At 40.9% G+C, this 43501-nt stretch carries 47 protein-coding genes; 33 read left to right on the top strand and 14 right to left on the bottom strand.

Translation table 11 applies throughout. The features are described from left to right. A partial coding sequence (locus ACZ9AO_RS13585; RefSeq protein ID WP_476109229.1) for a hypothetical protein occupies positions 1-323 on the top strand: 323 nt, incomplete at its 5' end. 12 nt (positions 324-335) lie between these two features. On the opposite strand, the gene ACZ9AO_RS13580 is transcribed toward ACZ9AO_RS13585, so the two are convergent. After that, positions 336-1154, bottom strand: coding sequence for a thermonuclease family protein (locus ACZ9AO_RS13580; RefSeq protein WP_251538829.1), 819 nt, complete (start codon positions 1152-1154; stop codon positions 336-338). Positions 1155-1333: 179 nt separating this feature from the next. Between ACZ9AO_RS13580 and ACZ9AO_RS13575 the strand changes: the two genes are divergently transcribed. From ACZ9AO_RS13575 to ACZ9AO_RS13545, 7 genes are all read left to right on the top strand, one after another. Beyond that, on the top strand, positions 1334-1963 hold the full coding sequence (locus tag ACZ9AO_RS13575) for an ABC transporter ATP-binding protein (RefSeq protein WP_476109236.1): 630 nt from the start codon (positions 1334-1336) through the stop codon (positions 1961-1963). Next, entirely contained in the window at positions 1963-2748 is a 786-nt protein-coding gene (locus tag ACZ9AO_RS13570) for an ABC transporter permease (RefSeq protein ID WP_251538833.1), read from the top strand. Before ACZ9AO_RS13575 ends, ACZ9AO_RS13570 begins: the two co-directional genes overlap by 1 nt. A 202-nt stretch (positions 2749-2950) precedes the next feature. Beyond that, a complete protein-coding gene (locus ACZ9AO_RS13565) occupies positions 2951-3217 on the top strand; it encodes a phosphocarrier protein HPr (protein WP_034314127.1) in 267 nt (88 codons plus the stop codon). After that, positions 3217-4935: a phosphoenolpyruvate--protein phosphotransferase gene (ptsP, locus tag ACZ9AO_RS13560; protein ID WP_048678209.1), complete on the top strand. Its 1719-nt coding sequence runs from the start codon at positions 3217-3219 to the stop codon at positions 4933-4935. Before ACZ9AO_RS13565 ends, ptsP begins: the two co-directional genes overlap by 1 nt. Before the next feature lie 310 nt (positions 4936-5245). Continuing rightward, a complete protein-coding gene (locus tag ACZ9AO_RS13555) occupies positions 5246-6031 on the top strand; it encodes an SDR family oxidoreductase (RefSeq protein ID WP_476109228.1) in 786 nt (261 codons plus the stop codon). A gap of 6 nt (positions 6032-6037) precedes the next feature. Beyond that, entirely contained in the window at positions 6038-6940 is a 903-nt protein-coding gene (locus tag ACZ9AO_RS13550; RefSeq protein WP_476109227.1) for an NAD(P)-dependent oxidoreductase, read from the top strand. Positions 6941-7005: 65 nt separating this feature from the next. Continuing rightward, positions 7006-7371: a hypothetical protein gene (locus ACZ9AO_RS13545; protein ID WP_034314117.1), complete on the top strand. Its 366-nt coding sequence runs from the start codon at positions 7006-7008 to the stop codon at positions 7369-7371. A 101-nt stretch (positions 7372-7472) separates the two neighbouring features. Here the strand turns inward: ACZ9AO_RS13545 and ACZ9AO_RS13540 are convergent, their stop codons facing one another. Beyond that, a complete protein-coding gene (locus ACZ9AO_RS13540; protein WP_476109226.1) occupies positions 7473-8621 on the bottom strand; it encodes an aminotransferase A in 1149 nt (382 codons plus the stop codon). Between the two features lie 154 nt (positions 8622-8775). On the opposite strand from ACZ9AO_RS13540, the gene corA reads away from it, so the two are divergent. After that, on the top strand, positions 8776-9750 hold the full coding sequence (gene corA / locus ACZ9AO_RS13535; protein WP_476109225.1) for a magnesium/cobalt transporter CorA: 975 nt from the start codon (positions 8776-8778) through the stop codon (positions 9748-9750). Positions 9751-10076: 326 nt separating this feature from the next. Further along, the gene (locus tag ACZ9AO_RS13530) at positions 10077-10988 is read left to right on the top strand and encodes a chemotaxis protein (RefSeq protein ID WP_476109224.1); all 912 of its coding nucleotides are present in this window, start codon (positions 10077-10079) and stop codon (positions 10986-10988) included. A 49-nt stretch (positions 10989-11037) separates the two neighbouring features. Here the strand turns inward: ACZ9AO_RS13530 and ACZ9AO_RS13525 are convergent, their stop codons facing one another. After that, on the bottom strand, positions 11038-11544 hold the full coding sequence (locus ACZ9AO_RS13525) for a YkyB family protein (protein WP_063596360.1): 507 nt from the start codon (positions 11542-11544) through the stop codon (positions 11038-11040). Between the two features lie 290 nt (positions 11545-11834). Continuing rightward, entirely contained in the window at positions 11835-12146 is a 312-nt protein-coding gene (locus ACZ9AO_RS13520) for a hypothetical protein (RefSeq protein WP_370028936.1), read from the bottom strand. Between the two features lie 162 nt (positions 12147-12308). Here ACZ9AO_RS13520 and ACZ9AO_RS13515 point away from each other — a divergent pair, with 162 nt between their 5' ends. Next, complete coding sequence (locus ACZ9AO_RS13515; RefSeq protein ID WP_251538839.1) at positions 12309-12689, top strand: fluoride efflux transporter FluC; 381 nt, start codon at positions 12309-12311, stop codon at positions 12687-12689. After that, positions 12686-13048, top strand: coding sequence for a fluoride efflux transporter CrcB (gene crcB / locus ACZ9AO_RS13510; protein WP_048678196.1), 363 nt, complete (start codon positions 12686-12688; stop codon positions 13046-13048). Before ACZ9AO_RS13515 ends, crcB begins: the two co-directional genes overlap by 4 nt. A gap of 170 nt (positions 13049-13218) precedes the next feature. On the opposite strand, the gene ACZ9AO_RS13505 is transcribed toward crcB, so the two are convergent. Further along, on the bottom strand, positions 13219-14082 hold the full coding sequence (locus tag ACZ9AO_RS13505; protein WP_251538841.1) for a metallophosphoesterase: 864 nt from the start codon (positions 14080-14082) through the stop codon (positions 13219-13221). 163 nt (positions 14083-14245) lie between these two features. Here ACZ9AO_RS13505 and ACZ9AO_RS13500 point away from each other — a divergent pair, with 163 nt between their 5' ends. The 4 genes from ACZ9AO_RS13500 to ACZ9AO_RS13485 all read left to right on the top strand — a co-directional run bounded on the left by ACZ9AO_RS13500 (position 14246) and on the right by ACZ9AO_RS13485 (position 18471). Continuing rightward, positions 14246-16102 (top strand): SLC13 family permease, encoded by a 1857-nt coding sequence (locus ACZ9AO_RS13500; protein ID WP_476109223.1) that lies wholly within the window; start codon positions 14246-14248, stop codon positions 16100-16102. Positions 16103-16301: 199 nt separating this feature from the next. Next, complete coding sequence (locus ACZ9AO_RS13495; protein WP_048687103.1) at positions 16302-17507, top strand: EAL domain-containing protein; 1206 nt, start codon at positions 16302-16304, stop codon at positions 17505-17507. A 75-nt stretch (positions 17508-17582) separates the two neighbouring features. Continuing rightward, positions 17583-17810: a hypothetical protein gene (locus ACZ9AO_RS13490; RefSeq protein ID WP_048687102.1), complete on the top strand. Its 228-nt coding sequence runs from the start codon at positions 17583-17585 to the stop codon at positions 17808-17810. Positions 17811-17991: 181 nt separating this feature from the next. Continuing rightward, positions 17992-18471, top strand: a complete 480-nt coding sequence (locus tag ACZ9AO_RS13485) for a DUF3993 domain-containing protein (protein ID WP_048687100.1) — start codon at positions 17992-17994, stop codon at positions 18469-18471. Between the two features lie 70 nt (positions 18472-18541). Here ACZ9AO_RS13485 and ACZ9AO_RS13480 read toward each other — a convergent pair whose 3' ends face one another. Continuing rightward, the gene (locus ACZ9AO_RS13480; RefSeq protein ID WP_034314090.1) at positions 18542-18775 is read right to left on the bottom strand and encodes a glutaredoxin family protein; all 234 of its coding nucleotides are present in this window, start codon (positions 18773-18775) and stop codon (positions 18542-18544) included. A 91-nt stretch (positions 18776-18866) separates the two neighbouring features. Then, positions 18867-19826, bottom strand: coding sequence for an MBL fold metallo-hydrolase (locus tag ACZ9AO_RS13475; protein ID WP_251538846.1), 960 nt, complete (start codon positions 19824-19826; stop codon positions 18867-18869). A 183-nt stretch (positions 19827-20009) separates the two neighbouring features. Between ACZ9AO_RS13475 and ACZ9AO_RS13470 the strand changes: the two genes are divergently transcribed. The 4 genes from ACZ9AO_RS13470 (at position 20010) to ACZ9AO_RS13455 (ending at position 22708) form a co-directional block, all read left to right on the top strand. After that, positions 20010-20249 (top strand): YkuJ family protein, encoded by a 240-nt coding sequence (locus tag ACZ9AO_RS13470; RefSeq protein ID WP_034314086.1) that lies wholly within the window; start codon positions 20010-20012, stop codon positions 20247-20249. Positions 20250-20365: 116 nt separating this feature from the next. Beyond that, positions 20366-20512, top strand: a complete 147-nt coding sequence (locus ACZ9AO_RS13465) for a hypothetical protein (RefSeq protein WP_094246583.1) — start codon at positions 20366-20368, stop codon at positions 20510-20512. Positions 20513-20632: 120 nt separating this feature from the next. Beyond that, complete coding sequence (gene cbpB / locus ACZ9AO_RS13460) at positions 20633-21073, top strand: cyclic-di-AMP-binding protein CbpB (protein WP_034314084.1); 441 nt, start codon at positions 20633-20635, stop codon at positions 21071-21073. Between the two features lie 120 nt (positions 21074-21193). Continuing rightward, on the top strand, positions 21194-22708 hold the full coding sequence (locus ACZ9AO_RS13455; RefSeq protein ID WP_476109222.1) for an MDR family MFS transporter: 1515 nt from the start codon (positions 21194-21196) through the stop codon (positions 22706-22708). 37 nt (positions 22709-22745) lie between these two features. On the opposite strand, the gene ACZ9AO_RS13450 is transcribed toward ACZ9AO_RS13455, so the two are convergent. Next, on the bottom strand, positions 22746-23483 hold the full coding sequence (locus ACZ9AO_RS13450; RefSeq protein WP_251538848.1) for a sulfite exporter TauE/SafE family protein: 738 nt from the start codon (positions 23481-23483) through the stop codon (positions 22746-22748). Positions 23484-23596: 113 nt separating this feature from the next. Here ACZ9AO_RS13450 and ACZ9AO_RS13445 point away from each other — a divergent pair, with 113 nt between their 5' ends. From ACZ9AO_RS13445 to ACZ9AO_RS13430, 4 genes are all read left to right on the top strand, one after another. After that, positions 23597-24481, top strand: coding sequence for a LysR family transcriptional regulator (locus ACZ9AO_RS13445; RefSeq protein WP_034314080.1), 885 nt, complete (start codon positions 23597-23599; stop codon positions 24479-24481). 124 nt (positions 24482-24605) lie between these two features. After that, positions 24606-25316 (top strand): 2,3,4,5-tetrahydropyridine-2,6-dicarboxylate N-acetyltransferase, encoded by a 711-nt coding sequence (gene dapD, locus ACZ9AO_RS13440; RefSeq protein ID WP_251538850.1) that lies wholly within the window; start codon positions 24606-24608, stop codon positions 25314-25316. 75 nt (positions 25317-25391) lie between these two features. Continuing rightward, positions 25392-26516 (top strand): N-acetyldiaminopimelate deacetylase, encoded by a 1125-nt coding sequence (locus ACZ9AO_RS13435; protein ID WP_476109235.1) that lies wholly within the window; start codon positions 25392-25394, stop codon positions 26514-26516. A gap of 61 nt (positions 26517-26577) precedes the next feature. Next, positions 26578-27237 (top strand): potassium channel family protein, encoded by a 660-nt coding sequence (locus ACZ9AO_RS13430; protein ID WP_034314073.1) that lies wholly within the window; start codon positions 26578-26580, stop codon positions 27235-27237. A gap of 490 nt (positions 27238-27727) precedes the next feature. Here the strand turns inward: ACZ9AO_RS13430 and rnjA are convergent, their stop codons facing one another. Both rnjA and ACZ9AO_RS13420 read right to left on the bottom strand, forming a co-directional pair. Then, entirely contained in the window at positions 27728-29398 is a 1671-nt protein-coding gene (rnjA, locus tag ACZ9AO_RS13425; protein ID WP_034314071.1) for a ribonuclease J1, read from the bottom strand. A 3-nt stretch (positions 29399-29401) separates the two neighbouring features. Next, positions 29402-29611 carry a DNA-dependent RNA polymerase subunit epsilon gene (locus tag ACZ9AO_RS13420; protein ID WP_034314070.1) on the bottom strand — a complete coding sequence of 70 codons (210 nt, stop codon included), beginning with the start codon at positions 29609-29611 and terminating at the stop codon, positions 29402-29404. Between the two features lie 885 nt (positions 29612-30496). Here ACZ9AO_RS13420 and ACZ9AO_RS13415 point away from each other — a divergent pair. Further along, the gene (locus tag ACZ9AO_RS13415) at positions 30497-31264 is read left to right on the top strand and encodes a Cof-type HAD-IIB family hydrolase (protein ID WP_251538852.1); all 768 of its coding nucleotides are present in this window, start codon (positions 30497-30499) and stop codon (positions 31262-31264) included. A gap of 47 nt (positions 31265-31311) precedes the next feature. On the opposite strand, the gene def is transcribed toward ACZ9AO_RS13415, so the two are convergent. Together def and ACZ9AO_RS13405 are read right to left on the bottom strand one after the other, a co-directional pair. After that, complete coding sequence (gene def, locus ACZ9AO_RS13410) at positions 31312-31866, bottom strand: peptide deformylase (RefSeq protein WP_053534293.1); 555 nt, start codon at positions 31864-31866, stop codon at positions 31312-31314. Between the two features lie 238 nt (positions 31867-32104). Then, entirely contained in the window at positions 32105-32260 is a 156-nt protein-coding gene (locus ACZ9AO_RS13405; RefSeq protein WP_063576945.1) for a YjcZ family sporulation protein, read from the bottom strand. A 210-nt stretch (positions 32261-32470) separates the two neighbouring features. Between ACZ9AO_RS13405 and ACZ9AO_RS13400 the strand changes: the two genes are divergently transcribed. The 7 genes from ACZ9AO_RS13400 (at position 32471) to ACZ9AO_RS13370 (ending at position 40664) form a co-directional block, all read left to right on the top strand. Then, a complete protein-coding gene (locus tag ACZ9AO_RS13400) occupies positions 32471-33133 on the top strand; it encodes a YkyA family protein (RefSeq protein ID WP_476109221.1) in 663 nt (220 codons plus the stop codon). Positions 33134-33778: 645 nt separating this feature from the next. Next, a complete protein-coding gene (gene pdhA / locus ACZ9AO_RS13395; protein ID WP_251538854.1) occupies positions 33779-34894 on the top strand; it encodes a pyruvate dehydrogenase (acetyl-transferring) E1 component subunit alpha in 1116 nt (371 codons plus the stop codon). 3 nt (positions 34895-34897) lie between these two features. Continuing rightward, on the top strand, positions 34898-35875 hold the full coding sequence (locus tag ACZ9AO_RS13390; RefSeq protein WP_034314063.1) for an alpha-ketoacid dehydrogenase subunit beta: 978 nt from the start codon (positions 34898-34900) through the stop codon (positions 35873-35875). A gap of 120 nt (positions 35876-35995) precedes the next feature. After that, complete coding sequence (locus ACZ9AO_RS13385; protein WP_048687082.1) at positions 35996-37354, top strand: dihydrolipoamide acetyltransferase family protein; 1359 nt, start codon at positions 35996-35998, stop codon at positions 37352-37354. Positions 37355-37357: 3 nt separating this feature from the next. Continuing rightward, positions 37358-38770 carry a dihydrolipoyl dehydrogenase gene (lpdA, locus tag ACZ9AO_RS13380; protein WP_034314059.1) on the top strand — a complete coding sequence of 471 codons (1413 nt, stop codon included), beginning with the start codon at positions 37358-37360 and terminating at the stop codon, positions 38768-38770. A gap of 765 nt (positions 38771-39535) precedes the next feature. After that, the gene (locus tag ACZ9AO_RS13375) at positions 39536-39793 is read left to right on the top strand and encodes a hypothetical protein (RefSeq protein WP_309247762.1); all 258 of its coding nucleotides are present in this window, start codon (positions 39536-39538) and stop codon (positions 39791-39793) included. 43 nt (positions 39794-39836) lie between these two features. Beyond that, complete coding sequence (locus ACZ9AO_RS13370) at positions 39837-40664, top strand: polysaccharide deacetylase family protein (RefSeq protein WP_251538858.1); 828 nt, start codon at positions 39837-39839, stop codon at positions 40662-40664. Between the two features lie 26 nt (positions 40665-40690). Here the strand turns inward: ACZ9AO_RS13370 and ACZ9AO_RS13365 are convergent, their stop codons facing one another. Continuing rightward, entirely contained in the window at positions 40691-41125 is a 435-nt protein-coding gene (locus tag ACZ9AO_RS13365) for a DUF1885 family protein (protein WP_251538862.1), read from the bottom strand. Positions 41126-41487: 362 nt separating this feature from the next. Between ACZ9AO_RS13365 and ACZ9AO_RS13360 the strand changes: the two genes are divergently transcribed. Then, positions 41488-41613, top strand: a complete 126-nt coding sequence (locus tag ACZ9AO_RS13360; protein ID WP_072272684.1) for a GapA-binding peptide SR1P — start codon at positions 41488-41490, stop codon at positions 41611-41613. Positions 41614-41753: 140 nt separating this feature from the next. Here the strand turns inward: ACZ9AO_RS13360 and ACZ9AO_RS13355 are convergent, their stop codons facing one another. Further along, the gene (locus ACZ9AO_RS13355; RefSeq protein ID WP_048687076.1) at positions 41754-43214 is read right to left on the bottom strand and encodes an aminotransferase class I/II-fold pyridoxal phosphate-dependent enzyme; all 1461 of its coding nucleotides are present in this window, start codon (positions 43212-43214) and stop codon (positions 41754-41756) included. Positions 43215-43501: the final 287 nt, after the last annotated feature.

Raw genomic sequence — 43501 nt, 5'->3', positions numbered from 1 at the left:
CGGGCGGTCGGAGAGCCTCCTCGGCGTGCCTGCGGGGTCTCACTTGCCACGCTTTTCCCGCAGGAGTCTCGTCCTTCCGTTCCAATCAACTTTGTGTTTTAAAAGAAAAAACTGCTGGCTCGTCTTATTCCGAACCCTGTTTAAGACTAGTTTTTTCTTCATGTTTTTTTCCTGTAATCCTTAATGGATGGAAGAAATATGCGACACTCCTGCCGAAAAACTGGCTGGCCGAGACCCTGCAGACGCTTTCTTTGATGAGGCTTGGCAGACAGTCGGCGGAAAGGGAGCGGATTTCTGAAATCAACTCGATCTTTTTTTTATAAAAACCGTATTTGTTAACTTTGCGATTTTCTGAATCCAGCATCCTGTGCGTCTTTTTCAGTACAAAACATTTCTTCTGGTTTAGTTATTTCGTAATATTGGCCCGAAGGAATGTGATAAATTTTATTGCCTTTGGAATTTATATTCCCTTTAATTTGCGGGTTATTGCAAGACCCAATGGGCTTTTCCACAGATGCTTCTTTTGACTTCGAATCATCGAACCCTTTTGAAGTTGCATAATTTTCGATTGACCAAATACCGATTTCGTCTTGTTGGGCTTGTTTTTGAATATTTTCCAATTCATCAAGGTATTTCGTGTTCGGTGCATAAACATAGGCTACCCTCGCCAGTCCTTTTTCCAGCAGGAGTTTATTCACCATTTTACCATCTACATAAAAATAGGCCAGCAGCCGGCCGTATTTATCTCTTTCACCTATGCCGGTTTCTACTTCCACTTTAGAGCCCGAAGGCATGAGTTCCTTGGCGAACTTGCTTGCTTCAGGTCCAAAAGGCTGAACGGGCTTGGATGGGTGCACGGTTTCTGGAGTATCTATCAACAGGAGCCTGACCGTTTCTTGATTTCCATTAGTCATTTTGATTTTTACTGTATCTCCGTCAATAACTTTGATGATCTCGGCAGTGAATGTCTTGCCTTTTTCTTCATTTGAAGAATCCGCACTGGAACGGGTGTCTTCGTTGGAAAGTGAATCTTCCTGTTTGGATTGATTGATCACGTTATCTGAAGCTGCCTGGCAGCCTGACAACGTGATCAGGCAAAGTGCAGTAAGGAGAAAAACATTCAGGTAAGAATGTAAAAAGGAATTTCCGTTCATGATAAGTCCCTCCATTTATTAAGGTGTTTTCCACGTCCGTCATGGATATATTCGGCAGGAATAATACTAACCTATAAAAATGCGAAAGAAAATGAAAATCTTTACATGCATCGCTACCCGATATCAGGATAGTTTCTTATAATGATATCGTGGAGTAAGGGAGGCAGGCGGGTAAAATGATATTCAGGCTAGAAAATATTAAATATAAAGGGATTTTGAATATTGATGATTTGGAAATACCGGCGTGTATGGTTACTTGTTTGACTGGGGAAAGCGGTTCAGGAAAAACCTCACTGCTACGGTTATTGAACAGGATGGATGACCCGGATAGCGGTTCGATTTATTATCAGGATCAGTTGCTGGTTGAATTCAACCCGATAGAGCTCCGGCGTAAAGTCACAATGCTTTCTCAGGCACCATTCACTTTACCGGGTACGATTGAAGAAAATCTTCAGATTGGCTTGGAATTAACGGAACGGGAAAAAAAGGATAAAGAAGAATTGGTTAAAGCACTTGAAACCGTCCAGTTGCAGAAGTCCTTAGACGAGAGTGCGGAGAATCTTTCTGGCGGGGAGAAACAGAGACTGGCACTGGCGAGGTTACTTTTATTGAACCCCGACGTGTATTTATTGGATGAGCCGACTTCAGCTCTTGATGAGGAAGCCGAGCTGACGGTCATGGGGCGTTTTTTAGAAGAAGTGAAGCGGGAAAAAGGAACGGTAATCATGATAACCCATTCAAAACAGCTGGCGGACATGTGTGCTGAGCATAGGATCGTTCTGAAAAAGGCGAAGGAGAGTGACTATTAATGGAGTCGAATGGGATAATAGATATTGAGTTCTGGCGTCTTTGTGCGGCCTACGTGTTTGTAGTGACTCTGCTCATAATCGTGAAATGGCGCGGGATTACACGGGAAAAGCAAATCATGCTCGCTACGGTGCGGATGACTGTCCAACTCATTCTCGCAGGATATGTTTTGACATATATCTTTGAAAATCCCCACCCGTTACTTTCTTTAGGATTTTTATGTGCGATGGCCCTGTTTTCCATCCATAATATTTTTAAGCAAGTGTCCCATACTCTTAATAAGAAAATCAAGAGGATGGTTATTTTAAGTATGTTGTCAGGTCCCATGGCTGCCTTGTTTTATTTTAATGTGGTCGTGATCCATTTCACGCCATGGTATGAGCCGAGGTACTTCATTCCAATTGCAGGGATGATTGTGGGGAATGCCATGACCGGAGTGACATTGGCGCTTAAAAACCTCCATGATGGGATTAGCGGTAATCGTGAAAAGGTAGAAGCGATGTTGATGCTTGGAGCGACTCCAGCGAAGGCTGTGAAGAAATATGTGGATGCTGCATTCGACTCGGCTGTGCTCCCGACTTTGAACAATATGCTCGGGATGGGGATTATCTTCCTTCCAGGAATGATGACAGGGCAAATCATGTCGGGGATAAGCCCGCTAATTGCTATTGAGTACCAGATTGCGATTCTGATTGGAATTCTCGGAAGTGTTTCATTAACGGTGGTCCTCTTCATTATGCTGAGTTTCAGGGCTTTTTTCACCAAAAATGCGCAGCTGTCCATTTAATCATTGAAGAATCTGAAAAGTAATAGTTGCAGTTCCATCTATATTTTTGTACTATTTTGTAGGTACCAATAGTTTTGGTTTGTTTGTTGGGAATGATAATGCTATCCTGATAAGGAAAAGGGCATTTCTTTTTTCATTTGGATAGAGAAAACCCCTTACATAACCTATTTTTGTTAATTTATCTTAAAGGAGATTGATCTATATGGTAGAAAAAACATTTACAGTAACTGCAGAAACAGGAATTCACGCTCGTCCGGCAACATTGCTTGTACAAGCTGCAGGAAAATTTGATTCAGAAATAAACCTTGCATATAAAGAGAAAAAAGTGAACCTTAAGTCCATTATGGGTGTAATGTCCCTAGGTATCGGCAAAGGGGCGGAAATTACGATTTCTGCTGAAGGAAGCGATGAAAACGATGCACTTAACACACTTGCTGAAACGTTGAACAGAGAAGGATTAGCAGAATAATGTCCACTTTGATTAGTGGAATAGCAGCTTCAAACGGAATAGCCATCGCTAAAGCCTATCGACTGACTGAGCCAGATTTATCGATTGTAAAAAGAAGCATAGAAGATGTCGGGGCTGAAATATCCCGTTTTAAGGAAGCTATTCAAAAGTCAACAAATGAATTGGAAATAATTAGGGATAAAGCCGAAAAGGATCTAGGGGCCGATAAAGCCGCAATCTTTGACGCGCACCTGCTTGTTTTGGCTGATCCGGAACTTATCACCCCAATTCAGGATAAAATACAATCAGAAAACGTCAACGCAGAGTTTTCTTTAAATGAAACCGCAAGCATGTTCATTACGATGTTTGAACAAATGGATAATGAATACATGAAGGAACGAGCAGCGGATATCCGTGACGTCACGAAACGGGTGCTGTCACATCTTTTAGGTGTTCATATTCCTAATCCGAGCATGATTGCTGAAGAAGTGATCATCATTGCGGAGGATTTAACTCCATCCGATACAGCACAGTTGAATCCGGCATATGTTAAAGGATTTACGACCGATATCGGTGGACGTACATCCCATTCAGCCATAATGGCCCGTTCATTGGAAATTCCAGCAGTCGTTGGAGCGAAGTCAGTGACCTCTTCCATTGAAAATGGTGACTTGGTCATAATTGACGGGTTAAAGGGTGAAGTCCACATCAATCCCACTCCTGAACTCGTGAAACGCTACGAAGAGGAGCAGGAAGCCTATGCCAGGCAAAAAGCTGAGTGGGCGAAACTTGTTCATGAAAAAACCGTTACGAATGATGGCCATCATGTGGAATTGGCAGCCAATATTGGCACGCCGAAAGATCTGGAGGGCGTACATCAAAATGGCGGTGAAGGCATCGGGTTATATCGTACGGAATTTCTTTATATGGGCAGAAATGACTTTCCAAGTGAAGAAGAACAGTTCGAGGCATACAAAGCGGTGCTGGAAGGAATGTCAGGGAAGCCTGTAGTCGTCAGGACGCTTGATATAGGCGGAGACAAGGAGTTGCCTTATTTAGAGCTTCCTAAGGAAATGAACCCTTTCCTAGGCTACCGTGCGATTCGCCTTTGCTTAAATGAGCAGGAGATATTCCGGACCCAGCTCCGTGCCCTGCTTCGTGCAAGCATTTACGGGGACTTGAAGATCATGTTCCCGATGATTGCCACACTGGCTGAATTCCGCGAAGCTAAAGCAGTCTTGGCTGAAGTCAGGCAGGAATTGCTTGATAATGGTATTCAAGTTGCTGAAAAGATTGAAGTCGGAATCATGGTTGAAATCCCTTCAACTGCAGTGATGGCGGATATATTTGCTAAGGAAGTCGATTTCTTCAGCATAGGCACTAATGACTTGATTCAGTATACGATGGCCGCTGACCGAATGAATGAGAGAGTATCTTATTTATATCAACCATACAATCCAGCGATTTTACGCTTGGTTAAAATGGTCATAGATGCAGCTCATAAAGAAGGGAAATGGGCCGGAATGTGCGGAGAAATGGCTGGAGATGAAGTGGCCATCCCGATTTTAATCGGATTGGGCCTTGATGAATTCTCAATGAGTGCCACTTCGATTTTAAAAGCACGTTCTTTAATTAGCCAACTTTCGCTTGAAGAGATGAAAAAACTATCTCAGGAAGTTCTAGGGCTGGACACGAATGATAATGTGAAAGAAGCGGTTGTTAACGCTTTGAAGAAATAATTAAATCAGGAAAACAGCACCCCATCCATTAGAACCTTCGGATGGGGTGCTGTCCTGTAGTTCTTGTTTAATTTAAAGAAAAAATGGTTTAGTGCACCAAAATGGGGGTAAATAAAAAGCAAGCACAGTTGTTTAGCTCTTTTAGGGCAGCTGACATTCTCATTTCCCCCTTTGAAGCCGGTTGGTTATCCAACCGGCTATTTTTTTTTGCAAATAAAAAATCATAAAAATGATTATTCAGATTTTTCACTTTACGGTTATAACGATATAATGGAATTATATTTTTAAGAATATGGAGGTTAGATATGATATGGAATTACATTTGGAAAAGAAAAATGCCTTGATTTTAGCTTCAAGTCAAGGTTTGGGGAAGGCTATGGCAGCCGAATTGGTTAAAGAAGGAGCAAATGTCATGCTAGCCAGCCGTGATGGAGAAAAGCTAGCCGCCGTACAAAGGGAATTATCGCAGCTTGGGACGGGTAAAGTTTCTTATATGGTAACGGATATAACAAAAGCTGAAGATATTAAAAGCCTGGTTGCGCAAACCGCTGAAGAATTCGGCGGTATCGATATTCTTATTAATAATGCCGGAGGTCCTCCAGGAGGTTCCTTTTCAGATTTCAATGATGAAGAATGGCAACAATCTTTTGAACTTAATTTACTAAGCTTCATAAGGACGATCCGTGAGAGCTTGCCACATTTAAAAAAACAAGGCGGGAAAATCGTTAATATTGCTTCTTCATCCATTAAGGAACCGATTCCAGGACTGATATTATCGAATACATTCCGGACGGCAATCGTTGGTTTGTCGAAGACGTTAGCTTCAGAATTAGCACCAGACAGGATTTTGATCAATACAGTCGGTCCAGGAAGAATCGCAACGGATCGCGTTCATCACCTTGATAAGATGAATGCAGAGAAACAAGGCGTCACTCCTGAGGAGATGACTGAACAATCCATTAACAAAATCCCTCTTGGGCGTTATGGGGAACCCGAGGAATTTGCAAAGTTCGTTACTTTCCTTGTTTCAGGTGCTAATACATATATAACGGGGCAGTCCTATTTAGTTGACGGAGGAATGATAAAGTCCATTTAAGTTTTTTTGAAACAAAATGATTGGGAGGAATCTGCATTGATGCAATCGAACAAAGTGATCGGCTTCATTGGTTTAGGAGTTATGGGAAAAAGCATGGCCGCACATCTGCTTAAGGCGGGGTATGAGGTATTTGTTTATACAAGGACGAAAGATAAGGCAAGTGAACTGCTCTCACAGGGAGCGAAGTGGGCAGCTGCTCCAAAGGAAATTACGCAAAATGCTAATGTGATCATTTCCATGGTGGGATACCCTAGTGATGTGGAAGAAATCTATCTTGGGGAAAATGGCCTTATCGAGAACGGGAAACAAGGAACTTATTTAATCGATATGACGACCTCGACTCCAACTTTGGCAGTGAAGATAGCAGAGGAAGCGAAGAAAAGGGGAATGGAATCATTGGATGCACCGGTTTCCGGTGGAGATATCGGTGCTCGTGATGCAAAGCTCACGATCATGGCCGGCGGGTCTAGTGAGGCATTTGAAGCGGTCCGGCCCATTTTTGATATCCTTGGCAGCAATGTTGTCCATCAAGGCCCGGCTGGCTCAGGACAGCATACGAAAATGTGCAATCAAATCGCCATTGCATCCAATATGATCGGAGTGACTGAAGCGATTTCCTATGCCAAAAAGGCGGGGTTGGATCCGGACCGGGTATTAAGAAGCATATCATCGGGGTCTGCCGGGAGCTGGTCATTGTCCAATCTCGTACCGCGGATGGTTGAAGGGGATTTTGAACCTGGTTTTTATATTAAGCATTTTATCAAGGATATGAAGATTGCACTTGATGAAGCGGAAAGAATGGGAATGGACGCTCCTGGATTAAGCCTGAGCAAATCCCTGTATGAGGGGCTGGCAGAAGCTGGCGAAGAAAATAGCGGTACACAGGCATTATATAAACATTATAATTAAGTGCTAGCATTTCTTTATCATGAATAAGCTGATAGCGACAGCCTTTACAAAAAGGAGTGAAAGCTATGGGCGAATTCGATGATATCAATATGAAATTCCAGGAATTAGAAGATGGTCGATATATTGTAAGGATTGAAGGTTTTAAACGAGAAAAAACCATTCATCAAACAAAGCCCATTCGTTGGGATCTGAAATTAATGAATGAAAGTCCGCTAATCTTGCCGGTGAAATTCAGTCATATCGAAACGAATGCCGGTTTTCAGATACTGATGCGCGAATTGAAGAGCTTAGGCTTTTCAAAGCCGCGTTCCGCAAAGGAATTTGAAGAAGTGATGGCTGATTTACTTGGGTCCATCGTTGAAGTGAGCCTTACCACGACAAATAAGGAAGAAGGATATCGGGAAATTCGTTTTTTACGAAGATTGTATTAGTTGGCGGCAAGGTGAAAAAACTTAGGTAGCCTGACATCCTCGAACATTGGAAAGTGGCCTTCAATTGTCCATTCAATTGAAGGCCACTATTTTTTTTGTGATTACTTTTTAGCTAAAAAAGCTTCAATACGGTCCAAGGCCTTTTCCAGGGTCTCCATGGAATAAGCATAAGATATCCTGAAGTACCCTTCGCCAAGGGGAGAGAAGGCATCTCCAGGGACCACTGCCACTTTTTCCTGTTGAACAAGCTTGAGGCAAAAATCAAGGGAAGAGGCATAGCCTTCAGGCAGCTTTATAAAGAAGTAAAAGGCACCATTTGGTTTGACTATTTCCAGTTTCATCGCTTGTAAGCGGCTGTACACGTATTCCCGTCTCCGTGCATACTCAGTCTTCATGGGTATTGCATCATTTCTGCCTGCCGTCAATGCTGCCAAGGCAGCTCTCTGCGATATGGAGGCGGCACATGTCACATTGTATTGGTGAACCTTCAGGAGATGCTGAGAGATGGCTGCAGGCGCAAACAGAAGGCCGATCCTCCATCCGGTCATGGAATGGGATTTGGACAATCCGTTCAGGACGATGGTTTGTTCTTTTAAGAAAGTGGCAATCGAAACATGCTCCTGATCGAATACCAGCTCACTGTATATCTCATCAGCCAATATGAAGATGTCCTTGCCCCTGACAAGTTCGGCAATGTCCAATAATTCTTCGGCAGTTAATGTAACCCCGGTCGGATTCGATGGATAGGGCAGAACGATGCACCGAGTGTGTTCAGTTATGTACTTTTCAAGTATATCTGCCGTCAAACGAAATCCATTTTTTGTTGTATCGGCATAAACCGGTGTTGCGCCGCACATCTTAATGATGGGTTCGTATCCCGGATATACCGGACCCGGTAATATTACTTCGTTCCCTGGGATGAGGATCGTCCGAAATGTAATGTCTATGCCTTCGCTGGCACCAGAGGTCACGATCACTTCAGTCGCCGGATCATAGTTAAGCTTGTATTTATCTTTTACATAATTTGAAGCGGCTTCCCTTAATTCCAGATAGCCCGCATTGTGAGTATAAACGGTATAGTCATTATCGATAGCTTGTTTTGCCGCTTCTTTAATATGCATCGGAGTTGGAAAATCAGGCTGCCCTATCGTTAAGGAAATGGTGCCTTCGATATCAGCGACCATATTGTAGAATTTACGGATTCCTGAAATTTGAACGTCTTTTACTAGAGGGTTTATTAAATGTTCCATCTATGAATATCCTCCCTTTTCTAACTACATGAATGATGTCCTGTTTGACTCATTCATTCTATTTTATCATTTAGTTTGGAGGGGGAGAAAACTTTTTGTGATTAATGAATTAAAGGTATAATGTATGATAAGAAAATTTTGAGGGTTGATACATATGATAAGGACTTGCGCAATTACTTCAAATCATGAAGTCAGTTTTGGTTTACCGCTAACGGAAATGGATAATCCGGAAATCGAGTGGTACTGGGTGGATTTTTCCAATCCCACAAACAAGGAAATCGAACTTTTAACCAATCATTTTCAATTTCATCCGCTGGCAATTGAAGATTGCCTGGATGATTTTAATCAACGTCCCAAAATGGATTTTTATGAAGGCTACCAATTTCTTGTGATTCATGCTTTAAGGGAGAAGGTATTTAAAGCAGTGGAATTGGATATGTTTGTTGGTGAAAAATGGATAGTCAGTTTTCATAAGGAAGATTTACTTGAACTGGAAAAGGTATGGGAAGAAATTGCCGGTAATAAAATGTTGAAGCAAAGTCCATTTTTCTTATTGCATAGGATAATTGACAGGATCGTCGATGAATTCTTCCCGCCTGTTTATAAAATTGAAAGCGAATTGGGCAGCATAGAGGAAAATACTGAAAATGACGCGATTAACGAATTGATGGATCAGCTTTTCGATTTACGTACAGATATGTCCAGGCTCCGTCGGACCATATTGCCGATGCGTGATTTATTGTACAGAATGATTTCATCGGAGCGTCTGAATTACTTGAAAGATCAGCATCTTTATTTTAATGATGTGTACGATCATCTTCTTAAATTGACTGAAATGCTTGAATCGTATCGAGATTTTTCGTCCGATATCCGTGATAGCTATTTATCTGTGAACTCTAATAATATGAATTCAACGATGATGACATTGACTGTCATCACTACCATTTTCATGCCGCTGACCTTCATAGTGGGCGTATATGGGATGAATTTTGAATATATGCCGGAATTAAATTGGCATTATGGCTATTTCCTCATTCTTGGAACGATGGGCGGTATCGCCTTGATGATGTTTTTATTCTTTGTAAAAAAAGGTTGGCTCAATCCTAAGAAAAGGTCGCGAAAGAGATAAGACTCAGTTGAGAAATTGGTGAGTATGCAGTATTTTGTTTGCGCGGCAGAGGTTTATATCGAAGGGATAGGCATACGAACGATATGGTGGCGGAATGACAGTGGTTAAAAATGAGCTTGGAATAAGGGGGACTCAGATGGGTCCCTTTTTTGTTTGGGCTTTAATAAATGATCACTTCTGGATTTTTTTTATCCATGCTCTAAACAAAAGAAATATTTAACCGAATTATTAGGTATGAGTTCATTGATGAAACCATGATATTTTTCATAGCGGTTTAATGATTTATGAAATTTTGAAATGAAAAAGCAGAAGGGCGAGATGAAACAATGGAAGCAAATAAAGGAATATTACTGGAAAGTGGAACGAATGAGCTTGAGATAGTGGAATTCGGTCTCGGAAAGAATAAATTCGGCATTAACGTAATTAAGGTGAAGGAAATCATCAATCCTGTCTCCATCACGCTTGTCCCTCATTCCCATCCAAATGTGGAGGGAATCATCGAGCTTCGCGGAGAAGTCCTGCCAGTTGTGAATGTCGCGGATGCTTTAGGGTTTCCGCCATCTGAAACTCCTGAGCAGGATAAATTCATAGTGGCTGAATTCAATCAGCAAAAAGTGGTTTTCCATGTCCATACCGTAACACAGATCCACCGTATTTCCTGGTCCCAAATCGAAAAGCCTTCGGATATGTATCAGGGCCTTGAAAGTCAGATTATCGGAGTAATAAAATTAAATAGTGAACTGTTACTGTTACTCGATTTTGAAAAAATAGTGGTCGAAATCAATCCAGAATCAGGAATAAACATCCAACAGGTAAAAAAGCTTGGTATCCGGCAAAATTCTGACAAGAGAATCCTGATTGCTGAAGATTCACCATTACTGAGAAAGCTGCTGTTCGATACATTGTCAGAAGCAGGATTCAAGTACTTGGAGTTTTATGAGAATGGACTTGATGCATTTAATTATCTTGAGAATTTGATTGAATCAGGAAAAGTGGTTGAAGATGAAGTGCAACTGGTGATTACCGATATTGAGATGCCTCAGATGGATGGACATCATTTGACTAGAAGAATAAAGGAAAACGGGGAACTCGCTGGGCTGCCGGTGATTATTTTCTCTTCATTGATTACTGACAGCCTGCGTCATAAAGGTCAGGTCGTAGGGGCTGACGCGCAAATCAGCAAGCCTGAAATTGCAGAGCTTATAAAGTTGATAGACAGATTGGTATTATGCATGTGAAAACGGGCCGATGAGGCGTTACCTCACGGCCCGTTTGGTTTATCAATGATCAATACTTGGAACCTTTTCCTAAAAAGGTAGATGGGAATGGATTGTTAAAAGGTTGCTTGACCGACCTGCGCCCGTGAGCCCTTTTCTCGGTATTGGTTGTGTTCGGTTGTTTTTCACCTGCTTGTCCAACGTAAGATTGCAGGATCTGTTTGGCCTTGGATAATGACAACGCGGCTTTAGGGTTCCGTATGGAGGCTGCCCGGCTGCCGAGGTGGGGTAGTTTTTTCAAATCTTCCTTAGTGGGAGGTAAATGAAAAACATATGATCCGCATTCGACAATGACGTCGGATTGCTGTGCTGCAAAGCGAGGGTTATCAGAGAAATGAAGTCCAATCTTCTTCGCTTTTCCTTCTTGCATAAGCTTGCTTAATGCGAGCCGTTTTAAATTATATAAATTCTTTGGCTCCAATGCAGTCTTTGCATGTTTATTGACAATAAACACGGCTTGGGCAAGGGAGTTTATCGAAAACTCATCCCTTTCAGAATGTCCTTTCGTTTGGTTCATTAGTGGAAACTCCTTTTCTTAATAAGGTTAGAAGGACGTTACATACAGACTTCCTTCAGGAAAAACCTGTTTTATATATTGGTTGAAATAGAGACGTGTGTGCAACCAGGCAGAAAATAGTGAAAAAATTAAGCATGTACACCTCTAGGGTATGACCATCATTTCCCAACACTTTACCATCTATTCATTTTCATATTATACCACTTCAAAATATATAGGGAAGTAAAATTCAATCGGACTCCTTTTGGTCCAAGAAAAAGAAGGCGTTTATGTCGCCTTCTGTCCAACTCTTATTGAGTGTAGATATTGATATTTTCAGATACCCCAGCCTGTGCGCCGAATTGTTGTTGCTGGTAACCCTGAAAGCCTTGATAGGGAGGGTACGCTGGATAAGCAGGGTAAGGAGGGTAGGCGGGCGGGTATGGAGGAGGATATGGAGGATAGACAGGTGGACGGTTATTGAATAGCAACGGTCCAATTGCCAATCCTGCAACAAAAGCTACAGGAGCCAATAGAGGAAAGAAAGGAAAGAAGCGCTCGTCATTCCAATATTCAGGTCCATATTCATTCCCATATGCATTTCTGTAATCGTTCTGCAGCATTATGGTCTGTGGATAGTGATAGTAAGGTAAATACTGTGTTTGCATAATTAGCCTCCTTTTCTCAAATTCTTTATATAGTATGGATTTTTTTAAGAAAAGAGCCTGTTTCATCTTAATCTGTTATAATGAATCTACTTATGATAAAAATTTGGGGTGACCTTGATGGATCGGTTTAAAAGCATTTTTGCAGTCGGTTTTGGAGGAGCGGCTGGAGCGATATTGCGTTATTGCGTAATCTTGACTGCCGGCCATTCCTTCTTCCCGCTTGGAACCCTCTTAATAAATATAGTAGGCAGCTTTTTACTTGGAATGATAAATGGGTATTTCGCCTCGAAAAAGAAATCATTTGTTTTTTTGGCGCTGGGCAGCGGGTTTTGCGGCGGTTTTACCACGATGTCCACATTTTCTCAGGAAGTGGTGAATCTCCTGCAGACTTCTCTGCCATTGGCGGGAATGTATCTTGGAGCCACGCTTTTATTTGGTTTGGTCGCTGGTTTCCTTGGACTGGGCCTGTTTAAAAAACGGAGAGGTGAGACTCTTTGATTGAGGTTCTTTCAGTTTTTATAGGAGGCTTTTTTGGGGCGGCCTCTAGATATGTCTTGCAGATTATTTTTAATAGGCTATTGCCAGCCGTCTCGATACCCGTTAGCATTTTACTGATTAATCTTATAGGATCCTTTGGGCTGGGAATGGTGTTGCCACAGAAAGAAAGCTGGGCTTTATCTTTGCAGGTTTTTCTGACGATAGGTTTCCTGGGCGCTTTTACGACCTTTTCAACATTCAGTATGGAAACGCTTGAACTTATTAGAAAACACCGTTATATAGATTGCCTTATCTATATAACGGTGTCTGTTTTAGGTTGTATCGGCACTTTCCTATGTGGCTATTTAATTATGGTATAACCTTTATGGCAATTACCACGGGTACTGGTAAAAAAAACCTGGTTTTCTCAGATATACATCTAATGCTATAATTCATAGGAGTCGATTACAAATGATTCATGGCAACAAGTTGTTTTATCCGCACAGGTTTTGTTAATAAGTCTGGCCGTTTCCCTTGTGTTCTTTTTCTATCATTTTTCGGCTTGGAATTCGTAAACAGTTAACTCCGGACGTGAAAGAAAACGATAGGGGAGACGGGTAGTGCCAAGGCCTCTATTAACATGTAAGGTTAATGAATCGATTTCATACGTGCCTTCCCGGTACTTTTCAGCGTATGGGGGGGTTACTAGGGCACCAGCGAAGGGAATTTGCACTTGACCTCCATGACTGTGCCCGCTTATTTGATACTGGATGTCGTAAGTCCTTGATATGTCGGCAAGGTCAGGGGCATGTGAAAGCATGATGGTGAACACTTCTTTCGGGATGCCGAAAAGGGCTTTTTCAAAATCCGGCTTTCCTAGCATGGCATCATCAACACCGGCAATGATTATTTCTTCAGCCGATAATAAGGTTATCTTAGCTGAGGTATTTTGCAACATGGTAAAATGGGATTTTTCCATGATATCGCTGTAAATTTCTGAGCCATATCCCCCATGATCATGGTTACCATAGATGCTGAATTTTCCAAGCGGCGCTTTGAGCTGATTCAAAACGAGAGGGATTTTCTGGTGAGCCTTGTATTTATTAGGCTGGTCCATTAAATCTCCAGTAAATAAAATAACATCAGGGTCCAGTTCGTTTACCTTATTGACAATGGCTTGTAAATCTTTAAGCTGAAATTGGAAGCCTAAATGCGTATCGCTGAATTGGACCATTTTCATGCCATGAAAACCTTTTGGGATAAGCGGATGGCTGATGATTTTATGCTTGGTTTCCAACCATTTCGGCTCCAAATTATGGGCATAATAGTTTCCGCCAATACCTAAACCGGTTAAGGTAGCCAAAGTACCAAGACTTTTCTTTAAGAATGTTCTTCTGGAAATGGGTTTATTCAAATTAATCAACCTATCTAATATAAAAATGTTACTTCCTCATACTAACAAACAATATACATAAATTGAAGAAAATATCTTCTATAAGCCTATGAAAAACATGTAAACTGGGGTTTGATGAAACCGTATCCGGTTTGAAATTGAACATCTATACGGAGGTAACATGATGACCGAACCAATGTTTATTACACTGATTATACTTCTATGCGCGATTGCGCTTTTTATACAAGGAAAATTTCGAGCAGATTTAATTGCACTTAGTGCACTATCCATTCTGGGGTTACTGGGGATTCTTACATTGGATGAACTAGTGGCCGGTTTTGCGAATCAAGTGGTCATCATGCTGGCTGGGCTATTTATAGTCGGTGCCGGCCTGTTAAATACAGGAATCGTGGAAAAGGCAGGAAATAAGTTGTTGGGTTTATGTGGGGGCAGTGAATGGAAATCGCTGCTTATCGTCATGCTGACAGCAGGAATATTAAGTGCTTTTTTAAGCGGAACTGGAATTGTTTCCATACTGCTACCGCTCGTCATGAGCATGGCCTTACAACAAAAAACAAGTCCGACAAGGTATTTATTACCCCTTGCCTATGCAAGCAGTATTGGAGGGCTATTAACACTTACAGGTACTCCCTCCAATATGATCGTCGCTGATGTATTACGGCAAAATGGAATAGGGAATTTATCATTTTTTGACTTTACACCTGTGGGCTTAGTCGCCTTTGCAGCAGGGTTATTCTTCATGTTGACACTCGGACGCCTGTTGCTTCCCGAGAAGACCATTGCAGCGAACAATAGTGTAAAGGGACTGTCGGCAGGGGAGCTTGCCGGCATGTACAAAGTATATGACCGATTGCATTATCTGCATATACCCGCTACTTCCGATATTGTTGGGGAAAGGCTGTCGGACCTCCAGCTTCCTATTCAGTATGAATTGACTTTAATTGAAATCCAGCGGAAGCCGAAGGATAAGCAATTGCCGCTGTTGCAAAGGCAGCAGACGATTTCAGCCAGGGCGGATGAGGTTCTTCACCCTGAAGATATCATTTTGGTGTTTGGAGAAGAAGAAGCAGTTGAGAGATTGGCACTTAACTATGAGCTGGAATTTAAACATTTCAATACCGAGCAAATAAAGAAACATTTTCTTAGCAGTAGATTTGGATTGACGGAAATATTGATCGTCCCGAACTCGGATTATGAAAATCAAACTTTGATAGATGTCCATTTTCGTGAGAAATACCAATGTAATGTACTGGCAATCAATCGGAATGGCGAATATATTCAAGCGGATGTCGGTACGGAACGCCTGAAACCGGGGGATGCAATCCTGATACATGGAGAATGGGAGAACATTGAAAGGATTTCCTCGGATTTGCAGGATGTCATCGTTATTGGGAGTACATCGGAAGATGGCTCTCCGGTGAATTCCAAGGGCAAAGCTTGGATTGCCTTGGGAATCACTGCTTTGATGGTCATTCTTTTATCGATGGAGTCCGTCCCTGCTGTTCTGTCGGTATTGACGGCCGCATTGTTGATGGTGGTTACTGGCTGTGTCCGTTCGATGGAGGAAGCTTACCAAAAGATTAACTGGGAACCTGTGCTATTGATAGCTGCCATGTTCGGAATAACGGCTGCATTGGATAATACGGGTGGAGTGAGAATGATAAGTGATTGGCTGGCCGTTTTATTCAGTAATATCGGAGCACACGGCATTTTAGCGGTCTTTTACCTCCTGACACTGATCCTGAGCCAATTCATCCCGTATGGAGCCGCGACGGTTATCATGACGCCCATCGCCCTGACATCTGCGGTTAATCAAGGAATCGATCCACTTCCTGTGTTTCTATGCCTTGCCGTTGCTGGCAGTTTGGCGTTATCCACTCCAAGGGTTGCCACTACCAACGCGCTTGTCATGACGGCAGGTGATTACAAGCATAAAGATTTTATCATGATCGGGATATCCATACAGATCTTCATTGGCGTTATCATGGTGATTACGATACCATGGTTCTTCCCTTTCTGATAAGTCATAAGGCATTGTCCACTAATGGGCAATGTCTTTTCAGTGTGCTTCTTTTAAATTGGATAGGATGAATGGGGAATTTTAATGCACTGAAAAAAGAGTTATGCAGTAGGAATTAAAATTATTTATTATCAATGCAAGAAACTAATGGTATAATTTTGGCATATTGGTGTTTTCGTAATTAGGGGGAAGATGCATCATGGATACAGAAAAGATATTAAAGAATTTAGACAGGGTGACACCATTCTTTCAACCGATTTTCAGTGCAGATCAACATCAGGTAATCGGGTATGAAATTCTAGGGCGCTATGAGGAACAATCTGAATATAAAAGCCTTGGCCCATTTTTTCACGATTCTGCAGTGCCGGAAGAGTATAGGGTGGAAGTGGATAATTACGTACTTGAAATTGCCTTGGAGAGAATAAAAGACTATGGTGAAGATTTTCTTATCTTTATCAACAGAGATCCTAATTTGCTTATGCTGGATCATGGCGAAGAATTCATGGAGATTTTACATCGTCATTTTCAACCGGAGGAAATGCACCGGATCGTGTTGGAATTATCAGACACGATCAGTCCGGAAAACTTAGATCCTCTGCAGCATGTGCTTGCTTACTTTAAAACATATGGGATTAAGATAGCTTTAGATCATTTAGGACAAGATACGCAACTGGACCGAATCGCACAGATTTCTCCGAATATTTTAAAAGTTAACTTGGACCAGCTTCGCATTTCAGGTGGAGATGCCTATCAGGTCATCCTGTTTTCTTTAAGCATGCTAGCACGTAAAATCGGCGCCAACTTACTATTCGAGAACATTGAGTCCGAATACCAGCTTCGCTTTGCATGGAAGAATGGGGGACGATATTATCAAGGGTATTTCTTGGCGAAACCGGAAGGCGAATTCATCAATAAAGATTTACTTCGTGAAAAATTCCATCAAGAATGCCAGTCCTTCATTTCTTTAGAGACCAAGAAGCTTGAAGCCGTTTATCAAAAGACTTTGCAATTCAACGAGAATATGCAAAACTTCTTAAAACAGCATAAGCGGGCCGGCTCCCATGAAGAGTTTCTCGGAGTTTTGGCGAAAAAATTGGATTCAATATGTTTTCGTCTATATATATGTGATGAAGAGGGGTATCAAAAATCCCCCAATATCCTCCATAAGGACGGGCAATGGATAGTCCAACCGAGTTATATGAATAAAAATTGGAGCTGGAGACCTTATTTCCTCGAAAATATTGTAAAGATGCGTAACGAGAAAAAAGGAAGGCTATCCGATTTATACAGTGATATTGAAACGGGGGAGACCATTCGGACCTTTTCCTATCCACTGAATAATAAGGAATATATTTTCTGTGATCTTTCTTATAGTTATTTATATGAAAATGAAGCACTATTATAAAAAAACGATTCATGAATATAATCGCTTTAAATGTGTAACGATAAGCAGAAATGATGCGCTTGGAGGAGACATATTTTGAGCACGTACATCTGGATTCTAATCATAATCGTTACAGTCATGGCGTTATATCTGCTCTTTTATACTTATTCTGTAGCAAGGGCACAGAAAGTGAAAGCCAGATATGATTCGACTATCGATGATTCAGTTAAGGAACATCCTTATTTAAAGAACCCGATATTCGTTTCTCTTTTTATTGGGACGATTTTGGTTGCCGGTTTTATTTTTTACTATGCTTTTCGATAGTAGTAAGAAGAAGATTTCAATATCATGAAATCTTCTTTTTTATTGTGAAAAATGGGCGATGGTTTCAAGTTCTAACGGAGAATGTGATTTTGTAGTTTGGCTTTGACCTGGACGGGTATTGAAAGACAGAGGCAAAAATCCGAATCATTAGGAGAAATTCTATAACGAGGAGATGATTGTAATGAGTAAATATTTAGTTGCATGTCTTGCCAGCGTCCTTTTATTTTTAAATGGGGGGTTCACTGCTTCAGCGGAGGGCTTACATAGAGAGGAAGTACTATCTTTAGTACATGATGCCATGGAGAATCAACGTTCGATCAGCGAAGAAGTACGATCTAAGGAAGCGATTGAAGGAAAGTTGGATAAACATTTCACAGGTGATCTCATCGAGAAGTTCGTCCAAGCGAATGTAGTGAAAGTCGAAGGCGGTTATACCGCATTTGGTTCAGATTTCGCTCCGTATTATATCCCTTTCTTCAGTTACGATAAGAATACGGAAATTGTATATGGGAAAAACGGTGATGTCATTTATGTTCAGGAAGAATTCCAGGACAATGGGGACGGACCTGTATCGATGGAAAAACATGTTGAAGCAGTTACTTTGAAAAAGGAAAATGGCGCTTGGAAGGTAACGGATGTAAAGTATGAAAACAGAAAATAGAATTGGGGATTTTAAAGGAAGCTGAAATGAAAAAGTCTAGAGAAGGCCACAGCCTTCTCTAGACTTTTTGTTATATATTCAATTCTTTTTTTATTTCGTCCAATTCAAAACCAATAATGGCTTTCCCGTCGATGACGACCGTTGGTGTGGAATAAGCCCCGTATTTATTGGTTAGTTCTTTACGTGCATGCCCATCTGCTTTAATATCTTTTTCTTTGTATACTATATTATTATCATCAAAGAACATTTTCATGATTTTGCAGGGAGGGCAATCAGGTTGGGTATAGAGTGTAACGTCTTTCATTTCATTCCTCCATATATGCTTTAGTAGGGTTCACTTTTTCATTATAGAGAATGCCAAGACATTTGAATAGGGATAAACCTCAAGGATCGTTTTACCGATTTTTCTCCTGTTTTACAAGATAGTCTATCAATCCCATGGAACAAACGTTCAAGTCCATGGCAATGATATCAAAAACTGGATGATCAGCAGTGATTCCTTTTTCGCCTAAATGAACAGCGACTTCCGTGAAAATATTTTTACTGGTTGCTGCCACTTGATCCTCGAAGCTAGCATATTCCCTATATGCCGATTTGGCAGTCTCCACAAATTTAGGCAGCCAGTAATGAAGTTGTTTATATACTTCCTTAGGATTTTCCGATACGCCGTAATGGCCAAAATATATACGTTCGACGCCAACGCTTTCATACAATTCCGCTGCAGCAAGCATCGCGTCGGGATTAAATTGGTTTGGCGATGTGGACGGTAAGTAAAATTCCAAACCTTCTTCATCGAGTTCACGATAATAGATGCCTACGGTGTCACCTGAAAACATCCCTTTTGAAACCGAATCGTATATGCTTAAATGATGGTTCGCGTGTCCTGGCGTATCATAAAAGGTCAACGTGGAAGTATCACTTGTTTTTAGGGATTCCCTATCTTGTTTAATCAGCATTTTTTCAAAAGGTATAGGTAATATCGGATCGAAAAGCTTGTTGAATTCTTCACCATAGACTGCTTTAGCCCCAGCGATCAAACGTGTTGGATCTTCTAGATGCCTTGCGCCTTTTGGGTGGACGATCACTTTGGCATTCGGACAATGCTGTAAAAAAAGTCCAGCTCCACCTGCATGGTCCAAATGAATATGGGTAAGAATGATATATGTAATATCTTCGAGGGCGATTCCCAAATGTTCGAGCCCCTTCATTAAGTGGGGGATGGAAGGGCTGGCGGAAGTTTCGACTAAGGTGATGTCTTCATCGGCAATTACATATGTTCCTGTACGATTTCTTCTATCCAAATCAAAACCATCAATCAATGAAATTCGAAAACCAAGCTCACTAATGTTTTGCAACAGAATCTACCCCCAGAAAATTTTTCATGTACAAAATCCATTCCTTATTTTATTCTGTTAATAGTGCCATGTAAAGAATGAAGTTTTAAATTATTCTGAATTTATTTCCGCGTGGCTACTGGATAGAAAAGTATGGTATAGTGAAACCTATCGAAAAGGTTTTATTCAGAAAGGAGAGGGAGTATGTCTCAATTACAGGGCATCCTTACCAGATTGAAAAGTCTTCAAGAGCAAGCGAAGGAATCTGAATCTGCTCAACGTTTTTTTGAAATAGATGGTGTGAAAAAGTGCCAGGTTACATATTTCAGCAAAACAGAAATGTTCGAGCTTGAAGTATACAGTGATAAAGGGAAATCATCAAAATATCAATTTGATAATATTGATATGATTACCATTGAAATCTTTGATCTTCTTCAATCTTAAAAAAACACAAAAAGCCGCCTTCCATTGGAAGCGGCTTTTTTATTGTGAAAAACCGGTCAATTTTTACTGAATGAAGTAGTGATTTTTACGACATCTTATTAGTTGGAGGGATGTAAATGAAAAATCCGATGGTAATATGTCCGGAATGCGGTGAGGAAAGGGAAATGGAAAATGTATTAACGGCACAATCCAACCAAAATGTGATTTATCAATGCCCGGAATGCGGTTTTAAACAGGTTAACATCAAAACTAGTAAGGGCTAAGGGTCTCTCACGAATCCCGCCAATTGGGATTTTATTGGTCTAGGAATGAGCCTTTTCTGCTTACATATGTTAAACTATAGAAAGAGCTGTATATAAAAACATATGGTAAGGGGTTTTAACATGATCGGTACTCATGATGGGGATTTATTGGAATCCAGCGTTAAAGACTTAATGATTTCTTCTGAACGCGTGGCCCACGTGCAGGTAACCAATAACTTAGAACATGCACTATTGGTATTAACAAAGAGTGGTTATACGGCCATTCCTGTGTTAGATCCGATGTATAAACTGCATGGTTTAATTAGCACACCAGTCATTCTCGATTCAATCTTGGGACTGGAACGAATTGAATTTGATAATCTTGAGCATAAAAAAGTTTCCGAAATAATGAATATAGAAATACCTCGCCTGCATATTGAAGATACATTGACCAAGGGTGTGGAATTGTTGATTGATCATCCGTTTGTCTGTGTGGAGAATGACGAACATGTATTTGAAGGCATCTTAACAAGAAGGGCAATCTTGAAAAAAGTATTTAAACAAAATACACCTGATAAATAAGCAAGGCATAAAATGACGGTTAACCCCAAGACTCGCCAGTTGGCGAGTTTTCTTGTTTTTTTACATATTTGATCCAGTTAGTGGTGAAGTCTATTAACAGGTAGGATCTATTAGGAGAGGATGCAAACATTGGGCCATGCAATGGATAGTGCAAACGTGCAGAATAAAAAATTGAAACGTCCCTTAATATTGGCTGCCATCATGTTGGCGATGTTTATGAATGCTATTGAAGGAACGATCGTTTCGACGGCAATGCCGGCCATTGTAAGTGATTTAGGTGGTTTTTCACTATACAGCTGGGTGTTTTCAGGCTATTTGTTAATGAACGCCGTAACAGTTTTGATCTACGGAAAGCTATCGGACATACTCGGGAGAAAACCCGTCTTATTATTTGGAATCGTTGTCTTTTTAATCGGCTCCCTTCTTTGCGGCTTTGCCAATTCGATGACGGAACTCATCATTTATCGCTTTGTACAAGGTTTTGGGGCGGGAGCTGTAGCACCTGTAGCCTCGACAATTATTGGTGATATCTATAAAAATGAAGAGAGGGCACGCGTTCAAGGGTATCTATCGAGCGTTTGGGGCATTTCAGCGGTCATGGGACCAGCATTGGGCGGCTTGCTCGTTGAATCCCTGACTTGGAAACTTGTCTTTTGGGTCAATATTCCTTTGGGCGTACTATCTTTTATTGGAATTTGGTTATTCCTTCATGAAAATATCGAAAAGAAAAAACGTGATATCGATTACCTAGGTGCAACGCTATTGACATTGTCCATATCCACTCTTATGGTGCTGCTCGTAGAAGGAGGAGTGAAATGGTCATGGACTTCAGCTCCGGTCATATCCTTGGCATTAGTGGCCATCATCACCTTTATCCTATTCATTCTTCAGGAAAAGAAAGCAGCCGAACCGATGATGCCATTTGAAATCTGGCAGGAGCGTTCCATTCTGATTGCGAACCTAGTATCCTTGACGACAGGGGTGATGATGATTGGATTATCAAGTTTCCTCCCCACATTCGTTCAGGGCGTGATGGAGCGCTCGCCTACGGTAGCTGGTTTTACATTGACAGCCATGTCAATTGGCTGGCCGATCGCATCTATGGTGTCAGGCAAGTTATTGTTGAAAATAGGATTTAAATCAACCTCCCTTCTTGGAGGGTGCTCATTGATCCTTGGGAGTCTGATCCTAGTATGGATGAAGCCGGAAGCTGGGCCCATTGTTGCCGCCATGGGATCCTTCTTTGTCGGTGTAGGCATGGGCTTGACTTCTACCTCATTCATTGTCGTCATTCAAAAAACCGTCAGCTGGGAACGAAGGGGTATTGCGACAGCTTCCAATATGTTCATGCGTAATTTAGGAAATACTGTAGGTGCTGCATTACTTGGAGGAATCATGAATATGAGGCTTCACGCTTATCTGAACGAGCATGCGCCGGCCGGATCGGGAGTGACGATAGATACGGCAAATAAATTGTTGAACAGTGAAGAACGCACGTCGCTTCCTGAAAATGTCGTAAATGTTTTACAGGAAGGACTTACATTGTCTTTACAGACGATTTATCTCATTGTTCTAGTCTTCTCTGTAATCAGCTTCCTGTTTCTAACGAGACTAAGAAAGAATAAGAAGGCATAGTAAAAAGGCAGACTCGTTAATGGAGTTTGCCTATGTTTTAAGGAAACGCAACTCTGATGACCAATTGAATCAATAATGCGATCGTGACCGAATGTAAAATGAATTTCAACTGTCCAGTGGAGATTTTTTGAGCCACACGCAAGGCCAGCTGTGATCCGATCAGGGAACCAATCGTGTAATAAATGGCAATCCCCCATGCAATGTTACCGGCCATGAAATAGGTAATGAATGCAGCTGTACAGCTAATGAAAGTTTGGAATCTAGTAAAGGCCAGGGATTGAAGGTAGGTGGCGCCATTTCTTAAAAAGGTATACATGAGCATGGTCGCATGTCCCGGTCCGAACATTCCGTCATAGACACTGATTCCGAATAGGGATGGATAAACTTTTTTTGGGAGATGCCAATCCGATTCATCGGAAGGTTTCGGTTTTTTGATGAAATTCATGATCAAAGCGACAGTCAAAAGGCAGATGGCTAACAAATTCATTGCCTTCTCGGAGAATGAATTAGCAAGCAGACCGCCGCATAAGCCACCAAAAAGGGCAAATGGGATTAACTGGAGGGCATCCTTCAATTTTAGCTGCTTTTTCTTGAGTAAAATATAAAAGCTAGATAAAGAAGAAAACATATTGGGAAATTTGACCGATCCAATAACCTGGTGAATGGGTAAACCTATCAAAAGAAGGGACGGCATGCCGATGAGACCGCCGCTCCCGGCCAATGTCCCGACAAAGGATGCTGCAAAACTGATGGCAAGCAATAAAATGATCGTCAAAGGATATTCACTCCGTTTCTTTTCACTTGTGTTATAAGCGGACTTTGTTGATAATAAAATTTATATAAATTAAATCATCATGATAAGAATTAATTATCAAGAGGTTGGTGTGTATGTCATTTTCAGAATTTCATTTATTATCAGTGCTTGCTCAGGAAATGAATATGAGAAAAGCAGCTGAGCGGTTGTTCGTTTCCCAGCCGGCTTTATCCCAGCGTTTACAATCAATAGAAAAGGATTGGGGCTCGAAACTGTTTCTGCGTTCACAAAAGGGGCTGTCACTGACGCCTGCAGGTGAAGCGGTAATTCGTTTGGCCAATGAGGTTATAGAAAAAGAAGAGAAGGTTAGGGAAAGTATTCAAGCCATGGACCATGAAGTATATGGCACTTTGAAAATAGCCTGTGCCTCGATTGTCGGTCAAAATTGGCTGCCGCAAGTATTGAAAAAGTTCGTCCGAAAATATCCGTATGCAAAAATTTCCTTGATCACTGGCTGGAGCAGTGAGATTTTAAAGTCTTTGTATGAAGGGCAAGTGCATATTGGCATCATAAGGGGAGCACCGGATTGGAAAGGCGTAAAACAGCATTTATTCACGGATATGCTGTATTTGGTGGATACTGAAATGAAGGAATTGAATCAAGTGTTCGAAACGGACCGTCCATTCATTCAGTTTAAAAGCGATTCGAATTATTATCAGGAAATCCAAGATTGGTGGCATCGGCAATTTCAAACGACACCAAAAAACACCATTGTCGTTGATCAAATCGAAACATGCAAACAAATGGTGTTTAATGGTATTGGATATGCGATCCTGCCAGCCATCACTTTACATGATAAAGATACGAATGTATTTAAAATCCCTCTACTGGATGGGCATAACCACTCAATCGAACGTGATACATGGCTTTGCGGCTATGAATCTGCCTTCCAGTTAAAGCAAGTCCAAGCTTTCACGGAAGTGGTGAAAGAGCATATCCGCGACCAAGGAATGTTATAGGTCCGCCGACGAAAATGTCAATAGGGCAGATTAATATATATGAGTGACATTCAACTTGTCTTGCCGGCTGTTGTCTGGTAAATTTAAAACGAGTAATGATACATATTTAGGAGGTTTACCCGGAATGAATAAAATGGATGCAAACGAAATTATTTCTTTTATCTCGAATAGTAAAAAATCTACACCTGTAAAGGTATATGTCAAAGGCGATTTAGAAGGCCTGGATTTTGGTCCAGCTTCTAAAACTTTCATAACAGGAAATACAGGGGTTGTATTCGGTGAGTGGTCTGAAATCGAAGAAGCGATCAAGACAGCAGGAACAAAAATCGAGGATTATGTAGTTGAAAATGATCGTCGTAACTCTGCCATTCCTTTATTGGACCTAAAAGGCATCAAAGCCCGTATCGAGCCAGGCGCAATAATCCGTGACCAAGTTTCCATTGGAGATAACGCAGTCATCATGATGGGTGCATCAATCAATATTGGATCTGTCATCGGTGAAGGTACAATGATCGACATGAACGCAATACTGGGCGGACGTGCAACAGTGGGCAAAAACTGTCACGTAGGTGCTGGTGCCGTTTTAGCAGGTGTCATCGAGCCACCTTCCGCACAGCCGGTCATTTTGGAAGATGATGTATTGATCGGAGCCAATGCGGTCGTACTGGAAGGTGTCAAAATCGGAGAAGGTTCCGTTGTCGCTGCTGGTGCCGTCGTAACGAAAGACGTTCCTCCATACTCCGTGGCTGCTGGTATCCCGGCGAGGGTCATTAAACAAATTGACGAAAAAACAAAATCAAAAACAGAAATCATGCAAGAACTTCGTCAACTTTAATTTCTTTAGTGAATATTGCCTGAAGCGTGGATAACTATATCCACGCTTTCTGTATAGGGAGGGAATAATGTGAAAATAAACCTTTTTGCCAAGATTCGGCGTGATCTGCATCAAATACCGGAGATAGGGTTCAAAGAATTCAAGACGCAGCAATACCTACTGAATTACATAACGAATCTGGCCCAGGAGCGAATGGAAATAGAAACATGGCGAACTGGGATATTCGTGAAAGTGAAGGGAATGAACCCGCGAAAAACCATTGGCTACAGGGCTGATATAGACGGTTTGCCGATAAAAGAGGAAACCGGATTGCCGTTTGCATCCAACCACGAGGAATATATGCATGCCTGCGGTCATGATTTTCATATGAGCATAGGTTTGGGATTATTGACATATTTCACGGAAAATCCGATAGATGATGACTTGCTATTCATCTTCCAGCCTGCAGAAGAGGGTCCTGGCGGAGCTGAACCAATGCTTAAATCGGAAACGATGAAAAAATGGAAGCCTGATATGATTCTTGCTTTACATATTGCTCCGGAGTATCCAGTTGGGACGATTGCCGTTAAAGAAGGGCTTCTATTTGCCAATACATCTGAATTATTCATCGATTTGAGTGGGAAAGGAGGGCATGCAGCCTATCCGCACGAAACAAATGACATGGTCGTTGCGGCCTGCTCGCTTGTAGGGCAGCTTCAAACAATCGTTTCCAGGAATGTCAATCCGCTTGATTCAGCTGTCATTACAGTTGGGAAGATTACTGGAGGCACTGTTCAAAACATTATTGCGGAGACAGCGCGGTTAGAGGGCACAATACGCACTCTTAACCCCGAATCGATGGTAAAGGTCAAGTCTAGGATAAAAGCGCTTGTGGATGGTATACAAGTGGGATATGAGTGCTTGGCTGAAATCGACTATGGCGCAATGTATCACCAGGTATATAATGAAGAACGGTTGACCCGGGAATTCATGGAATTCACAGAGAAGTCAACTGCTGTTCGTTTGCATCAATGTACTGAAGCAATGACTGGTGAAGATTTTGGTTATATGTTAAAGGAGATTCCAGGATTCATGTTCTGGCTGGGGGTTTCATCGGAATACGGATTGCACCACGCCAAGTTAAGCCCGGATGAAAAAGCGATTGAACTCGCGATCGATCACTTAACGGATTATATAACGTTTAAAGGAAGCGAAGCATAAAAATGATTTTCAGTAAAGAACATGCTCTAAAGAAAGAACGAATGACGTTGGAGGGCTTATTGTGAAAAAAGAATTTGCGGTGATTGGACTTGGCCGTTTTGGCGGCAGCATAGTCAAGACATTAGCTGAAGAAGGATTAGGGGTTCTGGCTATCGATGCCGACGAAGATCGAGTGAATGAATTTGCCAGAATAGCTTCACATGCTGTAGTAGGGGATACGACAGATGAAAATGTACTGAGAAACATAGGGATTCGAAATTTTGATCACGTCATTGTAGCGATTGGCGAGAATATTCAAGCTAGTATATTGACGACTCTCATGCTTAAGGAATTGGGTGTCGGAAATGTTACGGTTAAAGCGCAAAATGATTATCACGAGAAGGTTCTTCGTAAAATCGGGGCCGACTTTGTCGTGCACCCCGAACGGGATATGGGGAGAAGGATTGCCCATAATATCGTCTCAAATAATATTCTCGATTATTTGGAGCTTTCTGATGAACACTCCATCGTCGAAATTGTTGCAAGCCAAAAGATGAATGGAAACTCGATAATTGACCTTGATATCCGTGCCCACTATGGACTGAATATAGTCGCAATCAAAAGAGGGAACGAAATAAATGTTTCCCCACAGGCGAGCGATTTAATTCATAAAGGTGATATATTGATCGTCATCGGCGCGGATTCGGACATCAATCGCTTTGAAAAAAAAATTGTGGAATAAGTAAGCGTCCTGCTAAAATCGAGCAGTGCTTTTATCAAAGGAAAACAAAAAGGTTTCGGAATGGCCTCATTCCGAAACCTTTTTATTTTTTAATTGGATCTGAAGGAGTTATAGAGAATAGCCTGCATCGACAATTTTTCAATTCCCTTTTTATTTTTGCGTACTTGATAAACTCGTGTTTCCGGCACTTCGACAGTGTGGAATCAACAAATACATGCTTCTTATCAGTTTACTTTCGGAAGCTTTCCATTTTTAAAACAAGAAAGACTGTAGACAAAAGGAGTTCTATCTAACTTTTAAAACAAATTGATTGGAGCGGGTATTCGAGACTCCTGCGGGAGACGTGTAAGGGAGACCCCACAGGCTTCTAAAGCGACGGGGAGCCTCCCGGACAGCCGTGGAAAGTGAGTGACTGGAGTGGAATTCAAGGTGGGGATTTACAAACCTAAACAAAAAAAGACCAGCCAAATGATGGCTGGGCTTCTTTTATTTATTGCACTTCCATGATGATCGGCAGGATCATCGGACGGCGTTTCGTTTTTTCATATAGGAATGGAGATAGAGTGTCTGTAATTTCATTTTTGATTTCAGACCATTGTGTAGTTTTGCGATCCATCACCTTATTTAAATGCTTTGTGATCAAGGATTGAGCATCGCTGATAAGGTCTCCTGATTCTCTCATATAAACAAATCCGCGTGAGATGATGTCAGGACCGGATGCAATTTTGAATTCCTTCATATTGATGCTGACAACAACAACGACAAGGCCTTCCTCGGAAAGAATCCGACGATCACGCAGAACGATATTACCGATATCCCCAATGCCGCTTCCATCGATATAAACCGAACCTGAAGGGATTTTACCAGCGATTTGAGCTGTGTTCTCACTTAAGGAAAGAACTTCACCATTATCCATGATAAAGCAATTTTCTTCCGGAACGCCGCAATCGACTGCATGGCGGGCATGCAGTTTTTGCATACGGTATTCACCATGGATTGGCATGAAGAATTTTGGTTTTATCAAACGGAGCATAAGCTTTTGTTCCTGCTGTCCGCCATGTCCTGATGTATGAATGTCATTAAGAGGACCTGAAATGACGTCTGCTCCTGCACGATATAATTGATTGATCGTTCTGGAAACACTGATTGTGTTACCTGGGATGGGTGAAGAAGAAAATACTACCGTATCACCAGGGATGATTTGAATTTGACGGTGAGTGCCGTTCGCTATGCGCGATAGTGCTGCCATTGGTTCACCTTGGCTGCCTGTACAAAGGATGGTTACTTTATTCGCAGGCATACGATTCAATTGCTGTACATCAATAAATGTATCTTTAGGCGCTACGATATAACCAAGATCTTGTCCGATTGATATGGCTGAATCCATGCTTCGGCCAAAAACGGCTATTTTACGGCCGTTGGCCACGGCTGCTTCCACAACTTGCTGAAGGCGATGGATGTTCGATGCAAACGTTGCAAAAATAATCCGGCCGTCAACCTTGCGGAAAATGTCTTGAATGGTATCACCGACACGGCTTTCGGACATAGTAAAGTTCTGCACTTCACTATTTGTGCTATCCGAGAGTAAGCACAATACACCTTCTTTACCGATTTCAGCCATCTTGGTCAGGTTTGCAGGCTCACCCACTGGGGTGAAGTCGAATTTAAAATCACCAGTATGGACAATTTGTCCAGGTGGGGTTTTTACGACGATTCCATATGAGTCAGGGATACTGTGAGTTGTACGGAAGAAAGAGACGGACGTTTTCCGGAACTTGATCACTTCATCTTCACTGATTTCAATCATGGTTGTCTGACGTAAAAGGCCGTGTTCTTCCAATTTATTACGAAGCAGTCCAAGTGCAAGCTTCCCGCCGTATACAGGGACATTCACTTTTCTAAGTAAATAAGGAATCCCGCCAATGTGGTCTTCATGACCATGGGTAATGAAAACACCTTTGATTTTATCTACATTTTTCTCTAAATAGCTGTAATCTGGAATCACATAGTCAATACCGAGGAGTTCATCTTCAGGAAATTTAATTCCAGCATCAATGATGATGATTTCATCTTGAAACTGAACAGCATATGTGTTCTTACCGATTTCGCCTAAACCGCCCAGGGCGAATACAGCTGTTTGATCGTTTTTTACGAATTTCATAAATTATAGCTCCAATACTTTGTAATCTTCATTTTGTTTTTCATATTCTAAATATGCTCCGGTTACGGGTAGTACGATTTCTACGTTATAAGGTTCTTTTTTTAATTTTAAACGAACGTCACGAACGGATTCACCTTCGACAAACATTGTTTTAGTATTCTCCCTGATGGGAACCTCTGATATGGTTACTTGATAGTATACCTTAAAAACCATTTTAATCTCTCCTCACTTGTTTGCATTGCTTTTTTCATTATATATAAAAACAACAATTTTTTCATGTTTTTCAACATCATGTAAAAATAAACCCAGCTCCGCCATAAAAACGGAAGGGGTTTGATGAATTAAATATACCAATGTCTAAAAGTATATAAAAAAATAGATGGCCGAATCTGGTATCAATCCAATTGTAGCTTCCTCTATCTTATATCCTATCCGTTTTTGCCATGTGTAAAACTTAAATCATGGGATCTTTTTTTCGTAAACGATTTCTTTCCAAATTAATACAGTACCACTGTGTACAGCGTTTCATGAAAACACAGCGACTCATATTTTGATTGAAATATGTATTCACCTGACCATATAAAAGCCAAGATAGAAAGAATGCCTAACAAGAACTTTACAACAAGGAAGAAGCCCTCCGCAAGTTTTTGAAGGGCTGTCCGAAAAAAAATCGCATATGGATGACGGCCAAGGCAGGAATGAGTGGCAAATCATGCGATAGATTTTTTTCTTAAAAGATCATTCCACTGTTTAGCAAGCTTTTTACGAAGCTTTTTTAACATGGCGATCACGCTCCCTTAGTTATTATTGTATAGGATTATTCAATAATGTAAATACGTCTTTACAGGTACATGGCCCATTTTTGAAAAAAAAGGCTCTTTCAAACAAGCAACTGGGATTTAAGAGGCAGAAGGATGGGAGAAGTGTAATCTGTATAGCCTGAGTTAGTTTCTATTAAGAATAGTATATGCCCATTCCTGAATAAAAAACGTAACTTTGAGTTGGGTCCGGTAGAGTTACTTGACTTATCTTGATGACAATTATTAAATGGGTACATATTAAAAAGGAAAAAATGAATGAATTGGAAGTGAATCGCAAGTGAAAATCGTATTCTTTGATATTGACGGAACATTGCTTGATCATGAAAAAAAGTTACCTGCTTCAACAAAAGAAGCCATTAAGCAACTGCAGGATAGCGGGGTTTTTGTAGCGATTGCCACAGGAAGGGCTCCGTTCATGTTCGAGCCTTTAAGGGAAGAGCTTGGCATCGATACATTCGTAAGTTTCAATGGACAATACGTTGTTTTTGAAGGGAAAGTCGTTTATAAAAACCCTTTGAGCATACCTGAGATAAAACGCCTTCACGAACATGCTGAAAAAAATGAAATACCGATCGTGTTCATGAATGAGGAGACAATGAAATCGAGTGTTCCACATCATAGCAGAATTGAAGAAGCATTAAGCAGCCTTAAGTTTCCCCACCCTGAACATGTGGCGGATTTTTATGAGGACCATGATATATACCAAGCCTTATTATTCTGTTCGGAAGATGAAGAAGGGAACTTTGTTGGGAAATATGATGATTTTCACTTCATTAGATGGCATGAGTATTCGACGGATGTACTTCCATTCGGGGGTTCAAAGGCTGAAGGCATTAAAATATTAATGGAAAAAGTCGGGTTTGCTCTTGAGGATGTTTACGCCTTTGGAGATGGCTTAAACGATATAGAGATGTTAAAAGTAGCGGGATATGGCGTGGCTATGGGGAATGCCGGTCAGCTTGTGAAGCAAGAGGCCGACTTTGTAACGAAGGATGTCGATGATGATGGCATACTTTTTGGTTTGAAGGAACTTGAACTGATATAAAAAATAAAGCCCCCGTCAACCAACAGACGGGGGTTTTGCTTATTACGTTACCTTTCCACCGCAATTGAATTTTCCGGAATGGCATAGGGGTCTTCCGGATTGATATGATCATAAAACATGATACCATTAAGGTGGTCGATTTCATGTTGAAAGCAAATGGCTGCGATGCCTTTCAGGCGGAGTTGAACCGATTTTCCTTCCAGGTCCGTACCCGCAACCGTTATTCGGGCATAACGTGGCACATAGCCGGAAACGGGACGATTTACGGAAAGACAGCCTTCTCCGGATGTCAAGTATGCTTTTTCGACTGAATGGCTAACGAGTTTAGGGTTGAAAAGTGCATAGCTATAAAGTTGATCATCCTTTTCTTTTAAATGAACCGCAATCATCCTTTTTGAAACATTAACCTGTGGTGCAGCCAAGCCAATTCCTGCCCTTAACCCGTATAGAGCAGCAATATCAGGTTTCTGGCTGTTTTGGACATATTCCATCAAGCTGGCTAAAAGTTGCTTATCTTCATTTGATGCCGGAAGCGGAACCTCTACCGCGACTTGCCTTAAGATTGGATCGTCTTCATTAACAAAATCATCCATGGTAAGCATAATCTTTCACCCCATAAAAATTCTTATAATATGTATAGGGTTATTTTAACAAAAAAAAGGCTGAAAGTTAATGAATGGTTTAATGAAAGAAAAATGGAGGGGATGGAATCAAGTCGATGATTTCCTATCCCTGCCATTATTTTATTTGCATGTTGGTCTATTTAAAAAATATTATCATTTTTTGTGAATCAGGGTAAATCGTTATCATTTTCGGGTAAAGGTAATAGTAATTACCTGGTTAGCATAAGCACGCGCCGACGATGATTAACAGAATGAACAGGACAATGATCAGGGCAAAGCCGCTTCCAAAGCCGCAGCCTCCACCATCGCCATATCCATAGCTGGGTGCAGCGGAAACCGGATAACAACATTCTTGGTTGAAACCTCCATACATAATTTCATACCTCCGTTTTTGTATTTATTAAAATGCTGACCATTCAAATTTGAAACGGTCCCTACAGCCTATGCAGTATGGTTTAAAGGGTGTAGGCTAGCGCCCAGTAATGAAAAAAACCTGTTCGGAATATGATTGTAACAAATGTCTGCGGCTTAAGAATGAATTGAGGAACATGAATCTTCGAAGAACTATCAGAAGGAGTTGTCTATGTTGAAACGTTTTGGTCCATTTGTTATCTTACTTCTTTCTTTAGTGATCTTGACTGGTTGTTTTAATGGTTCACCGGAAGAAAGAATCCACAAAATCCTGGAGAAAACTGCAGAAAAGGAAAGTGATTTCACCGAGAATCAAGAGCCGCTTAATGAATTGGAGAAAAAAGAAAAAGAAAAATATGAGAAAATCATTGAACTTGGATTGGATGATTATGAACAGATCGTAGAGCTTTCAGATGAAGCAACCAAGAATATCGACGAAAGGGAAAAAATAATTAAAAAGGAACAAAGCAGTATGCAATCCTCAAAAGAACAATTCAATCAAATAGATGAACAAATCGGGAAAATAGAGGATGAAAAGATAAAAAAAGAAGCGACTGAAATGAAAAAGATCATGAGTGAGCGCTATAGCACCTATGATGATTTATATGATGCTTATCAACAAAGTCTCGCTTATGATCGTGAATTATATGAGCTTTTTAAAAAAGAGGATTTGAAAATGGATGAATTACAAGTGCAAATCGAGAAAATAAATACCTCTTATACAAAAGTTTTGAAAGCGAATGAGGAATTTAATGCATTAACGGAAAAAACAAATCAAAAAAAAGAAAGTTTTTATGATAGTTCCGGCATAGAAATGGCGGATTCAACAAAATAATATAAATAATGATGGGCTGTGATCCTCACTCACAGCCCATATTTTTTTCAATCCAGTTCATTTTTGGGATAAAAAATTTAAGAATGGTCTTTTTTTATGCAACAAGCCTGATGTGAAATTTTCATACCTGTACTAAAAAAAAACGATAATTAAAAATCTAACAGCGGACTTAGATGAAAGCGTTTGAATATTTTACCGGAATATTATTTTAAGGGCTCAAATGCCTTTAGTGAAAGCGGTTTTGGAATCGATGGGATATGCTGGGGAATTGAAATGTTATCCTTCGCAATCCTTAAATTGAAAAATACGGGAAATTTAATAGTACAGTTGTAAATTGAAAACTAATACAGAGAAGAAGTATGAGTATTGGAAATTCTATTAAATCAAAATTATAAGGAACTCCAAGTGATTGACTTGATGTTAATTCATCTTGTAAACTTAATCTATAAAAATTCTTGTATCATTTTCCTTGATTTTTTTTATGGTACAGAATAAGATTGAGACATATTAAGCATATCCACGTTTGAGGATTGGTCTTAAGGGAAAAATAAAAGAATGTATTGTTGAAGAAACTAAAAAGCAAAACTATTTTTGCTTTATAGAATAATAATAGCAAACCTTTTTAATGAAAGGATGAGGTGCCAAATGGCTCAAAAAACTAAACAAGCTAAAATTAATGTTCAGGATCAGCTTAAGAAAGTAGAAGAACAATTTGAAACTTTTCAAATTTTAAATGAAGAGGGAGAAGTCGTGAATGAAGCGGCTATGCCTGATTTAAGTGATGAACAATTGCAAGAATTAATGCGCCGTATGGTTTATACACGCATCTTGGATCAACGTTCCATATCACTGAACCGTCAAGGCAGATTAGGTTTCTATGCACCGACTGCCGGTCAAGAAGCTTCTCAAATCGCTTCCCAGTATGCTTTGGAAAAAGAAGATTTCATTTTGCCTGGTTATCGTGATGTTCCGCAAATCGTTTGGCATGGCCTGCCGCTTTGGCAAGCATTCTTATTCTCCCGGGGTCATTTTAAGGGAAATCAAATCCCTGAAGACGTCAATGTAATTTCTCCTCAAATCATTATCGGCGCTCAATATATCCAAGCTGCCGGAGTGGCTCTTGGGTTGAAGAAACGCGGGAAAAAAGCTGTTGCCATTACATATACGGGTGACGGTGGAACTTCACAAGGTGACTTCTATGAGGGAATTAACTTTGCAGGTGCATTTAAAGCGCCAGCTATCTTCATCGTGCAAAATAACCGTTTTGCAATCTCTACACCAGTTGATTTGCAGTCAGCATCGAAAACATTGGCCCAAAAGGGTGTGGCTGCAGGTATTCCTGGAATCCAGGTTGATGGTATGGATGCGTTGGCTGTTTATACAGCCGTTAAAGAAGCGCGTGAACGTGCGATCAATGGTGAAGGCCCTACATTGATTGAAACATTAACTTACCGTTATGGACCACATACGATGGCTGGGGATGACCCGACACGTTACCGTACTTCCGAAATGGATAACGAGTGGGAACTGAAAGATCCATTAGTTCGTTTCCGCAAGTTCTTGGAAAACAAAAAACTTTGGAATGAAGAATTAGAAAACGAAACGATAGAAAAAGCCAAAGACGATATTAAAGAAGCAATTAAATTGGCTGATGCAGAACCTAAACAAAAGGTTACAGACCTTATTGAAATCATGTATGAAGAAATGCCTTATAACTTAAAAGAACAATATGAAATTTATAAAGAGAAGGAGTCGAAGTAAGCCATGGCTCAATTGACGATGATTCAAGCAATTACAGAAGCATTACGTACAGAACTTAAAAATGACGAGAATGTACTCGTTTTTGGAGAAGATGTAGGTCTTAATGGTGGAGTTTTCCGTGCAACGGAAAATCTTCAAAAAGAATTCGGTGAAGATCGTGTATTCGATACACCTCTTGCTGAATCTGGAATCGGTGGATTAGCGGTCGGTCTTTCTTTACAAGGTTTCCGTCCTGTTCCTGAAATTCAATTCTTTGGGTTTGTATATGAAGTAATGGATTCCGTAAGCGGTCAGCTTGCTCGTATGCGCTACCGTTCAGGCGGACGTTACAGTGCACCGGTTACAATTCGCTCACCTTTTGGGGGCGGAGTGCATACTCCGGAAATGCATGCTGATAGCTTAGAAGGTTTAATGGCCCAGCAACCAGGGTTAAAGGTAGTTATCCCTTCCACTCCTTACGATGCAAAAGGCTTATTGATTTCAGCGATTCGTGATAATGACCCTGTCATTTTCCTTGAGCACATGAAATTGTACCGTTCTTTCCGTCAGGAAGTTCCTGAAGAAGAATACACAATTCCATTAGGAAAAGCGGATGTGAAAAGAGAAGGAACGGATTTATCCATTATTACTTATGGTGCGATGGTGCAGGAATCCATCAAGGCAGCTGAGGAATTGGCTAAGGATGGTCATTCCGTCGAAGTGGTCGACTTACGGACTGTATCACCATTGGATATCGATACAATCATTGCTTCTGTAGAAAAAACAGGACGCGCTATCGTTGTTCAAGAAGCACAAAAGCAAGCTGGTATAGCGGCGAATGTCGTAGCGGAAATTAACGAACGTGCCATTTTGAGCTTGGATGCTCCAGTACTGCGCGTGGCGGCAGCTGATACGGTATTCCCGTTTTCACAAGCTGAAACAGTATGGCTCCCTAATTATAAAGACATTATTGAAACGGCGACTAAAGTCTTGAAGTTTTAACAATCTTAAGTAATGGAATGAATGTCCTGCTTGGGAAAGTGATTTTGCATTAACGGTAATGCAAGATAAAGGACTTTATTCAAAGCACTAAGTATGATTTAATATAGGAGGTTGAACTCAGTGGCATTCCAATTTAGACTCCCTGATATCGGAGAAGGTATACACGAAGGTGAAATAGTGAAATGGTTTGTAAAACCAGGAGATAAGATACAAGAAGATGACGTGCTTTGCGAGGTTCAAAACGATAAGGCCGTTGTTGAAATCCCATCCCCGGTGGAAGGTACCGTTGAAGAAATCCTTGTTCAAGAAGGAACGGTTGCCGTTGTTGGCGATGTACTTGTAACATTCGATGCTCCAGGTTATGAAAATCTTCAGTTTAAAGGGGATCATGGAGAAGAAGCGAAGGCAGAAGGCGAGAAGAATACGGAGGCCCAGGTTCAAGCAACTGCTGAAGCTGGACAGGAAGTCAAGAAAGAGGCTGCTCCGGTTCAAGAAAATAGCGGAGTAACAGGCGCGGGAGCACAACCACAGGTTGAGGCAGATCCTTCACGTCGTATTATCGCCATGCCTTCTGTCAGGAAATATGCACGCGAACAAGGGGTAAATATTCGTGAGATCACTGGTTCTGGGGATAACGGCCGCATCATGAAGGAAGACATTGATGCTTTCAAAAATGGCAAAACCGCTCCACAGCAACCAGCAGCTCAAAGTGAAGCTTCACAACAAAAAGATACGGAAACAACCGAAAAACAAAAAGTTTCAATTCCAGAAGGGCAATATCCTGAAACTCGTGAGAAAATGAGCGGTATGAGAAAAGCGATCGCAAAAGCAATGGTTAAGTCCAAGCAGACAGCTCCGCATGTAACATTAATGGATGAAGTCGATGTGACGCTATTGGTTGCTCACCGTAAGAAATTCAAGGAAATTGCTGCACAAAAAGGAATCAAGCTTACATTCCTACCTTATGTTGTTAAAGCGTTAACAAGTGCATTGCGTGAATTCCCTATGCTTAACACATCATTTGATGATGAAGCTAGTGAGATTATCCATAAACACTATTACAATATCGGAATTGCGGCAGACACAGACAAAGGACTGCTCGTTCCAGTTGTAAAAGATGCAGATCGTAAATCAACTTTTGCTATTTCACAAGAAATTAACGAATTAGCGACGAAAGCCCGTGACGGCAAATTGGCTCCTAACGAAATGAAAGGTGCTTCTTGCTCCATTACGAATATCGGTTCCGCAGGCGGTCAATGGTTCACACCTGTTATCAATCATCCAGAAGTTGCCATTCTAGGGATTGGACGCATTGCCGAAAAAGCAATTGTACGCGACGGGGAAATTATCGCCGCTCCAGTTCTGGCATTATCACTGAGCTTTGATCACCGCATGATTGATGGAGCAACAGCTCAACATGCATTGAATCATATCAAAAAGTTATTGAACGACCCAGAATTATTGTTAATGGAGGCGTAAACAATGGTAGTAGGAGATTTTCCAATCGAAACAGATACTTTAGTAATCGGTTCAGGCCCAGGGGGATATGTTGCCGCAATTCGCGCAGCACAGCTTGGACAGAAAGTAACGGTCGTTGAAAAAGGAACAATCGGCGGAGTTTGTTTGAATGTAGGCTGTATTCCATCGAAAGCTTTAATTTCGGCTGGACACCGTTTCCATGAAGCTCAGCATTCAGAAGATATGGGTATCTTTGCAGAAAAAGTTACTGTTGATTTTTCTAAAGTACAAGCTTGGAAAGGTTCTGTTGTAAAAAAATTAACAGGCGGTGTAAGCAGCCTGTTAAAAGGCAATAATGTTGATGTTGTAACTGGCGAAGCTTATTTCGTTGATGAAAACAGCATCCGTGTTATGAATGAAGACTCAGCCCAAACATATACATTTAAAAACGCAATCATCGCTACTGGTTCATCGCCAATCGAGATTCCGTCATTTAAATATACGAAACGTGTACTTAATTCAACTGGCGCTCTTGCTTTGGAAGAAGTTCCAAGTTCGATCGTGGTAATCGGCGGAGGTTACATCGGAACTGAGCTTGGCGGAGCATTCGCTAGCTTTGGCACTAAAGTGACGATCCTTGAAGGTACCGAAGAAATCCTTTCTGCAGGCTTTGAAAAACAAATGGCAGCACTTGTTAAGCGTAACCTTAAAAACAAAGGTGCTGAAATTGTTACTAAAGCAAATGCTAAAGGCGTGGAAGAAACTGATACAGGTGTAACGGTTACTTATGAAGTAAAAGGCGAAGAGAAAAAAGTTGAAGCCGATTACGTTTTAGTAACAGTTGGACGTCGTCCAAACACTGCTGAAATCGGCCTGGAACAAGTCGGAATCAAAATGACTGACCGCGGTTTGATCGAAACGGATAAACAATGCCGTACTAGCGTGAAAAACATCTACGCAATCGGTGATATCGTTTCTGGACCTCAGTTAGCTCATAAAGCTTCTTATGAAGGTAAAATTGCAGCTGAAGCCATTGCTGGACATTCATCTGAAATCGACTATCTTGCTATTCCGGCTGTTGTATTTTCTGAACCGGAACTTGCTTCTGTCGGTTATAATGAAAAAGAAGCGAAGGAAGCTGGAATCGAAGCGCTTGCTTCTAAATTCCCATTCGCTGCAAATGGACGTGCTCTTTCCTTAAATAATACGGACGGATTTGTGAAGCTTATCACTCGCAAAGAAGACGGATTGGTTATTGGAGCACAAATTGCAGGACCAAACGCTTCTGATATGATTGCAGAACTTGGTTTGGCTATCGAAGCAGGTATGACTGCCGAAGATATTGCGATGACAATCCATGCACATCCAACTTTAGGGGAAATCACAATGGAAGCTGCTGAAGTTGCCCTTGGAACTCCTATCCACATCATTAAGTAATTGAGTTATATAAAAGCGTACTGCTAAATGCAGTACGCTTTAGTTTGTAGACAAAAGGGGTTCGGAATTAAAAAAATTCTGAACCCCTTTTGAAATTCCCTCTGAATTTCGCCTAAAGTTAAGAGATTGGGGCTCTACTAGCCCACTATGTTAGGCCATTTTTGGACCTCGCCCTGTCCAAAGCATACTCCATATGTGTTTGTCAGATATGCACACCGTGATAAAAATGAGCATGTTGCACGGCGGTGTTTTGGGGATTTATACTCCTCGCGATAGCCCTCTTTATTTGTTGTTGAGTACTAGTGCTCAATCTAAAAGGTAAGACAAAGTTGATTGGAACGGAAGGTACTGACTCCTGCGGGAAAAGCGCGTCTAGGGGAGACTCCGCAGGCGAAAGTCGAGGAGGCTCCCCGACCGCCCCCGGAAAGCGAGTGCCCTACGTTCCAAACAACGTCCAAATTGTACAATCCATAAAAATAGACAAACTCGATTTTCATCGAGTTTGTCTACAGTCTGAAGCGTACTGCTAAATGCAGTACGCTTTTTTTGGCCGGATTTAAAAAATGAAGGAGACTCCCCATACATGAATTTCTTCTCACTAGTTAAATGAAATGGACAAAAAGGGCATAAGCTATAAAAAGGACTTCTTACTTTTTTTCCTTGAAAGGGTTTGAAAAAGGCCATAGAGGATAAAAAATAAGATGAGCGATTTGTTAAAGGAATATTTTTTGCCAATCATGGCTGATATATTCATATTAAAATGGGGTGGATCACTTGAAAAATTATCTGGTAATCCTCTTTCAACTAATCGTTTGGAGTGGGTATACATTAGTTGAATGGCTGTCTGTTAACGATCGATTGGTTTTCAAAGTATTCATGTTTCTGGTCTTTTCTTATCTAGCCATTTACATTGGTAAAATGATTTTAAAATCCAATAGACGAACCATGCTTGTTACCGTGATAAGTCTATTATGTTACGGGATTTTGCAAATCCTTTTGGAAACGCTGGTACCCGTATATTGAATTTTTCGTAAGCTTCGATGACATATGAAACAACGGAGGAATCATGTTTAAAAAAGTAGTGGCATTATTTACATTAGTATCATTTTTATTGGTGGCTTGTAATGACCCGAGTTCCGGTCAAACTGAAAATGAGAATGAAAAAAGTGTGGAAACGACGACAACGGTCCAAGATGAAAGTCAGCAAGATAAAGATTTGGAAACGGAAACGTCACAAACGATTGGCGAAGGGAATGTAAAGGCAGAATATCGGTTGGATAAAGAGAATTGGTCATTTAAACCGATTGGGGATGCAAATCCGAAAGTTGTGTTGTTGACATTTGATGATGCACCTGAAAAATATTCCCTGGCAATCGCCCAAACCCTGAAGCGACTTGAAGTACCTGCGATTTTTTTCGTGAACGGTCACTTTCTTGAAAATGATGAAAATAAAGCAATGCTGAAAGAAATTCATGAAATGGGTTTTTCCATAGGAAATCATACGTATTCCCATGTGAATTTAAAAGAGTTGAACGAAAAGGAACAAGAGCGGGAAATCGTAAAATTGAACAATTTGGTTGAGGGAATAATAGGGGTGCGCCCTAAGTACTTCAGGGCGCCATTTGGGTCGAATACCGAGCATTCAAAAAAAGTCGCTGAGAAAGAAAAAATGTTGGTCATGAATTGGACTTACGGATATGACTGGGAAAAAGAGTATCAGGATAAAAAAGCTTTAACGGAAATCATGTTGAACAGCCCTTATTTGGGAAATGGGGCGAACTTACTGATGCATGACCGGAAATGGACGAGTGAAGCGATAGAGGATATCGTGAAAGGTTTTCAAAAGAAAGGCTACGAGTTCCTTGATCCAAAATTAATTGAAACGCCTGCATGAGCCAATTTCGGCATTTGCAGGTTTTTTTATTTCCTTGGGTAATAATACATCACCCGTTTATTGAAGAGATGCAGCTGCGCCCGTAATTTCTTTGCAAGGAATTTGCACAATTCATTAGCTTTTCCCTTATCACCGAAAGTTGCTGTTTCAGGGAGGGTGAATTGGATATAGGATTGGATCCGATCTGATCCATCTTCATCCTTTATGACTTCTTGGTCAACTCCTATCAATATCATGTGATATCGATCTTCTTTGGCTTGGAGATATATGGCCTTTTCCTTCATTCTTTCCGGTTCTTTCATTTCATAAGGAAATGCTTTCTTATCATAGTCCCAATCCAGTTGCTTTCCGGTTTTCGCTGTAATCATTTGATAATAGTTCAGTAATTCTTTCACGTCTTCGATGGTTACAGTTCCTTTCACGGACTCAGGAACAAGTTTGATATAGGCATTTTCAGTCATGTGGATCCCCCTTAAATCGATAAGATGTAAGAATATTTTAACATTTTATGGATGTATTATATACCTATCTATATGTAAATGAAAAGGCGAAATTCCTTTTTCACCTTGCCATGCTAAAGCAAGGAGTGTGATGCACTGGTCCAGGGCCCTTCGTTTATAAATAAATTATCGTGTTTTAAAAAAAGAATCAGTCTAACGAACGATTGGAATGCAGTTCTTTCAAGATGATCGTTCATTAAGTGGGAAAAAGTATATATGTTATACTTTTTAGCTTGAAATAATAAATGTGTTATATTATAATTCATTTAAAGCGGTTACATTATATCAATAATGCATATAATATAGGGGAAGGGGTTGTAAAAATGGGAACTATCGTATGTCAAACTTGCAATAGCACGATTGAACATTTTGAAGATGAGAAAGTAAGTGTATTATACACACATAATCACAACTGCCAAAGCTGTGATACAGCTGCCTCTGAAAAATAAATGGAAAAAAGATTTCAAGATTAATAGAATGTAAGGGTGTTTCAGGGTTGTAACCTGGAGCACCCTTTTTATAGAAGCCAGTGCTTAATAATAAAGGGTTCAAAAAAACCAGAGCAGTACTCTGCTCTGGTTTGATGGGATCAATCATTTTTTATGATGCGTAAATGTTTTATTTCTGGGTCCTCAGGGCCTTGAACCGGAAGTCCGGCCTCGATGTTTTTCCGGATGTAATTGATATTATCTTCAGTAATCAATTCTCCTGGAATGAAGATCGGGATTCCAGGCGGGTAAACCATGATGAATTCAGCGCTGATTTTGCCGACAGATTCCTCAATGGGAACCACTTCGGTTTCTGCATAAAATGCCTCCCTGGGTGATAAAGCCAGCGGTGGTGTATCAGGAAGCAGGACTTCGATCTTTTCATGTTCAGCCGCCATTTCCTTAAACTCATCCGCTAAGTCTCTAAGGGCAGCGATCAGCAGGTCCGCTTCTGTTTTTGTGTCTCCAGGTGTTATCAGGCAAAGGATATTGTACAAGTCGGAAAGTTCCACTTCGATATTATGCTTTTCACGAAGCCATTTCTCAACGTCGTATCCGGTAATATTCAATTCCTTGATGGATATGATCAATTTTGTCGGATCATAACTAAAGGCTGCCTCGCTCTCGAGAATTTCGCTGCCGACACAGTAAAGATAAGGAATCTCATTAACGGCCTCACGGATATACCCTGCGAGATTGATCGCTTCATCGATCATTTCCCTGCCTACTGTCGCAAGTTGTCTTCTAGCCGTATCTAGGGAAGCCAGAAGGATATAGGAGGTTGAGGTGGTTGTGAGCATGCTCAATATGGCTTGAACACGATTTGCGGAAACCAATCCAGTCTTAACATTCAATATGGAACTTCCCGTTAGTGAACCGCCCAGTTTATGAACACTAGTAGCAGCCATATCCGCTCCAGCCTGCATGGCTGACATCGGCAAGTCTTCATGGAAGTGTATATGGACACCATGTGCTTCATCTACGAGTACTGGGATTTGGTGGGAATGGGCAACTTCCACTATTTTTTGCAAATCAGCCGAAATGCCGAAATAGGTGGGATTGATGACAAGCAATCCTTTTGCATCGCTATGTTCCCTTAAAGTTTTTTCAACGGCATCGACGGTGATTCCGTGTGAAATGCCCAAATCTTTGTCTATTTCAGGATTGATGAAAATGGGAACAGCTCCGGAAAATACAATGGCAGACATTACGGATTTATGTACATTCCTTGGGACGATGATTTTGTCCCCAGGTCCGCAGACTGTCATGACCATCGTCATGATTGCTCCACTTGTTCCTTGAACGGAAAAGAATGTGTGATCTGCCCCAAAAGCTTCAGCGGCAAGATCCTGAGCTTGTTTGATGATCCCCTTAGGCTGATGGAGATCATCGAGTGGAGCGATATTGATTAAATCTATCGATAATGCATTTTCTCCAATGAAATTACGGAAATCAGCGTCCATTCCTTTTCCTTTTTTATGACCTGGAATATGAAATTGAACGGGATTTCTTTTTGCATGCTGCAATAAGGCAGTGTATAAGGGTGTTTCATTCTGTGACAATTCTTTGTGGCCCCTTTTCAGTAAAATAGGTACGAAATATGGGAGGTTTTACTCCCGTTCTATTAATGATCGTATGTTTCTCCGATTCCATTCAAATGGTTAGTAAGCTTGTGGATAGACATAAAACATATGAATTATAGCACGTCTTATAATAAATGCCTAGAGTGATTTAATGTCCTGACTTAAACAATTTATATATGTCTTTGTCTTTAAGGAGCCCAATAAAATTATCAGCAGTTTATAAATATCCATTTTCCTAGTATTTACTTGATTTACTCAAGAATTCT

The sequence above is a fragment of the Peribacillus sp. TE19612 genome, from assembly GCF_056279465.1.
This window is presented reverse-complemented; position numbering and strand designations above follow the sequence as displayed.

Excerpts from the sequence above, each read along its gene's own strand:
- ACZ9AO_RS13580 (WP_251538829.1), bottom strand. The coding sequence starts at position 1,154 with ATGAACGGAAATTCCTTTTTACATTCTTACCTGAATGTTTTTCTCCTT.
- ACZ9AO_RS13570 (WP_251538833.1), top strand. The coding sequence starts at position 1,963 with ATGGAGTCGAATGGGATAATAGATATTGAGTTCTGGCGTCTTTGTGCG.
- ACZ9AO_RS13565 (WP_034314127.1), top strand. The coding sequence starts at position 2,951 with ATGGTAGAAAAAACATTTACAGTAACTGCAGAAACAGGAATTCACGCT.
- ptsP (WP_048678209.1), top strand. The coding sequence starts at position 3,217 with ATGTCCACTTTGATTAGTGGAATAGCAGCTTCAAACGGAATAGCCATC.
- ACZ9AO_RS13555 (WP_476109228.1), top strand. The coding sequence starts at position 5,246 with ATGGAATTACATTTGGAAAAGAAAAATGCCTTGATTTTAGCTTCAAGT.
- ACZ9AO_RS13545 (WP_034314117.1), top strand. The coding sequence starts at position 7,006 with ATGGGCGAATTCGATGATATCAATATGAAATTCCAGGAATTAGAAGAT.
- ACZ9AO_RS13540 (WP_476109226.1), bottom strand. The coding sequence starts at position 8,621 with ATGGAACATTTAATAAACCCTCTAGTAAAAGACGTTCAAATTTCAGGA.
- corA (WP_476109225.1), top strand. The coding sequence starts at position 8,776 with ATGATAAGGACTTGCGCAATTACTTCAAATCATGAAGTCAGTTTTGGT.
- ACZ9AO_RS13530 (WP_476109224.1), top strand. The coding sequence starts at position 10,077 with ATGGAAGCAAATAAAGGAATATTACTGGAAAGTGGAACGAATGAGCTT.
- ACZ9AO_RS13525 (WP_063596360.1), bottom strand. The coding sequence starts at position 11,544 with ATGAACCAAACGAAAGGACATTCTGAAAGGGATGAGTTTTCGATAAAC.
- ACZ9AO_RS13520 (WP_370028936.1), bottom strand. The coding sequence starts at position 12,146 with ATGCTGCAGAACGATTACAGAAATGCATATGGGAATGAATATGGACCT.
- ACZ9AO_RS13515 (WP_251538839.1), top strand. The coding sequence starts at position 12,309 with ATGGATCGGTTTAAAAGCATTTTTGCAGTCGGTTTTGGAGGAGCGGCT.
- ACZ9AO_RS13500 (WP_476109223.1), top strand. The coding sequence starts at position 14,246 with ATGACCGAACCAATGTTTATTACACTGATTATACTTCTATGCGCGATT.
- ACZ9AO_RS13495 (WP_048687103.1), top strand. The coding sequence starts at position 16,302 with ATGGATACAGAAAAGATATTAAAGAATTTAGACAGGGTGACACCATTC.
- ACZ9AO_RS13485 (WP_048687100.1), top strand. The coding sequence starts at position 17,992 with ATGAGTAAATATTTAGTTGCATGTCTTGCCAGCGTCCTTTTATTTTTA.
- ACZ9AO_RS13480 (WP_034314090.1), bottom strand. The coding sequence starts at position 18,775 with ATGAAAGACGTTACACTCTATACCCAACCTGATTGCCCTCCCTGCAAA.
- ACZ9AO_RS13470 (WP_034314086.1), top strand. The coding sequence starts at position 20,010 with ATGTCTCAATTACAGGGCATCCTTACCAGATTGAAAAGTCTTCAAGAG.
- ACZ9AO_RS13465 (WP_094246583.1), top strand. The coding sequence starts at position 20,366 with ATGAAAAATCCGATGGTAATATGTCCGGAATGCGGTGAGGAAAGGGAA.
- cbpB (WP_034314084.1), top strand. The coding sequence starts at position 20,633 with ATGATCGGTACTCATGATGGGGATTTATTGGAATCCAGCGTTAAAGAC.
- ACZ9AO_RS13455 (WP_476109222.1), top strand. The coding sequence starts at position 21,194 with ATGCAAACATTGGGCCATGCAATGGATAGTGCAAACGTGCAGAATAAA.
- ACZ9AO_RS13445 (WP_034314080.1), top strand. The coding sequence starts at position 23,597 with ATGTCATTTTCAGAATTTCATTTATTATCAGTGCTTGCTCAGGAAATG.
- dapD (WP_251538850.1), top strand. The coding sequence starts at position 24,606 with ATGAATAAAATGGATGCAAACGAAATTATTTCTTTTATCTCGAATAGT.
- rnjA (WP_034314071.1), bottom strand. The coding sequence starts at position 29,398 with ATGAAATTCGTAAAAAACGATCAAACAGCTGTATTCGCCCTGGGCGGT.
- ACZ9AO_RS13420 (WP_034314070.1), bottom strand. The coding sequence starts at position 29,611 with ATGGTTTTTAAGGTATACTATCAAGTAACCATATCAGAGGTTCCCATC.
- def (WP_053534293.1), bottom strand. The coding sequence starts at position 31,866 with ATGCTTACCATGGATGATTTTGTTAATGAAGACGATCCAATCTTAAGG.
- ACZ9AO_RS13405 (WP_063576945.1), bottom strand. The coding sequence starts at position 32,260 with ATGTATGGAGGTTTCAACCAAGAATGTTGTTATCCGGTTTCCGCTGCA.
- ACZ9AO_RS13400 (WP_476109221.1), top strand. The coding sequence starts at position 32,471 with ATGTTGAAACGTTTTGGTCCATTTGTTATCTTACTTCTTTCTTTAGTG.
- pdhA (WP_251538854.1), top strand. The coding sequence starts at position 33,779 with ATGGCTCAAAAAACTAAACAAGCTAAAATTAATGTTCAGGATCAGCTT.
- ACZ9AO_RS13390 (WP_034314063.1), top strand. The coding sequence starts at position 34,898 with ATGGCTCAATTGACGATGATTCAAGCAATTACAGAAGCATTACGTACA.
- lpdA (WP_034314059.1), top strand. The coding sequence starts at position 37,358 with ATGGTAGTAGGAGATTTTCCAATCGAAACAGATACTTTAGTAATCGGT.
- ACZ9AO_RS13370 (WP_251538858.1), top strand. The coding sequence starts at position 39,837 with ATGTTTAAAAAAGTAGTGGCATTATTTACATTAGTATCATTTTTATTG.
- ACZ9AO_RS13365 (WP_251538862.1), bottom strand. The coding sequence starts at position 41,125 with ATGACTGAAAATGCCTATATCAAACTTGTTCCTGAGTCCGTGAAAGGA.
- ACZ9AO_RS13360 (WP_072272684.1), top strand. The coding sequence starts at position 41,488 with ATGGGAACTATCGTATGTCAAACTTGCAATAGCACGATTGAACATTTT.